Annotated in this window: 39 protein-coding genes and 2 other RNA genes (2 of these 41 running past the window's edge); 30 read left to right on the top strand and 11 right to left on the bottom strand. The window is 66.5% G+C overall.

Translation table 11 applies throughout. The annotated features are described in order from the left end of the window. The 3 genes from ACCQ01_RS00995 to ACCQ01_RS01005 form a co-directional block, all read right to left on the bottom strand. Positions 1–47, bottom strand: a non-coding RNA gene (locus ACCQ01_RS00995) — sX9 sRNA (it extends 28 nt beyond the left edge of the window). 61 nt (positions 48–108) lie between these two features. After that, positions 109–585, bottom strand: a complete 477-nt coding sequence (locus tag ACCQ01_RS01000; protein ID WP_228433201.1) for a hypothetical protein — start codon at positions 583–585, stop codon at positions 109–111. 105 nt (positions 586–690) lie between these two features. Further along, positions 691–1,053 (bottom strand): hypothetical protein, encoded by a 363-nt coding sequence (locus tag ACCQ01_RS01005; RefSeq protein ID WP_228433200.1) that lies wholly within the window; start codon positions 1,051–1,053, stop codon positions 691–693. A 291-nt stretch (positions 1,054–1,344) separates the two neighbouring features. Between ACCQ01_RS01005 and ACCQ01_RS01010 the strand changes: the two genes are divergently transcribed. Beyond that, complete coding sequence (locus tag ACCQ01_RS01010) at positions 1,345–1,494, top strand: DUF2256 domain-containing protein (RefSeq protein WP_116923068.1); 150 nt, start codon at positions 1,345–1,347, stop codon at positions 1,492–1,494. A gap of 284 nt (positions 1,495–1,778) precedes the next feature. Here the strand turns inward: ACCQ01_RS01010 and ACCQ01_RS01015 are convergent, their stop codons facing one another. Then, entirely contained in the window at positions 1,779–2,561 is a 783-nt protein-coding gene (locus ACCQ01_RS01015; protein ID WP_228433199.1) for a DNA-binding protein, read from the bottom strand. A gap of 325 nt (positions 2,562–2,886) precedes the next feature. Here ACCQ01_RS01015 and ACCQ01_RS01020 point away from each other — a divergent pair, with 325 nt between their 5' ends. Next, positions 2,887–3,945, top strand: a complete 1,059-nt coding sequence (locus ACCQ01_RS01020; protein ID WP_228433198.1) for a Kelch repeat-containing protein — start codon at positions 2,887–2,889, stop codon at positions 3,943–3,945. Positions 3,946–4,071: 126 nt separating this feature from the next. Here the strand turns inward: ACCQ01_RS01020 and ACCQ01_RS01025 are convergent, their stop codons facing one another. After that, on the bottom strand, positions 4,072–5,109 hold the full coding sequence (locus tag ACCQ01_RS01025; protein ID WP_228433197.1) for an SMP-30/gluconolactonase/LRE family protein: 1,038 nt from the start codon (positions 5,107–5,109) through the stop codon (positions 4,072–4,074). 196 nt (positions 5,110–5,305) lie between these two features. Between ACCQ01_RS01025 and ACCQ01_RS01030 the strand changes: the two genes are divergently transcribed. After that, a complete protein-coding gene (locus ACCQ01_RS01030; RefSeq protein WP_372358847.1) occupies positions 5,306–5,950 on the top strand; it encodes a hypothetical protein in 645 nt (214 codons plus the stop codon). 91 nt (positions 5,951–6,041) lie between these two features. Continuing rightward, positions 6,042–7,286 (top strand): XVIPCD domain-containing protein, encoded by a 1,245-nt coding sequence (locus ACCQ01_RS01035; RefSeq protein WP_228433195.1) that lies wholly within the window; start codon positions 6,042–6,044, stop codon positions 7,284–7,286. Between the two features lie 42 nt (positions 7,287–7,328). Here the strand turns inward: ACCQ01_RS01035 and ACCQ01_RS01040 are convergent, their stop codons facing one another. The 5 genes from ACCQ01_RS01040 to ACCQ01_RS01060 all read right to left on the bottom strand — a co-directional run bounded on the left by ACCQ01_RS01040 (position 7,329) and on the right by ACCQ01_RS01060 (position 15,585). After that, a complete protein-coding gene (locus ACCQ01_RS01040) occupies positions 7,329–8,525 on the bottom strand; it encodes an endo-1,4-beta-xylanase (protein ID WP_228433194.1) in 1,197 nt (398 codons plus the stop codon). A gap of 104 nt (positions 8,526–8,629) precedes the next feature. Further along, a complete protein-coding gene (gene galB, locus ACCQ01_RS01045; RefSeq protein ID WP_323370334.1) occupies positions 8,630–11,524 on the bottom strand; it encodes a beta-galactosidase GalB in 2,895 nt (964 codons plus the stop codon). An 86-nt stretch (positions 11,525–11,610) separates the two neighbouring features. Further along, positions 11,611–13,026 carry a glucuronate isomerase gene (gene uxaC, locus ACCQ01_RS01050; protein WP_228433192.1) on the bottom strand — a complete coding sequence of 472 codons (1,416 nt, stop codon included), beginning with the start codon at positions 13,024–13,026 and terminating at the stop codon, positions 11,611–11,613. Positions 13,027–13,077: 51 nt separating this feature from the next. Beyond that, entirely contained in the window at positions 13,078–14,070 is a 993-nt protein-coding gene (locus ACCQ01_RS01055; protein ID WP_372358848.1) for an endo-1,4-beta-xylanase, read from the bottom strand. Positions 14,071–14,079: 9 nt separating this feature from the next. Then, complete coding sequence (locus tag ACCQ01_RS01060) at positions 14,080–15,585, bottom strand: MFS transporter (RefSeq protein WP_372358849.1); 1,506 nt, start codon at positions 15,583–15,585, stop codon at positions 14,080–14,082. 283 nt (positions 15,586–15,868) lie between these two features. Here ACCQ01_RS01060 and ACCQ01_RS01065 point away from each other — a divergent pair, with 283 nt between their 5' ends. From ACCQ01_RS01065 to ACCQ01_RS01125, 13 genes are all read left to right on the top strand, one after another. After that, positions 15,869–18,811, top strand: a complete 2,943-nt coding sequence (locus tag ACCQ01_RS01065) for a TonB-dependent receptor (RefSeq protein WP_228433191.1) — start codon at positions 15,869–15,871, stop codon at positions 18,809–18,811. Between the two features lie 97 nt (positions 18,812–18,908). Beyond that, complete coding sequence (locus ACCQ01_RS01070; RefSeq protein WP_228433190.1) at positions 18,909–20,396, top strand: MFS transporter; 1,488 nt, start codon at positions 18,909–18,911, stop codon at positions 20,394–20,396. Between the two features lie 35 nt (positions 20,397–20,431). Beyond that, complete coding sequence (locus ACCQ01_RS01075; protein ID WP_228433189.1) at positions 20,432–21,466, top strand: glycoside hydrolase family 43 protein; 1,035 nt, start codon at positions 20,432–20,434, stop codon at positions 21,464–21,466. 182 nt (positions 21,467–21,648) lie between these two features. Next, positions 21,649–22,751, top strand: a protein-coding gene (locus ACCQ01_RS01080) for an IS3 family transposase (protein WP_372358850.1) whose coding sequence is annotated in 2 segments (ribosomal slippage) — positions 21,649–21,907 and positions 21,907–22,751 — 1,104 coding nt in all. Because the reading frame shifts where the segments join, the coding sequence is not laid out codon by codon here. A 37-nt stretch (positions 22,752–22,788) separates the two neighbouring features. Then, the gene (locus ACCQ01_RS01085) at positions 22,789–23,082 is read left to right on the top strand and encodes a hypothetical protein (RefSeq protein WP_372358851.1); all 294 of its coding nucleotides are present in this window, start codon (positions 22,789–22,791) and stop codon (positions 23,080–23,082) included. An 80-nt stretch (positions 23,083–23,162) separates the two neighbouring features. Beyond that, entirely contained in the window at positions 23,163–23,825 is a 663-nt protein-coding gene (locus ACCQ01_RS01090; RefSeq protein ID WP_146049894.1) for an endonuclease/exonuclease/phosphatase family protein, read from the top strand. Between the two features lie 284 nt (positions 23,826–24,109). Then, positions 24,110–24,499 carry a DUF4124 domain-containing protein gene (locus tag ACCQ01_RS01095; RefSeq protein ID WP_103702652.1) on the top strand — a complete coding sequence of 130 codons (390 nt, stop codon included), beginning with the start codon at positions 24,110–24,112 and terminating at the stop codon, positions 24,497–24,499. A 52-nt stretch (positions 24,500–24,551) separates the two neighbouring features. Then, complete coding sequence (locus ACCQ01_RS01100; protein ID WP_228433985.1) at positions 24,552–25,211, top strand: CPBP family intramembrane glutamic endopeptidase; 660 nt, start codon at positions 24,552–24,554, stop codon at positions 25,209–25,211. Between the two features lie 60 nt (positions 25,212–25,271). After that, complete coding sequence (locus ACCQ01_RS01105; protein WP_228433986.1) at positions 25,272–26,006, top strand: hypothetical protein; 735 nt, start codon at positions 25,272–25,274, stop codon at positions 26,004–26,006. A 105-nt stretch (positions 26,007–26,111) separates the two neighbouring features. After that, complete coding sequence (locus tag ACCQ01_RS01110; RefSeq protein WP_228433987.1) at positions 26,112–26,834, top strand: ThuA domain-containing protein; 723 nt, start codon at positions 26,112–26,114, stop codon at positions 26,832–26,834. Positions 26,835–27,130: 296 nt separating this feature from the next. Then, on the top strand, positions 27,131–27,670 hold the full coding sequence (gene ecfK / locus ACCQ01_RS01115) for an ECF-type sigma factor EcfK (RefSeq protein WP_228433988.1): 540 nt from the start codon (positions 27,131–27,133) through the stop codon (positions 27,668–27,670). Then, positions 27,649–30,177, top strand: a complete 2,529-nt coding sequence (locus ACCQ01_RS01120) for a serine/threonine-protein kinase (protein WP_228433989.1) — start codon at positions 27,649–27,651, stop codon at positions 30,175–30,177. The genes ecfK and ACCQ01_RS01120 overlap by 22 nt, the downstream gene beginning before the upstream one ends. Before the next feature lie 70 nt (positions 30,178–30,247). After that, positions 30,248–30,535 carry a PAAR domain-containing protein gene (locus tag ACCQ01_RS01125; RefSeq protein ID WP_228433990.1) on the top strand — a complete coding sequence of 96 codons (288 nt, stop codon included), beginning with the start codon at positions 30,248–30,250 and terminating at the stop codon, positions 30,533–30,535. Positions 30,536–30,837: 302 nt separating this feature from the next. Here ACCQ01_RS01125 and ACCQ01_RS01130 read toward each other — a convergent pair. Then, a non-coding RNA gene (locus tag ACCQ01_RS01130) (sX9 sRNA) lies at positions 30,838–30,912 on the bottom strand. Positions 30,913–31,235: 323 nt separating this feature from the next. On the opposite strand from ACCQ01_RS01130, the gene ACCQ01_RS01135 reads away from it, so the two are divergent. The 13 genes from ACCQ01_RS01135 to ACCQ01_RS01195 form a co-directional block, all read left to right on the top strand. Then, the gene (locus ACCQ01_RS01135) at positions 31,236–32,639 is read left to right on the top strand and encodes a tetratricopeptide repeat protein (protein ID WP_228433991.1); all 1,404 of its coding nucleotides are present in this window, start codon (positions 31,236–31,238) and stop codon (positions 32,637–32,639) included. 142 nt (positions 32,640–32,781) lie between these two features. Beyond that, positions 32,782–34,749 carry a type VI secretion system tip protein TssI/VgrG gene (tssI, locus tag ACCQ01_RS01140; protein ID WP_225042884.1) on the top strand — a complete coding sequence of 656 codons (1,968 nt, stop codon included), beginning with the start codon at positions 32,782–32,784 and terminating at the stop codon, positions 34,747–34,749. Next, a complete protein-coding gene (locus tag ACCQ01_RS01145) occupies positions 34,746–35,294 on the top strand; it encodes a DUF6931 family protein (RefSeq protein ID WP_228433992.1) in 549 nt (182 codons plus the stop codon). The genes tssI and ACCQ01_RS01145 overlap by 4 nt, the downstream gene beginning before the upstream one ends. Positions 35,295–35,352: 58 nt before the next feature. Next, positions 35,353–36,663, top strand: a complete 1,311-nt coding sequence (tagH, locus tag ACCQ01_RS01150; RefSeq protein ID WP_228433993.1) for a type VI secretion system-associated FHA domain protein TagH — start codon at positions 35,353–35,355, stop codon at positions 36,661–36,663. A 459-nt stretch (positions 36,664–37,122) separates the two neighbouring features. Further along, entirely contained in the window at positions 37,123–38,457 is a 1,335-nt protein-coding gene (gene tssK / locus ACCQ01_RS01155; RefSeq protein WP_228433994.1) for a type VI secretion system baseplate subunit TssK, read from the top strand. 4 nt (positions 38,458–38,461) lie between these two features. Continuing rightward, complete coding sequence (gene icmH / locus ACCQ01_RS01160; RefSeq protein WP_228433995.1) at positions 38,462–39,718, top strand: type IVB secretion system protein IcmH/DotU; 1,257 nt, start codon at positions 38,462–38,464, stop codon at positions 39,716–39,718. Beyond that, the gene (tssM, locus tag ACCQ01_RS01165) at positions 39,715–43,245 is read left to right on the top strand and encodes a type VI secretion system membrane subunit TssM (protein ID WP_228433996.1); all 3,531 of its coding nucleotides are present in this window, start codon (positions 39,715–39,717) and stop codon (positions 43,243–43,245) included. The genes icmH and tssM overlap by 4 nt, the downstream gene beginning before the upstream one ends. A gap of 1 nt (position 43,246) precedes the next feature. Beyond that, positions 43,247–43,816 (top strand): type VI secretion system-associated protein TagF, encoded by a 570-nt coding sequence (gene tagF, locus ACCQ01_RS01170; protein ID WP_228433997.1) that lies wholly within the window; start codon positions 43,247–43,249, stop codon positions 43,814–43,816. Then, positions 43,813–44,529 (top strand): PP2C family protein-serine/threonine phosphatase, encoded by a 717-nt coding sequence (locus ACCQ01_RS01175; RefSeq protein ID WP_114999489.1) that lies wholly within the window; start codon positions 43,813–43,815, stop codon positions 44,527–44,529. Before tagF ends, ACCQ01_RS01175 begins: the two co-directional genes overlap by 4 nt. A 4-nt stretch (positions 44,530–44,533) precedes the next feature. Continuing rightward, the gene (locus ACCQ01_RS01180) at positions 44,534–48,217 is read left to right on the top strand and encodes a bifunctional serine/threonine-protein kinase/formylglycine-generating enzyme family protein (protein ID WP_228433998.1); all 3,684 of its coding nucleotides are present in this window, start codon (positions 44,534–44,536) and stop codon (positions 48,215–48,217) included. After that, positions 48,214–48,651 (top strand): hypothetical protein, encoded by a 438-nt coding sequence (locus ACCQ01_RS01185; protein WP_042598655.1) that lies wholly within the window; start codon positions 48,214–48,216, stop codon positions 48,649–48,651. The genes ACCQ01_RS01180 and ACCQ01_RS01185 overlap by 4 nt, the downstream gene beginning before the upstream one ends. Continuing rightward, a complete protein-coding gene (locus tag ACCQ01_RS01190) occupies positions 48,648–50,324 on the top strand; it encodes a ShlB/FhaC/HecB family hemolysin secretion/activation protein (protein ID WP_228433999.1) in 1,677 nt (558 codons plus the stop codon). The genes ACCQ01_RS01185 and ACCQ01_RS01190 overlap by 4 nt, the downstream gene beginning before the upstream one ends. A gap of 11 nt (positions 50,325–50,335) precedes the next feature. Beyond that, on the top strand, positions 50,336–57,671 hold the 5' portion of the coding sequence (locus ACCQ01_RS01195; RefSeq protein WP_228434000.1) for a two-partner secretion domain-containing protein. It continues 1,241 nt past the right edge of the window; the window shows 7,336 of its 8,577 coding nt (coding positions 1–7,336); its start codon is at positions 50,336–50,338; its stop codon lies beyond the right edge, outside the window.

Here is a 57,671-nt window from a genome sequence, read left to right on the forward strand (position 1 = left end):
AGGTGGGTGCGGGCGGCGCGGCGGAACCGGAGTGTAAGTGGGTACATGCCGATTCCGAGCACCGGCTGCGCCCGCCTGGCGGCTGCGCAGTAGTTTTGATAGCTGCTCTCAATGCACCTGCCGATCGAAAAGATCGCCATAGGACAGCACATCGAACTGTACAGCGACGTTGGCGGGCACTGAGATCTTGACCTTCTTCAACAGCTGGGAATGGTGCATATACGTGAACTCCCTGCTTTCAAGAATCAGCCGTTTTCCTTCACGTCTACTCACAAAGTCCCAGAATTCCTTTGGCAGGGATTTCGGCTTTTCTTGAGGTCCGTGATACCCACTGCTTCCATAATTACCGGAACTCTCAATGGCGAGATCATGACGGCGCGCAGGCCGCGCGATCTCGCGGTCCGGGCAGTAACACCGCACGACAACCTCCTCCACGCCCTCCAAGGGCAACTGCTGGCGATGATGTCCACGGACCATGAAATCATCGCTGGCACACCCGGCAAGCGTCACTACCGAGAAGACAAACACGGCCCAGCACCGCAGCGTCTTAAGTTCCAGGTACTCAACTGAGCGCATGCTGCTCATGCAAACCTCCTTACACCATGAAATCATGTTGGGAACTGGCATCTTTGGTTGCGTCATGGCAAGTGCTCGGCATCCCATCAGGGCTGCTAGCCACGAAGCCAAGCGTCAGTGCGCGGCAGCCTGAAGTGGCGAGCCACAGGCTTTGCAATCGGTCCTGGCCTGGAACTGCGTTTGCGGGAAGTTATTGGCGCCGCACTTGTCGCAAAAACGTACGAAGCGAATCGTCTGCCAGGCGCCAAACACCATGATCGCGACAAGAAACGCTAGAAACATGGCGGGAGCGCCCGTGGCAAACATGAGCCCGACCAGCGCGAGATCTGTCGCCACCGTGAGGATGACCAGCACCTTGCGTTTGAGCGCCGCGTTCTTGTTGAAGTAAAAAAATGCGCTTGCTGCGGTCGCGTACGCGGCCCAAAATCCAAATACATATGGAAACAGTGCGTCTAGCTGTGCCGGGTTGATGATCATGCGGCCAACGCCAGGCATGACGTTTCGTCTACTGACTTGGTAGGCGTACTGACGCTCGCACTGCGCTCAGCTGGCCGACCCTGCACAAGAACGCGCTTAGGCAGCTGTATCACCGAACGACATTCCCTATCGCTGAACATGATCCTTCCCCTGGATGATTGCGGTGGCACGTTATCACCCGGACCCACAGCCCACAAGCCGCTCGGAGATAGCGGTGCCACGCGTGACCGGACGTGGCATTCTCGGCAGCGAACGCCTGGATGTGGTCCACCCAACTCCCGTTGGCACAGCATGCACAAAAAGCAACATCTTCCAGAAAAACCCTGCTTGCACTGCGGACGACCATTCCGTTGGCGCAAGAAGTGGGAGCGTGTCTGGGACGAGGTGAAGTACTGTTCCGATCGCTGCCGTCATGCGCGTAAGGCTCAGCCGGGCAGCTGATGTCCGTTGAGTTTGCGCGGCGCTCGCTGCAACGCGCCGCGTTGTAGCGAGCGAGGGCACCGGCTTGGCAAGCCGCGGCGGTTAGCGCGGAGCATCCGCGCTGCCTGGTGGCCTGCTGCGGTGCAGACGTGCTGGATGGATGCTGCGTATTGGCGAGTTGGAGCAGCCATCAAAACGCCGACGCAGCCGCCCGCGCCGGTGCACGGAATCCTAGGCAGCGCCGTGCACTCAAGTTCCTCCGTGTCGTCCGCACCCACTCGCTCACTACGTTGTATTGGCCGCTCCTACTCCGGGGCTTTCCTGGCTTTCGACTGCTTCGCAACCGCCATGTTGTCGACCAGGTTGGGGTACGGACGGCCTGCAGCCTTGGCGCGCGCCTTGGCTTGGGTTTTCTGCGCAGCCGACAGTGGCCTGGAGGTCTTGGCCGGGTTGGCTTTTTTCCAGGGCGCACTCTTCTTGCTGGCGGTTTTCTTGGCAGCCGTCTTGTTGCTTGTTGCCTTGTTGGCAGCCACTTTCTTGGTGGCGCTCTTCCGCACGCTGCTCTGCTGTGTCGCGCGTCTGCTAGTGGCATTCTTTGCCGTGCCCTTGCGGGGTGTCGCGCGCTTCTTCGCGGCTGTACGTGCTCCGCTGTTCGACGTGGCGGCGGTTGCACCTGTTTTCGCCGCGCTTTTTTTGGCGGACGACTTCGTGCTGGCGGCTTTCTTGGTAGCCGCTCCGGTCTGCTTGTTGTCACCCTCCTGCAGGCGGGCATGCAGTCGCTCGGCCCACCGCTGCCCGGCATCGCCGCCCCACAGCAGCCAGGCGATATAGCCGGCGGATGGCTTGGTGCGATCCGCCCATCCCTTGCCGGTCTTGTCCACGCTGTGGCGGGCGAAGTACGCGTGCATCCGCCGAATGGTCTGGGCCGAGAGCTGCTTCTGGGCGGACAGGTCCCTTGCACGTGCCACACCAATCGCCGTGCCGCCGCGCCCGTGTTGCTCACGCAACCGCAATCCGCGGGCTGCTGCGTTGGCGACGGTCTTGGGTGGCGTGGTGTTGAGGGTCTTTGTTGTCGAGGTGCGTGCCACGCGGCTCTCCTGTCAGTGCGTTGCCGTAGTGTTCGCATTGCGGGGTGCTGTTGGACGTGAAGAGCGTGCGCCTGAGAGCATCCACCGCTGCCAGTGCATTGTGGCTGTGCGATCCGCGCTCTAGCGTGCTGCGTTGGGCGCGCCGTGCAGCAGTTGATAGATGCGTCCACCGGGCTCCATCGACTTGATGCAAGCAGCGTAGCGTGACGTTGCAATAATTTTGCATGGCGTCGCTGCACCGTGCGGATCAGCCTGCTTTTGCAGGGGCACGACGTACGCGCGTGCCGATACACTGGCCAGTCACCGCGATCAGGCAGAGACGTCCATGAGCTCCTTGGCGACTTCGTTCCGCGCAGCCGTGTTCGCTGCCGGGGTCACATGTAGTCCTGCACACGTAGACGCCACACCCGATGGCAACCGCGCATCGGCTGAAGCCGCACAGGCGGTGCAGCCCGCGCAGTGGCGCACGGTCGCCACGCACAACACGCCGCACGCGCGCCATGAGAACAGCATGGTCGCGATCGATGATCGTCTGTACCTGCTGGGTGGGCGCGACGACCGGCCGCTGGAGATCTTCGATACCACCACGCAGCGGTGGTCGCAGGGCGCCACACCGCCGCTGATGGTCAATCATGCCCAGGCCGTGGTGTCGTCCGGCAAGCTCTACGTGGTGGGTGGCTTTACGGGCAACTATCCCGAAGAAGCCTCGCTCACCAACATGCTGATCTACGACCCGAAGACCGACCATTGGCAGGTCGGGCCGGAGATTCCCACGCAGCGCCGTCGCGGTGCCGCCGGCACGGTGGAGCATGCCGGTGTGTTGTATCTGGTCGGCGGCAATACGCGTGGCCACATGAGCGGCTACGTGCCCTGGCTGGATGCTTTCGACACCCGGACACAACAATGGACGCAGCTGCCCGACGCACCGCATGCGCGCGATCACTTCCATGCCGTAGTGCTCGACGGCAAGCTGTATGCCGCCGGCGGGCGTCGTTCCGCGCATGAAAGCGGCAATACCCTGGCGCAGACAATCAGTGAGGTCGATGTGTATGACATTGCACAGCGCAGCTGGACTGTTGCACCGGCCATGCTGCCGACGCCACGTGCGGGCACCGCCGCGATCGCGCGCGATGGCCGGCTGCTCGTCATGGGCGGCGAGAGCACGCGTCAAGTGAAGGCACATGAGGAGGTGGAGGCCTACGACCCGCGTACGGCGCGCTGGACGACACTGCCAACGTTGCCGCAGGGGCGCCACGGCACGCAGGCCGCCGCAGTGAAGGGCGATGTCTATCTCGCTGCAGGTAGCGCCAATCGGGGCGGTGGGCCGGAGCTGGAGGATGTGCTGGTGTTGGCGAAGGCGCAGGGGACGCAGTCACTGGACTAGCCAGTGCGCTGCGGGCGCGCCTGCATCAAGCGCCTGCGCATGCCGTGCATCGGCACTGCCCTGTCGCGGCCAAGGCCGCTCCTACGGTGGAGCGGCTATCGCGGGCCTCGGCGCATGGCGCGCTTGTCAGCGTGCAAACTCCAACCCAAGCGAGGTCACCTGCACCCGCGCCAGCAGTGCGTGCGAGGTCATGTACAGCGTGTGGCCATCATTACCGAACGCGCAGTTGGAAACGGCGGCACCGGTTTCGATGCGGCCGAGTCTGCGGCCGTCCGGATCGAACACGATGACGCCGCCGGGGCCGGTAGCGAACAGGCGGCCCTCTGCCGACACCGCCATGCCGTCCGGCAAGCCGGGCGTGTCTTTGTTGACCAGGTCGGTGGCATCGGCGAACACACGCTTGCCGGTCACCGCGCCCTGCGCATCCAGCGCATACGCCATCCAGATCGGGCGCGCCGGATCGGAGTTGGCCACGTAGAGCGTGCGCTGATCCGGTGACAGCGCGATGCCGTTGGGAAAACTCAGGCTGTCGTCGAGCAGGTGCACGCTGCCATCGGTGTCCAGGCGATACACGCCGTTGAAGCGCAGTTCCTTGACTGGCGACTCGTTCATGCCCTTCAAGCCATACGGTGGGTCGGTGAAGAACACCACGCCATCCTTGCGCCGCACCACATCGTTGGGGCTGTTGAAGCGCTTGCCATCGAAACTGGTGGCCAGCGGAGTTTTCGTGCGCGTGGCAGGGTCCAGCCGCGCCACGATGCGGGTACCGGAATCGGCCAGCAACACGGTGCCGCCCGGTTCGGCAAACAGGCCATTGGCACCGGCTTCGCGCAGCGCGGCGACATCCGTGCCGGCGTAACCGGAAGGCGACAGGAACACCGATAACCCCGCATCTTCGGACCAGCGATACAGCTTGTTTTCCGGCACATCGGTGAACAGCAGATAGCCGCCCTGCCGCACCCAGGTGGGGCCTTCGGACCAGGTGAAGCCCTCGGTGAGCTTTTCGATGCGCGCCTGCGGCGCCACCACCTCGCGAAACGCCGGATCGAACGTGGTGATGCGGCCCACGGCGGTGAAGCGCGGCGCAGGTGGCTCGCGCTTCACGCAGCACGTGAGCAAGGTGATCACCGAGACAGCCAGCAGTACGCGGGTCGGGAAGCGCATCGGCAATTCCTGTTGGAGGGCTGCGCAATGATGCCATCCGGCGCGCCAGCACGCTTCACCTCAACGCTTGCCGAGCAACGCTGCTCAGCGCGCTGCAGTCGGTTGGCCTGCGCCAAGCGCACACGACAGCTACACTACGCGCAGTGGTGATGCCGTACGCGCGTTGCGCGGTGGCGAGCCAAAGGAGAGCTGCAGCATGGACATTCATTTCGCCGACGGGATTGACCCACCAACGCTGCGCGTCACCCGCGCAGGCCGTCGCGTGCAGTGCGGCGCGCTGTTACTGGCGACCGCATTGCTGGCGGCCTGCGCGGGTACGCAACCCTCTATCCCATCGAATCCCCATACACAGGAGCGGGCCATGTCGGAGATGACGTCAGAGCAACTGGCACACGCAGTCGTACGGCTGATCCTTGCGATCGGCGGCAAACGCGATCTCACGCCCACGCAGGTTGCCGCATACACGGGCCTGCATATTGCGGCGCAAGACAACACGCAGAGTTTCGGCGCATCCGGTCAGCTGGCCGATGGCAGTAGCTATGCCTTGAGCTCAGTTGCCGATGCAGACGGCCTGCCACCCTCGCGGTTGGACATCACGTTTTCGCAGGCGCCCGGGCGCGCGGCGGCTGTGGATTGTGCACAACCCATCGGGCCTTACCGGCGGGCGCTGGTCGACGCAGGTTTCGTCGCGCAGTGGATCGCGCCGCCGCGTCTGGGCAGCCTCGGGCGTTGGCACTTTGAGCGCGGTGACATCGTCGTGTATGCCTTTGTCGGTAGGGACGCTGCGCAGGACGATGCACGGGCATGCGTGTCTACCGTGCAGATCCTGGCCACCGCATAAGGAGATGGGAATGGCAAATGACGATGACCTGAAACAGATGCTGGACACGTTCGAAGCAGCGCACGCCACAGAAGGCCGGGCGCTGCGGCAGATGCTGGACAACACGCCGGAACTCAAGGCGCAAGTACAGCAGGCAATTGATCAGAAGCAGCTGTCCGGCTTTGCGCCGTCCGAAAAGGAGGGAAACGGTTACTTCAGTCCGCGGACCGGCCAAATCGCATTGCCCATGGACGTGCTGCGCAGCGCGAGGATGGATGTGCCGCGCGATGACTCGGCCAATACCGCGCGGATGGTTCTTGGCCATGAGATCGGACATGCGATCAACCGGGCCGCCATCCAGACGTCCGACCGGACATTCGAGAACAAGATCGCCGAGGTTGCCCGATCGCCCTCGCCGCACGACTACACCGCCCTGATCAAAGCGCATGTCGCGGAAGATCGCACACGTGAAGCCAAGGACGAGATCGCCGGCATCAATACGCTGGCCGGCCACATCAAGCGCAGCACCCCCAATGCAACGCTGGGGGATCTGTATGAAGCCAGCAGGGAGATGACCAGCTACATCGACAAACAGGGCGTGGCTCCCCACGCCGTCTACACAGCCAAGGAGGGGCTGCGCTTTGGTAACGATCTGAAGATCGATCCGGCTGTGCCGAGCAATGTCGAGGCGATGGGCAAGTTGTTCTATGACGCGCGCGGCTACCCGCAACAATACGGCGCACGCGACCTGGTTGCGGCGGCCGAGGCCGAAGCAGCCGCGCAGCGGGCTGACCCCACGCGCGCGCAGCCGGACGTGCATGTGGACCTGAAAGCAATTGGCATCCTGGAAAAGGACGCAGCGGCGTCACTGTTCGGCAGCGGCTTTCGCGACACCAGCGCAACGCCGCCGGACGCCAAGCGGGCCGCCGAGCCGAGCGAGGCGAACCGTGCCTTGCACGGCAAGCTTCGTCGTGGTGTGGCCGAGGCCGAGCAGGCGCTGGGCAAGGACTGGGACGACAACAGCGAGCGCATGACCGCCAGCCTGACCTTGCTGGCCAAGCAGAATGGCTTCACTGACCGCGACCAGCTGTCGGTGGGCTTCAACCGTGCGACCGCGACGCATCAAAGTGGCGAGCTGGCGTTCGTCTACCGTGACGGCCCCACGGCGTCGCCCGATCCCCACGCCAACCGTGCGCACATGACGACGCAGGAGGCGATTGCGCGGCCGGCGCAGGACACCTACCAGCAGTTGCAGGAGCAGGCCGCGCAACACGCGCACACCCAGCGCACGGTGCAGGCGGAACAGCCGGACCACGCGCAGGCGCAGACACCATCACCGCAGGTGTTGACACGCTGAGCCACGCTGGCGCGTGCGCGCCCCCGGCAGTGGGCCGAAACGCTAGGGCTGCTGTCGCGGTGCTGGCGGCGCCGCTGCCGGCACCGCCAGCACCGCATCCAGGGCCGGCTTGGGCTGGTGGTTGCGGTCGAACAGCAACGGGTAATTGGTGCGGCCGGGCACGGGGTAGTCGTTCTTCCAGGACATGCCATCGCTGACGCCCCAGACGCTGACGCGCGCCAGCTTGTCGCGCTTGCGCCAGAACAGCGCGAACAGTTCCGCATAGCGGTCGCGTAGCTGCGTCTGCACCTGTGGTGGCAGGCCATTCGGGTACGGGTCGAGAAAGTGCTTGAATTCCGGCAACTGGAACTGCTTGTGCGCAAAGCCGGTGCCGATCACCTGGCCTTCCTTGGTGACCGGCAGCACGTCGATGTCCAGCTCGGTGATCATGACCTTGACCCCGAGCGCAGCGTAGGCGTCGATGGCGGCTTCGATGTCCTGCACGCTGGGGTAGTTCAGGCCCCAATGCCCTTGCATGCCCACGCCGTCGATGCGGATGCCGGCCTGCTGCAGCATCCTGACCATGCGCACGATGCCGTCGCGCTTGGCCGGCCGCCAGGCGTTGAAGTCGTTGTAGTAGAGCTGTGCGTCGGGCGCATAGCGCTGCGCGAAGGCGAACGCATTGCGCACCACGGTGTCGCCATCGCCGACGCGCTGCACCCAGTTGGTGGAGCGGTAGCTGCCGTCTTCGTCGATGATCTCGTTGACTACGTCCCAGGCCTGCACCTTGCCCACGTAGCGACCGGCCACGCGTGCGATGTGCGCGCGCATGCGTTCAAGTTGGGCCTGCGACGTATTCGGTTTGCCGTTTATATCGACAAAGAACCACTCCGGCGTCTGGTTGTGCCAGACCAGCGTATGGCCAACGATGAACATGCCACGCCGCTGCCCGTCGGCGACAAAGGCATCGGCCACGGTGAAATCGAACACGCCCGGCTGCGGCGCCACCACCTCGGCCTTCATCACGTTCTCGGCGGTCACCGCGTTGAAGTGGCAGCCAACCAGCGCCGCGGAGGCCGCATCCTTGCCGGACACGATGTCGGCATTGACCGCAGTGCCGATCAGAAAGCCGCGTGCATACGCGTCCTTGAGCGCCGTGGTGCCCGATGTGCAGGCCGCCGAGGCGATGGGCGAAACGGCCGTGCCGAGCACGCCCAGCAACAGCGCGCATCGAAAGAAGAGTGGGCGAAACAGGCGCATGCAGTGGTTCCTGGAAGTGATGCTGTCACAGCGGGTGCGGTTGCGCGCGCGTCGGGCGATGGACGCCTCTGTAACTGAGCGAGCGACCACGGGCAACACCCCGCTCATTCCGCCAGCACCTGCACGCTGGCGGACTGCAGCGTGTCGGATTGCACGTGCACGGTGATCGGCCCCTGGGCGCCCGGTTTGGCGCGCACGATCACCAGGCACAGACCGTTGAACGCGTTGCGCTCGGGCAGGACGAAGGCCTCCAGGTTGGTCGGGTCACCGTTGTCGGTGGCAACCAGTTCGCCCGCGCCTTCCACGCGGAATCGCAAGCGGTCGCCTGCAGTCGGTGCAGGGCGCCCGTCGGCATCGAGCAGGCGCACGGTGATGAAACTCAGGTCCTTGCCATCGCCGCGGATCCGGCTGCGGTCGGCGCTGAGCTGCATGCGCGTGGCGCGGCCGGCCGTCAGCACACGGTCGCTGGCCCACGGCCTGCCATGTTTGTAAGCCTGCACGCGCAGCTCGCCCGGTTGGTAGACCACCGCATCCCAGCGCAGCCGGTACTGCAATGGTGCCTTGCGCTTGCGGCCTTGCGAGACGCCGTTGACGAACAGCTCGGCCTCGTCGCCGGAGGTGAACACGTGCACCGGCGTCACTTGGCCCTCGCGCCCCGGCCAGCTCCAGTGCGGCAGCAGGTGCGCCATCGGCAGCTCCGGCCGCCAGCGCGCCTGATACAGCCAGTAGCGGTCCTTGGGGAAGCCAGCCAGATCCAGGATGCCGGAATAGGAACTGCGTGCGCTGTAGTACGGCGTGGGCTCGCCGAGATAGTCGAAGCCGGTCCACACAAACTCGCCGGCCACGAACGGATGCCGATCCAACGCGGCAAAGACCTTGTCGGCACTTGAGCCGAAATCCACCGCGTGTAGTTCATACGCGCTGACCTGGTGGGCCACCGAATCGCCGCCGCGGCCATCACGCACCGGCGCGCTGCTCTGCGCACTCACCGGAAACAGGTACACGCCGCGGCTGCTCAGCGCCGAGGCCGTCTCGCTGCTGAGGATGGCCTTGCGCGGGAATTTGGCATGGAAGGCCGGGTATTGCGGCGGCTTGCGGATGCGCTCGGTACCTTCGAACTCGGGCGTATCGCGGATGCCTTCGCCCTGGTAGTTGAGGCTGATCACATCCAGCGCCGCCGGCAGCGGCATCTCGGGCGAGGCGTAGTTCATTGCCGCCGTCGCCGGGCGCGTAGGGTCTTCGGCGTGCACGATGGCGTGCAGCCTGCGCGCGATCGCGGCGCCCGCTTCGCCGGTGTATTGCTCGCCCACTTCGTTGCCCACGCTCCACAAAATGATGGAGGGATGGTTGCGGTCGCGGCGCAGCATGGCGCGCAGATCCGGCTCGTGCCATTGCGGAAAGATCAGGTGGAAATCCAGCGGGGTCTTTTTCATCTCCCAGCTGTCGAACACCTCATCCACCACCAGCAGACCCATGCGGTCGGTGAGCTCCAGCAATTCCGGCGCGGGCGGGTTGTGGCTCATGCGGATGGCATTGGCGCCCATCTGTTGCAGTAACTGCAGCTGCCGCTCGGCGGCGCGCACGTTGAACGCGGCACCCAGCGCGCCCAGATCGTGATGGTTGTTGACCCCGCGGATGGGCACGTGTTCGCCGTTGATGACCAAGCCCTTGTCCGGGTCGAAGACCACGCTGCGCACCCCGAACGGCGTTTCGACACGATCGACCACGCGGCCACCCTGGCTAACCTCGGTCACCGCGACATAGCGATGCGGTTGCTGTGTCGGTGGCGGGCCCCAACGCCGTGGCGCCTCGATCTGCGTACTGCCCTGCACGCGTGCACTGCCACCCGCCGCCACCTGTACCTGCACCGCGGCGATCTGCGCCACCGCCGGGCCACGGCGCAGCCCGCTGGCGTCATCCAGCGCGTACAGCGCGGTGCTCACTTGCGCGTGCACGGGGGCGGCACCGGCATTGTCCAACTGCACCGCCAGCTGCACCTGCGCGCGCTCGGCCGACACCTGCGGCGTGCTCAGCTGCGTGCCCCACTGGGCAACGCGGAGCGGGCCGGTCTTGGTCAACCAGACATTGCGATACAGGCCACCGCCGGGATACCAACGCGCCGAATCAGGCGGGTTGTCCAGCCGGATCGCCAGCTGGTTGTGCCCGCCCGGCACCACATACGGCGTGAGATCCACGCGCCAGCTGGTGTAGCCGTACGGCCAGCCGCCCACCAGCTTGCCGTTGAGCCAGACAGTGGCGTAGGACATCGCGCCATCGAGATCGAGAAACAGCGAGCGGCCGCGGTCGCTGGCCGGAATCTGCAGCGCCTTGCGATACCAGCCAACGCCCCAGCTCGGCAATCGCCCCATGCCGCCATGCGGGCCATCGGCCAGGAACGGCCCTGCGATTGCCCAATCGTGTGGCAGGTCCACGTGCTGCCATGCGCTGTCGTCGAACGTGGGCTGCACGTAGGCCACCGCACTGCCCGGGTGCCCGGGCGGGCGCACATGCCGCTGCGTGGGGTCGGCGATCAGGTTGTTGGCAGTCGGCAGGATCCACGGTTTGAGCACGTCGCGCGCGTCGGCGTCGATGTGTTGCGCCTGCTCGGGCCGCGCATCGGCCACCTTGCCGTCTTCGCTGCGAACCACCTCCGGGCGTACGTCGTACTCCAGCCGCACGGTAGTGCCCGGTGGATCGCCGCGCTGGAAGCGCCAGTCGGCGTTGAGCGAGAGCCGTTCGCGCGGCGCGTTGGTTGGCTCCGCCGCTGTGACCACGCCTGCTGTACTGCAGAGGCAGACCAGCGCCATGCAGCCCGCGCGCAGGCTGCGCTGCAGCGGTCGCTGCGTAGGGTCTGGACGCCCATCGCGTGCACGCCTGCGGAGGCGATGCAGCACACCCCGTAGGTGATGGATGGCGCAGGTCATCGCCACGCTTACACCGCGCTCGCTCACGCGCTGTGCGGTCGTGGTTGCCTGCTGCTGCATAACAGCTGGTGTCATCCCCTCACTCCCTCACTCCCCTCAGGTGCATGCCGCCTGCAGTGCGCCAGTCCTCGCAGGGGCGCACGCAGCGCAGCTGCCCGCGCTCACAACTTATAGGCCTGCTTGGGCAGGCGGTACGCCAGATCGATCGCGACCTCCATGGCCTCGTCTTCGTCCAGCCGATGCTCGGCCACCAGCTTCGCAAGGAATGCGCTGTCCACGCGCCGCGCCACATCGTGGCGTGCGGGAATCGACAGAAATGCGCGGGTGTCGTCGTTGAAGCCCACCGTGTTGTAGAAGCCGGCACTGGCCAGCGTCTGCTCGCGGAACCGCCACATGCCTTCCGGCGCATCGTGGAACCACCACGCCGGGCCCAGCAGCAGCGCCGGGTAATGCCCGGCCAGCGGCGCCAGTTCGCGGCTGTAGCTGGTTTCGTCCAGCGTGAACACGATCAGGCGAAAGCGCGCGTCGTTGCCGAACCGGTCCAGCAGCGGCTTGAGCGCATGCACGTAGTCGGTGCGCATCGGGATGTCGGCGCCCTTGTCGCGCCCGTACCGCTCAAACAGCGCGCGGTTGTGATTGCGGAAACAACCCGGATGCAGCTGCATCACCAGGCCGTCGTCCACGCTCATCGCCGCCATCTCGGTAAGCACCTGCGCGCGAAACAACTCTGCCTGCGCCGGCGTGGCCTGACCACGCACCACCGTGTCGAACAGGCGTTGTGCCTCGGCGGGCGACAGGTCCGCGGTGGCCGCACTGGGATGGCCGTGATCGGTGGAAGTGGCGCCCGCCGCAGCGAAGAACGCGCGGCGCTGCCGATGTGCACGCAGATAGCCCGGCCACTGCAGGACATCCTCGCCGGTCAGCGCGCCGAACTGCTGCAGCGCGCTGGCGAATTGCTCATGCTCCGGGTCCACCACCGCATCCGGGCGGTAGGCGGTGAGCACGCGCCCGCTCCAACCGCTGTCGCGAATGGTGGCGTGGTGCTCCAGCGTGTCCAGCGGTGACTCGGTGGTGGCGATCACCTCGATGTTGAAGCGCTCGAACAGCGCGCGCGGCCGGAACGCCGGCGTCTGCAGCGCGGCGGTGATGTGGTCGTAGTAGTGGTCGGCGCTGCCGGCATCCAGGCGGATGCGCAGATCGAACACCTGATGGAAGACGTGGTTGAGCCACAACGCCGAGGGCGTGCCACGCAACAGCGCGAACTGGCTGGCGAACACGCGCCAGGCCTCACGCGGGTCCACCGGCGCACGTGATCCATCGGCATGCGGAATGCCGAGTTGATCCAGGTCGATGCCCTGGCTGTACAGCATGCGGAACACGTAGTGATCGGGCACCAGCAGCAGCTCGGTCGCGTTGGCGAACGGGGCATCTGTGGCAAACCAGGCCGGGTCGGTATGGCCGTGCGGGCTGATGATCGGCAACGCCGCGGTCTGCGCATACAGGCGGCGCGCGATGGCACGCGTGGCGGGGTCTGCCGGCAGCAGGCGGTCGTCGTGCAGGATCAAGGGTGTGGGCATGGACTCAGGTCACCAGACAACAGGGGAGAACGGTACAGCCACGGCAGCGCATCACGGTGCGCGCACGCCAGGATGCTGGGCCACGTAGTCGCGCAACCAGGCCAGCGCCGGCCGCTCGCTGCCATCGGCGCGGATGAGATAAGCCGCTTCCTTGTCGCGCCACAAGCCGGGGCGATAGCCCCACAGCGTGATGCCGGCCACCGCCGGGTGCTCCCAGAACACCGGAAACACACGCTGGTAGCTGGCCAGCTGCTGCGCATCGCTTGGGCCATCCAGATCGAATTCGGTGATGTAGATCGGCAGGCCGGTGCTGGCCAGCGTGTCGAGATTGGCACGGTGCACCGACATCGCCACGTTCGGTGTGGTTTCGAACGCGTGCTCCTGCACGCCGATCGCATCCACCAGCTGCTCGCGCTGCAACAGCTGCACGATCTGCAGATAACGCTGCGTGGCCTGCGGGCTATTGGTGATGCTGTAGTCGTTGATCATCAACCGTGCACGCGGAAACTGCTGGCGCGCCAGCCGGAACGATTGCAGCACCCACTCCCAGCCGCTGGCACCGTTGCCGCCAAGCGCCTGCAGATAATTGCCGCCGCCGTTATCGTCCTTGCTGGGCGGGTCGTTCAGCGGCTCGTTGACCACTTCCAGCAGGTCGATATCCGGGTAGCGCTGCGCCACCGCGGCAAACCATTGCTCGATCTCGCGGCGCTGCTCGGCAGGCGGCAGGTGCTTGATCCATTCCGGCTGCTGGTTGCCCCACACCAGCACATGCATCTGGAACGGCATGCCGTTGGCCTTGGCGAAGTTGTAGGCGGTATCCAGGCCGCTCCAGTCCATCTGGTCGCGCACCGCCTCCACACTGCCCCACTTGCCAGCATTTTCCGGCGTGAGCTTGTTCCAGTATTGGGGAAACCCCGGCGCCTGTTGCGGGCCGTAGGCACTGCCCAGGAACTTGGACGCACTCGCCGCCAGCGGCGCGGCCTGCGCGGCTGGCGCCAGGCCAGCGGTGAGCATCAACAACAGTGCGCATGCATGCGTGGACATGGTGGGCCCTCAGGGGTGCGTGGCGGGAGGTGCGGGTGCATCGGCGGGCAGCTGCGCCGGCTCCAGCCGCGGCACCAGATGGTGCACGATGGCCAGCGCCAGCAGGTAGGCCGAGCCCGCCATCAGGAACACCGGCACGTAACTGCCGGTGGCTTGCAGCAAGAACCCGATGAAGGTGGCGATCAACATGCCGCCCACCGCGCCGGCAAAGCCGCCGATGCCCACCACGGTGGCCACCGCATGGCGCGGAAACATGTCCGAGGGCAGCGTGAACAGGTTCGCCGACCAACCCTGATGCGCGGCCGTCGCCAGCCCGATCAAACCGACTGCCACCCAGAGATTGTCGGCACGCGCGGCAAACACGATGGGCACCACCGACAACGCGCAGATCAACATCGCGGTCTTGCGTGCGCGGTTGACGCTCCAGCCCCGCGCAATGAAGCGCCCGGCCACCCAGCCGCCGGCGATGCTGCCGATATCGGCCAGCACGAAGATCACGATCAACGGCGCGCCCAGTTGCAGCAGGCTCAGGCCGTATTCGGCGTGCAGGAATTTGGGCAGCCAGAACAAAAAGAACCACCAGATCGGGTCGGTGATGAACTTGCCCAGCACAAATGCCCAGGCCTGCCGGTGCCGCATCACCTGCAACCACGACAACCGGCGCTGCACCGGCTCGTGCGCATCGCTGCGGATATGCGCAAGCTCGGCCGCCGTCAGCCCCGGCTGCTGCTCGGGTGGGTGGTAGCTGCACCACCACACCACCAGCCAGGTGGCACTGAGCACACCGGTGAACAAGAACGCGGCCTGCCAGCCCCAGGCGGTGGCGATCACCGGCACCAGCAAGGGCGCGACAATGGCGCCGATGTTGGAGCCGGAATTGAAGATGCCGGTGGCCAGCGCACGCTCGCGGCGCGGGAACCATTCGGCCACGGTCTTGATCGCCGCCGGGAAATTGCCCGATTCGCCCAGCCCCAGGAAAAACCGCGCAATCGCAAAGCCCACTACGGTGGTGGCCAGCGCATGCCCCATCGCGGCCAGGCTCCAGATGCCGATGGCCAAGGCATAGCCTGCGCGCGTGCCGAAGCGGTCGATCACCGCGCCGCTGCATAGCAAGCCGAGGGCATACGCGGCCTGAAAGGCGGTGACGATATAGCCGTACTGGATTTCGTTCCAGCCGATCTGCGTCTGCAGGAACGGCGCCAGCACGCCCAGCACCTGGCGGTCGACATAATTGATGGTGGTGGCCGCCAGCAACAGCGCACACACACGCCAGCGCATCCGGTCCAGCCGCGCCAGCGGCCCGGTCGCTGCGGCGTTCACCGGCAACTCGCTCACAACGTGCACCGCGGCGGCAGCGCGCAACGGCAATCTGCCAATGCCCTGTGCGCGTTGCCCCTGTGCGCAAGGCGGCAACGCGGTGAACGTGGCGCGGTGGCCGTGTGTTCTTCGGTTCGATTCATCGACCACTGCACCTGCACGAGGGTGGCATTGCGCCACGGGTGATAGCGCTACCATTACCACGCGCATCGGCAGAATCCATTACGCAGTGCAGCACGCCAATGCGCACTGCATTGATGCAACACCTCGTACCTGCCTGTCACACAGCCGCCTCCGCTATGCCTGCCAATCTATGCTGCCCTGCAGCGTGATGTCTGCGATTTGGTAGCGCTAACATCCGGCGCCACCAGTCGCCTGTTGCTCCGCCGCTTCATCGCCGCCCCGCATCCGCCGGTGCCGGCACTCCCTGCGCAGGGGCGATGCGTGGGACATCTGCTCACCTGATAGGGAAGGGATTACGGTGAAGAACAGTTATGCACGTACCACGTTGTCCTGCGCATTGAGTACCGCCTTGCTGGGCATGGCCAGCACCTGCGCCTTTGCGCAATCCACCGATGCAGGCGCTGCGGCCACGGCCGCACAGACGCCGCCCACTACCGCCGGTAGCGGCGATGCCGTCACCCAGCTCGATACCGTCACCGTCTCCGGTTACCGGCGCAGCATCCAGTTTTCCACCGATGCCAAGCGCGATTCGGTCGGCTTTGCCGACACCGTGTTTGCCGAAGACATCGGCAAGTTCCCGGACATGAATATCGCCGAGTCGCTCAACCGCATCCCCGGCGTGCAGCTCTCGCGCGACGTCAATGGGGAAGGCCTCAACATCGCCATCCGCGGCCTGGGCACCAGCTTCACCAAGACCACGCTCAACGGCGCCAGCATCGCCACTGCCTCGATCGGCCTGAACGCGCAGAACCAGAACCGCGAGGTCGACCTCAACCTGTTCCCCACCGAGTTCTTCACCCAGCTCACCGTGAGCAAGACGCCCACCGCCAGCATGCTCGAGGGCGGCGTCTCCGGCGTGGTGGACATGCGCAGCGCGCGCCCATTCGATCGCCCCGGCGTGCACTTCACCTACCAGGCGCAGGCAGACTGGAACAGCACCAGCGAAAAGACCACCCCGCGCGGCGCGGTGATGGGCAGCTGGACCAACGAGCAAGGCACCTTCGGCGCGCTGTTCGGCGTGGCCTCGGTGCGCAGCAAACTGGGCGTGGAAGGCTTTGAGAGCGTGGGCTGGACCAATCCCGGCCTCACCTACACCCAGTGCGGGCTCACCCCGCCCGCCGGCACGCCGGCCACCAACCAACCCACCGCCTGCAACGTCAATGGCGGTGGCAACTGGCGCATTCCCGACCGCGTGCCGGCCACCGCCGGCAGCGGCCTCACCACGGGCGAAACCATCGACGCGGCATGGCTGCTGGCGCGCAACCCGGGCCTGAGCATCGACCAGATCAGCGATGCATTGATTCCGCGCCTGGGCCGCAGCGTGTACATGACGGGCGATCGCGACCGCGATGCCTCGGTGATGTCGCTGGAATGGCGGCCGTCGGACAGCATGCATTTCTACCTGGACACGCTGTATTCGGAAGCCAAGCGCACCACCGAGCGGATCAGCATGAATTTGATCGGCCGCAACGGCAACATGATTCCGCTCGGCATGCAGCTGGATCAGAACAACGTGGTCACCAGCGCCACCTTCGCCAACGCGCAGTACTTCCTGGAAGCGCGCCCGTACCGCGAAGAGGTCAAATTCTGGAGCGTCAATCCCGGCGCCGAGTTGCTGTTCGGCGAGAACCAGGACATCAAGCTCAACGTGCAGGCCAACGCCACCCGCAGCTGGCTGGCGCGCGAGTCGCCCAGCATCCTGGTCACCTCGCCGTTCACCACCGTGGACTACCGCAACGAGGGCGGCGACCGCCCGTCGATCAGCAGCCCGCTGGACCTCAACGACCCCAACTTGGGTTGGGGTTGGGCCGGTGGCCGCGTCAACATCCAGAACGAAAAGCGCGTCACCCAGACACGCGGCGCACGTGCCGACCTGCAGTTCGGCGAGGACAAGCGCAACATCAAGATCGGCACCTCCTACGACCAGGCCGAGCGCACCATCCGCGGCTTCGACAACAGCACCGCGTGGGAACAGGTGATCTGCCGTGGCGGCGGCGGCAACGTGTGCAATGGCGGGCCGGGTTCGGCGATCCCCAACGCGGCCCTGTCCAGCTATTTGCGGCCCGGCCCGGGCGGGTTCATCACCGCCGACTTTAATCGCTTCCTGGGCGATACCAACTACTACGCGTTGCGCGATTCCGCACCGGAAACCAACTCCGCCAACACCGGCGCCTCGGCCGGCGGCATCCGCGAAAAGAACCTGGGTTTCTACATCGAAACCAACGCCGAAACCGAAGTGTGGAACCGCACGCTGCGCCTGAATGCCGGCGTGCGCTACGTGACCACCGACCAGACCATCACCGGCCCGGTCACCATCAACGGCATCCGCCAGGTGCAGGTGCTGGATTCGGACTACAAGGAAACCCTGCCCTCGTTCAACGTGGCCTGGGATGTGGCCGACAACGTGGTCATGCGCCTGTCCAGCTCGCGCACGCTCACCCGCCCCGACCCCAGCGCGATGCTGCCCAACACCAACTTCAGCGACCCCTCCGCGCAGACCGCAACCCAAGGCAATCCGAACCTGGCGCCGTACCTGTCCACCAACGTGGACTTCGGTGGCGAGTGGTACACCGGCGGCGAAGGCTATGTGGGCCTGACGCTGTTCAACAAACGCATCAGCGGCTTCACCGTCAACGGCGTGCGGCGCATCCCGTTCAACGATCTGGGCGTGCCGTACGAGAGCCTGCTGCCGATCCAGCAAGCCGGCCTGGACCAGCGCGGCGGCCCGAATGCGGCCACCGTGGACGTGCAGACCCAGGTCAACGCCGATGGCGTGCTGAACATCCGCGGCACCGAAGCGATCTGGGTGCAGCCGCTGGACAAGCTGGTCGACGGCCTGGGCTTCAGCGTGAACTACACCCACGTCACCCAGTCCTCCGAAGGCGAAGGCGTGCCGGCGGTGGCCGTGGGCGTGGCACCCAACCTGTGGAACGGCACCGTGTACTGGGAAAAGAACGCCGCCTCGGTGCGCCTGTCCTACACCTGGAACGACGACATGGTGATCTCCGGCGCCAACCAGAACGGCATCCCGTATGCACGCCTCAACGCCGACGCACGCGGCCAGCTGGATCTGTCGGCGAGCTACGCGCTGGATTGGCTGCCATCCAAGCCGCAGATCACGCTCAACGTGACCAACCTCACCGACGAACCGCTGCGCACCACCTACGCCTGGCCCAACGCCACCTATGACCTGTACCAGCCGGGGCGCACGGTGATGCTCGGCATCCGCGGTACCTTCTGAGTGTTGCCGTCACCGGTCGCGGGTCCTCCCAACCGCGACCGGTGGCGCACTGCGCGCCGCGGCGTTTCCGCAGCACTCCTCGAGCCTGCCCCACCTCATGAACGATCGGTCACAGCAGCTGTCCTTGCGCGAAAAGATCGGCTACAGCCTCGGCGACCTGGCGGCCAATCTGATCTTCCAGACCCTGGTCACCTTCCTCGCGTTTTTCTACACCGATGTCTTCCGTATCCCGGCAAGCGCGGCCGCCACGCTGATCTTCGTGGTCGGCCTGCTGGGCGCATTTGTGTTCACGCCCATCATCGGCATCCTGGCCGATCGCACGCGCACCCGCTGGGGCAAGTTCCGCCCGTGGATCCTGTGGACGGCGCTGCCGTTCGGCGCGCTCTCGTTGGCCGCGTTCAACACCCCCGCACTGGGCGAGCACGGCAAGCTCATCTACGCCTTCGCCACCTACACGCTGTTGATGCTGGTGTACGTGGCCAACAACCTGCCGTATTCGGCCTTGAGTGGCGTGCTCACCGGCAGCATGGAGCAACGCAATAGTTTGTCGGCGTATCGCTTTCTGGCAGTGACCTTCGCGCAGTTCATCATCCAGGTGCTGTTGCTGCCGCTGGTGCTGATCCTGGGCAATGGCGACAAGGCGCAGGGCTTTCGCAACACCATGGCGTTGTTCGCCGCGATCGGTACGCTGTGCTTTTTGATCACCTTTTTCAGTACGCGCGAGCGCGTGCTGCCGATCACCGAACAGCGCACCAGCGTGCGCCAGGATCTCACCGATCTGGTACGCAACAAGCCGTGGCTGGTGATGCTGGCGCTGACCATCCTGGTGTTCATCAATCTCGCCATGAAAGGCGGGATGTACATCTACTATTTCAAGTACTACCTGGACGCCGGCGCCTTGGCGCAGTTCCTGGACAACGGCGGCTTCAACCGCTTCATCGGCGCCATCAACAGCGTGCTCACCGGTGCCGGCATGAGCGCGCTGCAGTGGCCGCAGGATCCGCCCACCTCGGCCTTCAGCGTGTTCAGTGCCGGCGGCATCCTGGCGATGATCGTGGGAATTGGTTTTTCCAAGCGCCTGGCGGACCGCTACGGCAAGCGCAATGTGTTCGGTGGCGCGCTGCTGATGTCCACCCTGTTCCTGATGGCGTTCTACGTTTACTCGCCCACGGCGATCGGCTGGGTGTTCGCCTCCTACGTGCTGCACGGCTTTTTCTACGGCATCACCATACCGTTGCTGTGGGCCATGATCGCCGACGTGGCCGACTACTCGGAATGGAAGAACCACCGGCGTGCCACCGCCATCATCTTCTCGGCCATGTTGTGCGGCCTGAAGATCGGGCTGAGCGTGGGCGGCGCCCTGGTCGCCGGCATCCTGGCGTTCTACGGCTATGACGCGGCAATCCCGCAACAGAGCGCCGCGGTCACCGGCGGCATTCGCCTGGCCATTAGCGTGTATGCGTCCATTCCGTTCCTGCTCGGCACCGCACTGCTGGCGCTGTACGAGATCGACAAGGCGCTGGAAACCCGCATCGAACACGAGCTGGGCACGCGCCGCCAGGCCGCGCCGCTGGCCGCCGGCTGACACCCCTCCCCTCCCTCTCATGCACAGGTACGCGCATGTCCAATGAACTGGAAGCCGCCGCACTGCAGGCCCTGGCGCGCACCGCCATTTCCGCACCGCTGGTCAGCCACGTCTACACCGCCGACCCGTCCGCGCACGTGTTCGACGGCGCGCTGTACATCTATCCCTCGCACGATATCGATGCCGGTGTCGCCTTCAGCGACGATGGCTCGCATTTCGACATGGCCGACTACCACGTGTTCCGCATGGCCCATCCTGATGCGGCGGTGGAAGACCTTGGCCAGGTGCTGCACGTGCGCGATGTGCCGTGGGCACAGCGCCAGATGTGGGCGCCGGATGCCGCGCAACGCGATGGCAGGACCTACCTGTACTTCCCGGCAAAACGGGCCGACGGCATCTTCCAGATTGGCGTGGCGGTCGGCGATGGACCACAAGGCCCGTTCGTCGCCGAACCCGAGCCCATCGCCGGCACCTACTCGATCGACCCGGCCATCTTCGCCAACGACGACGGCGCGCATTACCTGTACTTCGGCGGCATCTGGGGCGGCCAGCTGCAGCACTACCGCGACAATGTCTACGCGCAGACCCATCAGGAACCGGCCGACGATGCGCCCGCACTCGGCCCGCGCGTCGCACGCCTGCGCGAGGACATGACGCAACTGGCAGAACCCACCCGCGAGATCGTCATCCTCGACGAACACGGCGCCCCGCTGCGCGCCGGCGACCACGCCCGCCGCTTCTTCGAAGGCCCCTGGGTCCACCACCACGCCGGCCGCTATTACCTGTCGTATTCCACTGGCGACACCCATCTGATCTGCTATGCCACCAGCGACTCACCCTACGGCCCGTTCGTCTACCAGGGCGTGCTGCTCGACCCGGTGGTCGGCTGGACCACGCACCACTCCATCTGCGCCTTCGAAGGCCAGTGGTATCTGTTCTATCACGACGCTGTGTTGTCGGGCGGCCAGACCCATCTACGCAGCATCAAGATGGCGCCGCTCGAGCACACTGCAGATGGGAAGATCGCGCACATTTATCCGTATGGAGAAACGGCCGTGTCGCCTTGGTGACATGCTGGGGTGTTGCTTGGAGGGTGTTCAGGACCCCATCGTGCACGATTACCGAGGCACACAAACGCACGCGCGTTCGCGCATGTAAGCACTGCGAAAACACCTTGGCGCTGGCGACGTCCCCCCAATTTTGAGTAGTGCCTCAGTTTGGAGTCCAATTCCCTACCCCGAGGAGATTGGACGTGAAGAAGCGTTTTTCCGAAGAACAGATCATCGGCTTCCTGCGCGAAGCCGAAAGCGGCGTCGCCATCAAGGACCTGTGCCGGCGGCATGGCTTCAGCGAGGCCTCGTACTACCTGTGGCGCAGCAAGTTCGGTGGGATGAGCGTGCCCGATGCCAAGCGGCTCAAGGACCTCGAGTCCGAGAACGCGCGGCTGAAGAAGTTGCTGGCCGAGCAGCTGTTCGAGAACGACCTGATCAAGGATGCGCTGCGAAAAAAGTGGTGAGCGCACCGGCGCGTCGGACGCTGGTGCGCGAGTGGATCGGGCGTGGTGCCAGCGAGCGTTGTGCGTTGGCAGTGATCGGTATGAGCGCCAGTGCACTGCGCTATTGCCCGCGCGAAGATCGCAATGGCGAGCTGCGCGAACGCATCTGTGCGTTGGCACATCGCCATCGCCGCTATGGCGTGGGGATGATCTATCTCAAATTGCGGCAAGAAGGACGCATCGTGAACTACAAGCGTGTGGAACGGTTGTACCGCGAGCAGCAGCTGCAAGTGCGCCGCCGCAAGCGCAAGAAGGTCCCAATAGGCGAGCGTCAACCGCTGCTGCGGCCAGCGCAGGCCAACCAGGTGTGGTCGATGGACTTCGTGTTCGACCGCACCGCCGAAGGGCGGGTGATCAAGTGTCTGGTGATCGTGGACGATGCAACCCACGAAGCGGTCGCCATCGAGGTGGAGCGCGCGATCTCGGGCCACGGCGTTGCGCGCGTGCTGGACCGACTGGCGCACAGTCGCGGTTTGCCGAAGGTGATCCGCACTGACAATGGCAAGGAGTTTTGCGGTAAGGCGATGGTCGCCTGGGCGCATGCCCGTGATGTGCAACTACGGCTCATCCAGCCAGGCAAACCGAACCAGAACGCCTATGTCGAATCCTTCAACGGCCGACTGCGCGACGAATGCCTCAACGAGCACTGGTTCCCGACGTTACTGCACGCGCGCACCGAAATCGAACGCTGGCGACGCGAATACAACGAGGACCGACCCAAGAAAGCAATCGGCGGCATGACGCCGGCTGCTTATGCTCAACATCTGGCAAACACCGATATCATCAACCCCGGACTCTAAACCAGGCCGCTACTCAGGGCGGGGGGACGTCGGTGGCATGCGTATCGTTTTCGATTCGGAAACTCGTGCGATGTTCCTAAGCGCTCACTACTCCAGTCCAGCCCTTATTACTGATTCGAGCGCCGACGAGTGCATAGTGGCCGATATAGCCTGCACGCTAGCGGTCACTCAGCAAAACCTCAGGCGCCATTCCGATGGCACATTTTTTGGCCTCGAAGACCAGTCTGATTTATGGATTTACCCGAAGCGCGATCCCGTCTTCAAGGCTTGGCTTGAGAATAAAGGCAGCTGTCAGGCTCAATCGACGCTTAAAGCCTATAACTTGCTTTGACACCTCGGGTCAAGGGGTGAAGTAATAGATCTGACCCGATTTTATGAGTGGGAGCATTTAATACATACAGGGCCATATAAATGAAGATAGGATTCTGGAACATGTATCGGTTTGGCGCTAACGGCGGAAAGAGAGATGAAGCGGTCAATACGCTTCTGAAAACTTATTCACCAGATTATCTTTTTTTGTGTGAGCTGACTGCAACCCACCCGCATGGACAATCAGATACGACCAATCCATATACGCTGCGTTACATGTGTGTCAACTCGGCCGGTCATCCATTACCAATAACTTTTGTCCAGCCTGAAGCAACCGATGCGTGGAAAAAGGCCCAGTTCAAAGGAGGCTCAAACTTTAACGCCCATGCCCCTAGAGGCTTGGGTTGTATGGATGTTATTGATCCTGATACAAATCAAAGAATATTCTTGTACATGATTCATGGGCCAGCAAGCAATAACGCAGTTAAGGTCGCTACTTTTATTGCTTGTTATTTGAATGATTTTCATGGTAATTCGCCATGGATTGTTGTTGGTGATTTTAATGTCGTTCCGGATAAGCTCGCCAAAGCGCCGGTTGGAATAGATATGGAGGATCTGATAGTGGCCTCTGATCAGCCTACTCATAAGAACGGAAATACACTCGATTATGCAATGACAAACCTCGAAGACGTTGAATCGTTTGTACTTCGGCGATCACAGCGGATTTCTGGAACAGATCATAGTCCTGTGATGTTTGAATTTTAATTTACTTGCGCGTCGGCGGTAACTGCAGTTCTTTGCGCTTCCATCGCCGGCTTGGGTCGTCTCGGGCGCACCAAAGGGTACATGCGACATTGGTGAGCGAGCATTGTGGGTCTGCTGGGCGCTGCTATCGGCAATATGCCGGTTTTGTTGCGGTCCAGGCTGATCGGTAACAAGACGCCGGGCGCGCCTTACCCATCTTCGCCACCGAAGAACAGAACGCGTGCTCCAAGAGACAACGCCTCGCTCCCTGCTATCGGTAAGCTAGGCCGTTTAGAGGGGGAATAATGAAAAGAAGTCTTGCGATAGTGATGTACGTGCTGGCCTTGCCGGCAGCGGCGCAGTCGGCCTACAAGTGCAGCGATGCAAAGCTGGGGACCGTTTACCAGTCCACGCCGTGCGCCGACGGCGCCGAGCAGAAGCGTTGGACTAACCAGGCTGCGACGGCTCCGACGGCAACTGCAACACCTGCGCAGGCGGGTCCGCAAGCGGCGTCCGGCAATAACCAGGAATCAAACCTGGGCTTACGCCTGATCAGTTACGAGCGCCAGCCGAGCCCGGAGGCCTGTACGCGCGCTACCCACGTGCGCGACAGCGCCCGCGCCGATACTACGATGCGTCGCGATCCGGATTTCATGCAGGCTGTCGAGCGAGCGGTCGTGCAGGCTTGCCGCTAGACAGGGCGTTTCAAGTTGAGTATCTGCAATCAAGGCATGCCAAGGAAGATCGATGCAGGAGCGTGAAGCAGCGTCTGCTGGATGGGGCGAGTTGTTGATAGTGGTGACGATCGCGTTCGGGCTGTCGATCTGGTCCAGCGTTTCGGCAGTCGCGCGCGATGCCGTCGAGCCGGTCTTCTCCGACGCGAGCCTGTGGGGCATGGTGTTCTACGAACTGCTCGTTCTGGCGATCTTGTTGCCAGTGCTGTGGTTCCGCGGATGGAGACCGCAGTGGCTGGGGCTGCAGTGGCAGCTGCGCGACCTGGCGGCGGGGCTCGGCCTGCTGGCGGTGTGTCTGTTGGTCACCTATCCACTGACGCTGTTGAACTGGAGTTTGGGGAGCAACACGCATCCATTCGATGCGATGGTCGCCGGGCAGTTGTCGATCACGGCTGTGCTGGCGATCTCGCTGATCAATCCGATCTTCGAGGAGGTATTCGTATGCGGTTACGTGATCCGCGCCCTGGAGCCGCGCCATGGCCGGGCGTTCGCGGTGAATGTGAGCGTGGCGCTCCGCACGTCGTATCACCTCTACCAGGGCCCGATCGGCGCCATCAGCATCCTTGCGATCGGGCTGATCCTGGGGTGGTGGGTGGCCCGACGCGGGCGACTGTGGCCGGCGATCCTGGCCCATGGCGCGCTCGATCTACTGGGATTGATGGTCTACACCTGACTGGCCTGGCGTCGCCGTCATGCCGCACACTTGCCGCTTGGTCGAACACAGGACGCGGCGATGGCACGGCGATATGGATGGAGCGGGATACTGGTGTGGCTTGCGGCGTTCGGCGCGGTGGCGGCCAGTCCGACGCCCGGCGAATACAGCACCAAGCAAGGCTGGGGCAGCCTGCAGGTCAGCGACAAGGGCGGGGTGCGCCAGTTCGAGATTCTCAGCATGGGCGCCAACGGCCACAGTTGTTCGCTATCGGGCACGCTGCAGGGCGACAAGGCGGAGGTGAGCGATGCTGTCGGCGCGCCCTGCAAGCTGTCGTTCAAGCCGGTGGCGGGCGGCTTCACCATCGCCGCGCTGACCCAGGACAGCTGCCGCGATTACTGCGGCATGCGTGCCAGCTTCGAAGGCGACTATCTGCAGTTGCCGGCCGGCTGCACGTCCGCTGCCAGCAGCCGACGACGCGAGGCGTACCTGCGCGACTATCGCGGCAAGCGCTATGCCGAAGCACTTGCAGGCATGCAGGCATTCGCGGGCGAATGCGGCGAGTTTCTCACCTGGCTTGATCGCGACCGTTTCGCCAACGACCGCGCCCTCACACTGCTGCGCTTGAACCGCCCGCAAGAGTGCCTGGCGGCGTTGGACGAGACCATGGCAGGTCGCAGCCGCGACGAGGAGTCATTCCAGGCAGAGCTGGACAAGAACAGCACGATGCTTCCGCCGAGCGACTGGGACGCCTACCTGCCCATCGCCAAGTCCACCTGGTTCAATCGCAAGCTCTGCGAGGCGGCCAAGCGCTAAGCATGGGTCGCCTGCGTTGTTGCTTGCAGGCAAGCGCCAGCATACGGCGTCGGGCCGGAAGTGCTGATCGATTGAATCAGAAGCTGATTGCGCAACAATGCATACATGCACAAACCTCTGCTCGCCCTGATCTGTCTGCTCGCCTCCGTCACCGCCACTGCCGGGTCCGCTCCAGAGCGGATGCTGATCTTCAGCAAAACCGCAGGGTTCCTCCACGCGTCGATTCCAACGGCGGTGGCAACGCTGCGGCAGCTTGCGCAAGAACAAGGCATGGCAGCCGACCATAGCGAGGATGCCGACGCCTTCACTGCCGACAACCTGGCGCGTTACCGCGTGGTGGCGTTCGCCAACACGACAGGCGAGATTCTAGCGCCGGCGCAACAGCAGGCTTTCGAGGGCTTCATTCGGCAGGGCGGTGGATTCCTGGGTGTCCATTCGGCCGCCGATACCGGCTACCAGTGGCCTTGGTATGGGCGATTGGTCGGGGCATGGTTCAAGAAACATCCGCCGGGGCTGCAGTCCACCCGCGTGCAGCGCGAGCGCGATGGGCAGTCGGTGGGCGATGCCTGGCCGATCACCGATGAAATCTACAACTACCGCCACAATCCACGCGGGCAGGTGCAGGTGGTCGCCACGGTGGACGAGCGGCTGTATGCCGGTGGCACGATGGGCGCAGATCATCCCATTGCGTGGTGCCACGTATTCGACGGCGGCCGGGCCTGGTACACCGGGCTGGGCCACGACGCGGCCGTTTATGCCAATACCGATTTCCTGGCCCAGTTGCGCCAGGGGCTGCGCTATGCGGCCGGGTACGCGCCCGGCTGCTGAGTGCGTTACTGGCTTGTTCGCTTGCGCCAAAGGCATGGCGCGCGGGCTCGTAGAGTTGTGACAGAAATCAGGCCTATTGCGCGGCTGTGCTCGCGACGGCGCCGTGGCGCCACTGTTTCGGCACCTGTGACGATGGCGGCCCACCCGGCGCGCCAACGGCAGCCGGCAGCTTACCCATCCGGCGTAGGCGGCCCCTCGACACCACCGGTGTCAGCGAGCTAAACCGTTACGTATTGAACAGTCCACCTCGCTCCCAATGCGGGATACTGCGCGTCCACGCAGGCGAGATGGACCGGATGTCCGAGCTCCCGATCACCGAGTTGTTGCAGGCCTGGCAGCGCGATGAACCCGGCGCGGGCGATGCATTGGCGCGGCAGGTCTATGACGTGTTGCGCGAGACGGCGTTGCGGGTGTTGCGGCGCGATGCGCGGGTGGGGCTGCAGGCGACCGAGCTGGTACACGAGGCCTGGATGCGGTTGGAGCAGGGCCAGCAGGGCTTCCGTTCTCGTTCGCATTTCTATGCGGTGGCGGCGCTGCAGATGCGCCACCTGCTGGTGGACCTGGCGCGGCAACAGGCCAGCGCCAAGCGGCTGGGCCAGGCGGTGACGCTGACGATCAGTCTGTCCGATGGCGCGGCGCGGCCGGAAGCCTTGTTGATGGTGGCCGATGCCTTCGACAAATTGGCACAGCTGGATGAGCGCAAGGCCAAGGCATTCGCGTTGACCGAACTGGTGGGTTTCAGCGTGGCTGAGGCGGCCGAGCAACTTGAGGTGTCGGTGCCAACGCTGGAACGCGACCTGCGCTTTGCGCGGGTGTGGTTGGCCGCGCAGCTATGAGCCTGGCGGCCACCACCTGGCAGCGATTGGAGGCTTTGTTTCATCAGGCCTGCGCGCTGCCTGTGGAGGCACGTGAGGCATTTGCGCGTGCGCAGGCCGGCGATGAGGTGGTGCTGCGCGACGAGTTGCTGGCGATGCTGGCGGTGGAGGCGCAGGCCACCATGCGTGTGCGTGCACCGCTCAAGCACGCCGCCGCCGCGTTGCATGCGCCATTGCCGGAACTGCCGGCCGGCACGCGCTTTGGTGCGTGGGCGATCGACCGGTTGATCGGTGCCGGCGGGATGGGGCAGGTGTATCTCGGCCACCGCGCCGACGGCACGTACGAGCGCGAGGTGGCGATCAAGCTGGTGGCCGCCGATGCGCTGGACGTGCAGGGCAGAGCGTTGTTCGAGTTCGAATGCCGGCTGCTGGCACAGATGGTGCACCCGGCGATTGCACAGATTCACGACGTGGGCACCGACGCGCACGGCCAGCCGTATCTGGTGATGGAGTACCTGCGCGGCGAGCCGATCACCTGGTGGTGCGACGAACACCGGTTGTCGCTACATGCGCGGGTGCTGCTGATGCTGCGGGTGAGCGAGGCGGTGCAGCACGCGCACCAGAAGGGCGTGATCCACCGCGACCTCAAGCCGAGCAATGTGCTGGTGAGCGAGGTGGATGGCCGGCCGATGCCCGGGGTGATCGACTTCGGCATCGCCATCGATGCGGCCAACCCGGGCCTGACCTCCGCGCATGGGCGTGGCACGCCGGGCTACATGAGCCCGGAGCAGGCGCGCGGCGCGCTGGATGTGGATGCGCGCAGCGATATCTATGCGCTGGGCGCCATGTTCTACGAACTCAGTTGCGGGTTGGCGCCGGTGGCCGGGCGCGATGGCCTGCCGCAACCTCCGTCGCAACGTGTGGCCGCCGTGCCAGCCGAGGCGCGCGCGCGCATCTGTGCGGCGCGCAGCACCGCGCACGCACAGCTGCAGCAGCAGCTGCGCGACGGGCTGGATGCGGTCGTGCTGCGCGCGCTCGCGCCCGAACGTGGCGCGCGCTATGCGTCGGTGTCGGCCTTGCTGGACGATTTGCACCGCTGGCTGGACGGCTACCCGCCGCGTGCGCTGCAGGCCGGACGCTTGCTGCGCCTGCGCAAGTTCACCCAGCGCCATCGCAGCGGCGTGCTGGCCGGCGGCCTGACAGTGATCGCGGTAGTGGCCGGGCTGGGCGCCACGGTCTGGTCGCTGCAGCAGGCTGCGCGTGATGCGCAGCTGGCGCGGGTGACCGGCGATTTCATGAGTTCGGTGTTGTCCAGCGTGGACCCGGCGGTGGCGCAGGATCTGGACAAGACCTTGATGTTGCGCGTGTTGCAGCAAGCCTCGCAACGCGCCGCGCGCGAGCTGGCGGAGCAACCCGACGCCCGCACCGAGGTGGAACTGACACTGGGCCGCACCTTGATTGCGCTAGCCGATTACCCGCAGGCGGTGGCGCACCTGCGTACCGCGCACGCGCTGGCGCGGCAGCAGGGCGGGGAGGGCAGCATGCGTGCACTCACAGCGGCCTCGATGCTGGGGCAGGCGTTGATTGGCGGCGGCCACGCTGCCGAGGCCGAGCGCGTGCTGCGTGCGGCAATCGCACAGGCCGCGCGCGGTGATGCCAGGCAGCAGAGCGTGGGCAATGCGATGCGTGCGCGGTTGGCGTGGACCCTGCGCGATCAGGGGCGCATGAGCGAGGCACTGGAGCAAAGCCGGCATGCTTATCTTGCCGCGCTGGCGAATGCAGCCACCACCACCGACCAGCGTATCGACGCGGGCAACTTCTACGCCAGCATGCTGGCCGAAACCGGCCAGCTGACAGAAGCCATTGCCTTGCAGCGCAGCTTGTTGCGCGAACGCATCGCGATGCGCGGGCCTGAGCATCCGTACGTGGTGTCGATGCGCAACAGCCTGGCGGTGTCGCTGCTGATGCAGCGCGACTTTGCCGCGGCCGAAGCGGAGTTGGCGCCACTGCTGCGCACCACCCGTAAGTTGTACGGCGCGCGCGCCAGCGACACCTTGATGGTGGAAGGCAACCTGGCCGGCGCGTTGCGCCAGCAGGGCAAGGTGGCCGAAGCGGGCCCGCATTACCGCGCTGCCCTGGAGGGCGCACGTGCGGTGTTCGGCGAGGCCGCGCCGAACACCATCAGCTACCGCAGCAACCATGCGTTCTGGCTGCTGGACGCCGGGCAGCCGGCAGCGTCGTTATCCGAGCAGCAGGCCGCGTTGGCCACAGCGCTGCGCGTGCTGGGGCGCGCACATCCGCAGACGGCGGAGATCCTGCGTGGCATGGCCGAGGCCGAGCGCGTGCTGGGCCGCCCTGTGGCCGCACGTGAGCACGCGCAGCAATCGCTGCAGATCCTCACCGGCATCTATGGCGACGCCGAAGCGCCGTTGCAGGCAGTACGCCAGACACTCGCGGCGCTGGACGCACCGGCGCTGCCAGCCGAGGTCGCCGGCGTCGATGCGGCGCCGCGCGTGGCCGAACGCTGAGACGAATTGTCGGGTCGCCGGCACGCCGCTGCCCGATCCTGCAGTTCTTGGGAGTGCGCTGGAGCATGTCATGCAGCCTGCTGCGCGGATCACCGATCTGCACGTCTGCCCGATGGTGACCGGCATCGTGCCGCATGCGGGCGGGCCGATCGCCGGCCCGTGTGCGCCCACGGTGTTGATCGGCGGCCTGCCCGCGGCACGCATCGGTGATAGCTGCGTGTGCGTGGGGCCGCCGGACAGCATCGTGGTCGGTGCGCCCACGGTGTTGATCGCCGGCCAGCCGGCAGCACGCCTGGGCGATAGCACTGCGCATGGCGGGGTCATCATGCTGGGTTGTTTTACGGTGTTGATTGGATAGGGAGAAGCTTGTACTGGAGTCGTGCAAGTTGGGCATGGGGTCGCGCGCAATATTTGCAGGGATGCGCGATTGCTTCTGTGCGATGTGCGAGCGGTTGAACTGGCGTTGATGTTGTCGTGCGAAGGTGACTGCGTCCCGAGCCACCTGGGTCTCTGCACATGACACATGTCGCGAGCCTCGCTGAAGTTTCCGCCACAGCAGTTGGCACGTTTTTTAACCGGTATTGCTGCGCTCAGCGTTTGAGGCGCGCAACAGATGCAAGATCAAATGTCGGTTGTCTGCGGCACTTACGCACTTAGAGAGGCTAACAAAACGTAGCGAGCAGCCGTCAGGTGGGTACGGACGGCGCGGAGGAACCGGAGTGTACGTGGGTATATGCCGATTCCGAGCACCGGCAGCGCCCGCTTGGCGGCTGCGCAGTTGATAGCTGCTCTTAGTTGCATGCATGCGCTTGTGCTGCATCGTGCCCGGACGAGTGATCTCGCAATGCTGCTGGCCTCATGTAGCTGCACTTCATCGGGAAGGCCGCATCGCGCCCAAGGGCGCTCCTACCTGGTTTTGCTTGGTTTGCGACGGTGACGTGGTTATAGCCAGCGGTGCAGGAGAGTGCGCCATCCGCACCCAGTGATTTCATTCCGCCGTCTCCAGCACTGGCACCAGTGTCTGCAGCTCCTCCCGCTTTCCCGATCCGGAGATCCCAATGAGCACCGCCATCGCGCAGCCCGACCTGAGCCCATCGACCGCAGCGACCGCACCGCTGTCGCAACCGACCGCAGCGCCGGCAACGCCTCCGCAGCCGGCCACGTTGCAAGGCGCCATCACCGCACACCGTAGCGGCCGCCTGGAGCAGGCCGCGCGCCTGTATGCGCAGTTGCTGGAGATGCAACCCAGCCATGCCGATGCATTGCATTACCAGGGCGTGCTGCAGCATCAACGCGGCGATAGCGACGCGGCTGTCGCTTCGATCACGCAGGCACTGTTGCTGGCGCCTGCGCAACCCGATGCCTGCAACAACCTGGGCAACGTGCACCGCGAATGCGGACGCCTGGCCGAGGCCGAACAGAGCTATCGCCGTGCGCTGGCCCTGGCGCCAGCGCATGCGGATGCCTTGTCCAACCTGGCCGCGGTCCTGGAAGCGCAGCGCCGTGTCGAAGAAGCCTTCGTCACCTATGCCGCGCTATTGCACACCTATCCCGAGTCTGCCCATGGCCACTATCTGCTCGGGCTGTTCCTGCGCAACAACGCGCAGGAAGCCGAGCATCTGCAACAGTCCGTGGAGTGCCTGCGTCAGGCCTGCACGCTGGCGCCGGAGCACCTGCTCGCACGTGAGGCGCTGGGTACCGGCCTGTATCTGCTGGGCGAACATCAACAGGCGCAAGCGGTGTACCGCGAGTGGTTGCTGCGCGACCCGGGCAATGCGGTGGCCACGCATATGCTGGCCGCCTGCGGTGGCACCGCTGCGCCGCCACGCGCCGGCGATGTCTATGTTCGCGAGCTGTTTGACGGCTTTGCCGACAGCTTCGACGAGCAGTTGCTGCACAACCTGGACTACCGCGCGCCGCAACTATTGGCCGACGCGTTGACTGCCTGCCTACCGGTGCCCGATGGCCGCTTCGCGGTGCTGGATGCCGGCTGCGGCACCGGCCTGTGCGCGCCGTTGTTGCGTGCGCATGCGTGTGAACTGGTGGGTGTGGATTTGTCGCCGGGCATGATCGCCAAGGCACGCCTACGTGGCGGCTACGATGCACTCGAGGTGGCCGAACTCACTGCCTATCTGCAAACACAGCCAGCACGCTGGGACGTCATCGCCTCGGCCGATACGCTGGTGTACTTCGGCGCACTGCAGGGCGTGCTGGCGGCGGCCGCCAGCGCGCTGACGCCCGGGGGTGTGCTGGGCTTCACCGTAGAAGCATTGGAGGCCAGCGAAGACGATGTAACCCTGGATGCCAGCGGCCGCTATCGGCACAGCCATGCACACATCGTTGCAGCGTTGCAGCACGCGCAATTACAGACAGTGGCCATTGCCGCGCAGGTCTTGCGTAGCGAGCGCGGCCAGCCCGTACATGGCTGGGTGGTGACCGCGCGCGCGCCTGGCAACGCGTGAGACGAATTGTCGGCTTTCGCAGGCATACGCGTGTGAGCATGCGTTGCCGACGCTGAAAGATGCCGCAGCGTGCGCGTGACTCCGCGCTCGGCTGCGTCGGTCGACGCGCACCGCGTTGCCCTCACCCTCTGTGGATGCTTCGATGCCACGCACCATCACGCTGCACACCGACCTTGGCGAGCGCTTGCTGCTGCACCGCATGCAGGCCAGCGAAGCGTTGGGGCAGCTGTTCGATTACCGCATCGAGGCGCTGTGCAGCGATGCACGCCCGGACCTGCGTGCCTTGCTCGGCACGCCCGCGGCGGTGGAGCTGTCCGATGACGGCAACGTGCAGCGCTGGTATCACGGCATGGTGGCCAGCTGTGCGCAAAGTGGCTACACGGTGATCGACGGGCTCAGCTATGCGGCACTGGAACTGCAGTTGGTGCCCAAGCCCTGGCTGCTCACCCAGCGCCGCGACTGCCGTATCTACCAGGACATGAGCGTGCCGGACATCATCACCAGCGTGCTGGGCGATATCGGCTACGGCGATGTGCAGCGGCGGCTGAGCACGCCGTATCCGGCGCGTACCTACTGTGTGCAATACCGCGAGGACGACTTCAGCTTCATCAGCCGCCTGATGGAGCAGGAGGGCATCTATTACTACTTCACCCATGGCCGCACCGCGCACACGTTGGTGCTGGCCGATGCATTGGGCGCGCACGCCACCGTGCCGCCGGTGGCGAGCCTGCCGTATGTGCCGCCGGAACTGCAGAACCGCCGGTTGCAGCAGGCGGTGGTGAGCCAGTGGCGCAGTGCGCGCGCACTGCATACCACCGAGCACCAGCTCACCGATTACGACCCGCAGCTGCCGCGCGCCTCGCTGGCGGCCCAGGACCAGGCCGCCGGTACCGACCTGCATCCGGTGGATGCGCTGGTGGCGTTCGACTTCCCCGGCGCGCATCCGGTGCAGGGTGTCGGTGAGCGCTATGCCCAGGTGCGCCGCGAGGCGCACAACGTGCAGCGCGGCTGCCACGATGCGCAGACCAATGCCTGCGAATTGCCGGTGGGCGCGCTGTTCTCGCTGCGCGGCTTTCCCAACGAAGCCTACAACCAGGAATACCTGGTGGTGTCTGCCGAGACCAGCCTGGTGGCGCCGGAACATGCCGGCGACACGCCGCCGTTTTCCAGCCGCCTGCGCGTGATCGACAGCCGCCTGCCGTTCCGCAGCCTGCAACGCACGCCACGGCCGAGCATCGCCGGCCTGCAGACCGGTGTGGTCACTGGCGACACTGTCGAAGACATCGCGGTGGACGCGTACGGCCGCGTGCAGGTGACCTTTCATTGGTCCACCTCCGCACGCACGCACGGTGGGCCGTCGTGCTGGGTGCGGGTGGCCTCGATGTGGGCGGGCAAGGGCTGGGGCGCGATGAGCCTGCCGCGCGTGGGGCAGGAAGTGGTGGTGAGTTTTCTCGATGGCGACCCGGACCGCCCGCTGATCGTGGGCAGCGTCTACAACGCCGACCATGCACTGCCGTTTTCGCTGCCCGACAACAAGACCCAGAGCGGGATTCGTAGCCGCACCTTGCTGGGCGGCGCAGCGGATTTCAACGAACTGCGCTTCGACGACAAGGCCGGTGCCGAAGAGATCTACCAGCGTGCCCAGCGCGATCTGCGCGAAGAGATACAGCACGACCACACCGCCACCGTCGAGAACGACCAGGTGGTGACGGTCAAGCACGACCGGCGAGCGCGCATCGACAACAACGACAGCGTGGATGTCGGCAAGAAGCTGCTGCTGCAGGCCGGCGAAGAGATCGAGCTGGTCACGGGAAGCGCGCGCCTGCTGATGAAACAGAACGGCGACATTGTGCTGAGCGGCGTCAACATCCTCATCGACGCCACCGCCGAAGCCAAGACCACCGCGGCCACCATCAAGCAGGTGGCCAGCGCGCAATTGCAGGCCACCTCGCCGGCCACCGAGGTGGTGGGCGATGGCACGTTGAAGCTGTCGTCCGGCGGCATGCTCACTGCCGAGGCCGGTGCTTCGGCCACGCTGAAAGGCCCGCTGGTCAACATCAAGGCCGATGCCCTGGTGCAGGTCAGCGGCGGCCTGATCATGATCGGATGAGTACCCCCATGCCCTCGCTCGCGCAGGCCTGCGCACAGATGCAGCTGTCGCAGACGGCCTGCGCGCATCTGCGCACCCCGCTGGCGCCGCAGGCGGCGGTGAGTGCGCTGCTGGCGCACGGCCATGGCGACGATGCAATCAAGTTGCTGGCGCGGCTGTTGCCCAAGCGCTATGCGGTGGCCTGGGCGTGCCAGTGCGCGCGCACCGAAGCGCTGGATGACGAAGACCGTGCCGGCGCGGCGCTGGCGGAGAAATGGGTGCGCGAGCCGAGCGAGGCGCATCGCTGTGCGGCACAGGCGTTTGCGCATGCTGGCGGTTATGTCTCGCTGGGCGCATGGCTGGCCGCCGCGGTGGCGTGGTCTGGCGGTAGCCTGGCACCCCCGCAGCAAACCACCGCGGTGCCACCAGCCGAACATCTCACCGCACGCGCGGTGGCCGCGGCCATCACCTTGCTGGCCGCGCGCGAACCGGCCGCCATGCAGGCGCGCCGGGAGAGCTACGCGGCGCATGCGCTGCAGTTGCTGGCCGGCGCAGCGGCGTCATGAGCGTGCGTTGCTGCGGTAGCGCGCGTGTTGCCGATTCTTGTCTGGAGGAGGGTGTGTCGTGTCCAGTGTGCAGTTGATCCTCACCGTCAGCGGCGCGCAGGCCGCGCAATTCGGCGCGCAGGCGCAGAAGCGCTTTGCCGGCAGCGGTGGCAGCATTGGCCGCTCCGACGAGAGCGATTGGGTGCTGGCTGCGCCCGGCATCTCGCGCACCCACGCGGTGGTGCGTTTTCTCAACGGCATGTATTTCATCGAAGACCGCAGTACCAATGGCATCTCGCTCAATGGCACGCCATTGACGCGCGCAGAGCCGGCCGCGCTGGGTGATGGTGATTGCCTGCAACTGGACAGCTTCGAGATCCAGGTGCAGTTGCAGAGTGTCAGCCCTGTGGGTGCGGTGGCAGTGACGCCCGCGTTCGATCCCTTGTTGGATGCGATGGACGACCGCACCCAGATGGCACCGCCGCCCAGGCCGCTACAGGCTGCCGTGCCCAGTGCTGCATTTGATCTGCTGGATTTCGGCGCACCACCGGTCGGGCGCGCGCCGGTGGATGACGCGTTGGGCGATTTGCTATTGGATGCCACACCCCGGGAACTGGACCCACTGCGTTTGCTGGATCCGCTGCCGGTCGCGCCGGTCAGCCCCGCGCCGAGCACGTGGAATCACAGCAACGCCAACCAGGACCATTTCCGCCCGCCAAGCACTGGCGCAGCGCGTGCCACCTTGCCGGAAAACTGGGACATGACGTTGGGCGACTTCGCACCGGCAGCGGCAGTGGCGGCGCCGATGCCTGCGAGCCCTGGCGTGGTCAACGCACTGCCCAGCGCGACGCCAGCAATAGCGGGCCTGCCGCCGGAGCTGGACCGCATCTTCGCCATCGTGGTCGACGGCGTGATGGACGTGCTGCGTGCACGCGCCGAGATCAAGAACACGTTTCGTTTGCCGGTCACCGTGATCCAGCGCTCGGAGAACAACCCGCTCAAATTTGCGGCCACCGCCGAGGATGCGCTGCAGAAATTATTGGCACCGCCGAGCGCCTCCTTCCTGTCCGGCGTGCCCGCCTTCGAAGACGCCTTCGATGACATCCGCTGCCACCAGATGGCGATGCTGGCTGGCATGCGTGCGGCCTTCGACGCCATGCTCTTTCATTTCAGCCCGGACCGGCTGGAGCAGGAAGCCGACACGGGCGGCAAGCGATTGAGCTTCGGCGGCAAGGGCCGTTACTGGGAGCGTTATCGCGATCATTTCGAGCAACTGCGCGGCGACCCGGATGATTGCTTCCGACGCTTGTTTGGTGACGAATTTGCGCGCGCGTACGAGGCGCAGCTGGCGCGCCTGAAGTCGGCGCGGCGGCAGCCAACAGCACGCTAAGCGCGGCGCGATCTGGGAAGCGTAGGAGCGCGCTTGCGCGCGATGAAGCGTTCCCGGTAAAGCCTCATCGCGCGCAAGCGCGCTCCTACGACAGCCGGGCCGATTGTTCTTCTTAGGAGCGTGGTGTCCCCTAGCTGCGCACCCCAACAGGCCATGGACCAGCTCTGGTAGGAGCGCGCTCGCGCGCGATGAAGCGTCACCGTGGCACCTGCCCGCACGAAGCGCACGCCTGCAAAACGCACGAAGAAACAGCGCCATCCAGCCCGCAACACACCCCAACAATTCCCAATACCCCACTGAGACGTTTTGACGGGTGAGCGCCGCGGGCGCGCCGCAGAATCACGTCATCGACACGGTCCAGCGGACGTGTCCGTGCGGCGCAGGGGCGCCGACAGCACAGCATCGCGACGGCGCGCCATGGCCTGCAGCGGCGACCGGCTTCTTCAGAGCGAGTGGATCATGCAGAACAACAAGGTCGTCTGGAGCGAAGGGCTGTTTCTGCGCCCGCAGCATCTGCAGCAACAGGAGCGGTACCTGGAACGCTATGTCGATCTGCGTGCCGCGCGTCTGCGCCCGCATGCCTGGGGCGTGAGCGAGCTGGAATGGGAAACCGATCTGCTCGCGGTCGGCAAGCTGGGCCTGCGCCGTGCGCGCGGCGTGTTTGCCGATGGCACGCCGTTCGCGATGCCCGGCGATGATCCGCTGCCGGTGGCGCTGGACGTGGACCCGAATTGCCGTGACCAGATCGTGTATCTCACGGTGCCGTTGCGCGTGCCGGCGCAGCCGGAACTGGGGCGGCCGGAGTCGCCGGCCGATCAGTTGTTCCGCTACCGCGTGCGCGAGACCGAAACCGGCGATGCATCGGGCAGCACCAGCGAAGCGGTGCTGATGGAAGTCGGTGGCCTGAGCACGCGGCTGCTGCCGCAATCGCAACCATTGGAAGGATTGGACCGCATCGCGGTGGCGCGCATCATCGAATCACGCGCAGACCGCCAGGTGGTGCTGGACCCGCACTTCATTCCCAGCGCGATGGTGTGCCAGGCCTCCTCACGGCTGACCACCTTCCTCACCGAACTGCTCGGCCTGCTGCATCAGCGCGGCGAAGCCTTGGCCTCGCGGGTGACCTTGACCGACCGTGGTGGCGCGGCCGATATCGCCGATTTCCTGCTGCTGCAGCTGGTCAATCGCTGGCAGCCGCAGATGGCGCATTGGGCGAGCGCACCACTGGCGCATCCGGAAGACCTGTTCCGTGCGCTGGTTGCGCTGGCCGGTGAGCTCAGCACGTTCACCGCACCCGGCAAGCGGCCGCCGGCGTGGCCGGCGTATCGGCACGAGGCGCAGCAGGAGAGTTTTGAGCCGGTGATCGCCGCGCTGCGCAGCAGCTTGAGCGCAGTGTTCGAACAGACCGCCACGCCATTGCCGGTGCAGGCACGCAAGTTCGGTGTGTGGGTGGCGATGGTGCCCGACCCCGGCCTGCTGGACAGCGCAGCGTTCGTGCTCGCAGCCAAGGCCGACATGCCGGCCGAAGAGCTGCGCCGTCAGCTGCCTGCGCACGCCAAGATCGGCCCGGTGGAACAGATTCGCGACCTGGTGAATCTGCAATTGCCAGGCATCGTGGCCACGCCGATGCCGGTGGCGCCGCGGCAGATTCCGTATCACGCCGGCTACCTGTATTTCGAGTTCGACAAGAGCGCGCCGCTGTGGCGCAACTTGAAGACCTCCGGCGGGATCGCCTTCCATTTCGGCAGCGAATTTGCCGGGCTGGACCTGCAATTGTGGGCCATCCGGAGTTGAGCGCATGAGCCGTCCCGTTGCCGATTTCGACCCCGCCTACGTGGCCTCGCCCACACCGCCTGCAGACAGCGGCGTGGGCGAAGACACCGACATCAGTGAGCTGCTTGGGCGCAGCGTCAACCCGCTGGTGCAGGCCGCCACCCCCCTGTTGTTGCTGGCCGTGCAATTGCGCCACAGCGCGCAGCTGCCGGATGTGGCCCGCCTGCGCGAGCAGGTGATGGCGCAGGTGCGGCGCTTCGAACAACGCGCACGCGACGGCGGTGCGCCGGTGGAAGCGGTGACCGCGGCACGCTACGTGCTGTGCACCCTGCTCGACGAGGCGGTGCTCAACGCGCCGTGGGGCGAGCGCAGCGGTTGGTCGCAGAAAACCTTGCTGGTGGTGTTCCACAGCGAATCGTATGGCGGCGCCAAGTTCTTCCAGATTCTGGAGCGCTTGTGTGCGGATGTGGCGCGGCATCTGGACCTGATCGAACTGATGTACCTGTGCCTGGCGTTGGGGTTCGTGGGCCGGTATCAGATCGAAGCCGGCGGGCTGGCGCGCATCGGCGAGATCCAGGACGACCTGTACCGCCGCATCCGTGCCGAGCGCGGCGCCGCACCGGACATGCTGGCGCCGCATTGGCGCGGCGTGGAAGACCGCCGCCGGCTTGGCCGGTATCTGCCGGTGTGGGCGGCCGCGCTGCTGGGGCTGAGCGTGCTGGTGGTGGCGTTCGTGTGGTGTCAGGCGCGCTTGAACAGCCTGTCGGCACCGATCAGTGCGCAAGCCGCGCAATGGGGCCTGGCCCGTGCCACCCCGCCAGATGCCGCGCCGGTCGCGCCGCCGCGCCTGCGCCTGAAGCAATTGCTGGCCGTGCCCGAGCGGGCAGGGCTGCTGCGTGTAGAGGAACAGGCCGATGGCCAGGCCCGCGTGCAGCTGAGCAGCAACGCGATGTTTGCCTCCGGTGGCGTGGAGGTGGAGCCCACGCAGCGCGGTGTGATCGAACAGGTTGCCGCGGCGATCGATCAATTGCCCGGGCGGGTGATCGTGGTGGGCCACACCGACGACGTGCCGGTGCGCTCGTTGCGCTTTCAGGACAACTTCGCGTTGTCCGGCGCGCGCGCGCAGGCGGTGGCGCAGTTGCTGCAGACACATCTGGCCGTGCCTGGCCGGGTGGAATTCATTGGCGCCGGTGATTCGCAGCCGCTGGCGCAGCCGCCGCAGTTGCCGGCCAACCGCGCGCGCAATCGCCGCGTGGAGATCCTGTTCCAGCCTGGGGAATGACGATGAAGACGCTGCTGTCCAAACTGGGCGCGGGGCTGGTGGTGAGCGTGTTGGCGCTGGCGTTGCTGTCGCTGCTGGTGTGGGTGGGCGGGCCGTATCTGGCGGTGGCGGGCTGGAGCCCGCTGACTGGCGTGGCGGCGCGGTTGCTGGCGATCGTACTGCTGATTGCAGTGTGGGTGGGTGTGGTGCAACTGCGCCGCTGGCGTGGGCAGCGCCGCGCCGCCCAGTTGTCCAGCGCATTGGCCGGGCCCGGCCGCGACGACGACCGCGAATTGCGCAGCGGGCAGGAGCGTCTGCAGTTGCAGGCGCGCTTCCAGCAGGCCATCCAGTTGCTGCGCAAGCGTCGCGGCGGCGCCGATCTGTACAGCTTGCCGTGGTATGCGCTGATTGGCCCGCCGGGCTCGGGCAAGAGCACCTTGCTGCAGCATTCCGGGCTGCAGTTTCCGCTGGCCGCGCGCATGGGCGAGCAGGCACTGCGCGGCGTGGGCGGCACCCGCGATTGCGAGTGGTGGTTCACCGATGAAGCGGTGTTCCTGGACACCGCCGGGCGCTACACCACGCAGGATTCCGACCAGGCGGTGGACGCCGGCGCCTGGCGCGACTTCCTGCGCCTGCTGCGCCGCCATCGCCCGCGGCGCCCGCTCAACGGCGTGCTGGTGACGATGAGCATGTCCGACCTGCTGCTGCTCGACGATGCCGAGCGCGACACTCACATGCAGGCTATCCGCCGCCGTCTGGACGAACTGGCCGAACAGCTGCAGGCCAGCGTGCCGGTGTATCTGATCTTCACCAAGTGCGACCTGATCGGCGGCTTCGGCGAATTCTTCGATGACCTCAGCCCGGCGCAGCGCAGCCAGGTGTGGGGCGTGTCGTTCCCGCTGGCGCAAACGCTGGATGGCCGCGCGGCACGGCGCTTCGCCGAGGAATTCAACGTGCTGCAGCAGCACCTGAGCGCGCGCCTGTTCGACCGCCTGAACCTGGAACGCGACCGGCTGCGGCGGGCGGCGATCCTGTCGTTTCCGCAGCAGGTGGCGGCACTGGGCGAGCGCGCGCGGCAGTTTGTCGAAGGCACCTTCGCCGGCAATGCGTATGGACCGGCGCCGTTATTGCGCGGCGTGTATCTCACCTCGGGCACGCAGGAGGGCACACCGATCGATCGCATGATGGGCGCGGTGGCGCGCACGTTCGGTATCGAGGATGCGCGCGTGCATGCCCCCGGTGCGCAACGGCGCACGTTCTTTGTCGAACGCTTGCTGCGCGAGGTAGTGCTGCGCGAATCCGGCCTGGCCAATACGCCGCCGGCGCAGCAGCGGCGCATGGCCTGGCTGCAGGCTGCGGCCTACGCGGGCGTGGGGGTGCTCACCGCCGCGTTGCTGGCCGGGCTGGGCGCCAGCTACCTGGGCAACCGCGCCTATCTGGCGCAGGTGCGCAGCGCATTGGACGCACGCCCGGCCGTGGCCGACCCCAATACGGCCAGCAGCATGCCGGACTACGTGGCGCGCACGCTGCAGCAGGCCGATGCCACCCGTGCGGTGGTGCAGGTGGCACGTCAATACGATGCCGGCGCGCCGTGGTCGATGCGGCTGGGGTTGTTCCAGGGCCGCGTGCTCGGCGAGCACCTGCAGGCCGGGTATCTGCGCCAGCTCAATGCCACCTTGCTGCCGGCGTTGGCGGTGCGCTTCCGCACCGGCCTGGCCGACAACGCACAGGCCCCGCAGGCGCTGTACTACACCCTCAAGGGCTATCTGATGCTTGGCCAGCCGGAGCATCTGGATCCAGCCCAGCTCAGCGCGCTGGCCGCGATCGAGGCGCGTGCGTTGTTCCCGCGTGCACAGCCGCTGCAGGCTGCGTTCAACGCGCATCTGCAGGCGTTGCTGGACAGCCCCGGGCGTGTGCGTGCGTTGTCGCTGGATGGCGAGCGCATTGCGCAGGCACGGGCCAGCCTGCGCGCGGCCGATCTGGCCACGCTGATCTACGGCAACCTGCTGCTGACCCCGCCGGCAGGTGCGCCGTTGCGGTTGGACAAGGCGCTGGGCCTGCTCGCCGACACCTTCGTGCGGCGCAGTGGGACCGCGTTGTCCGCGCCGGTGCCGGCGCTGTACACCCAGCCGGTGTTCGCCGCCCTGCAGCGCGACGGCATTGGCCAGGCGGTGGAACGCTTCGGGCAGGACGATTGGGTGTTCGGCGGCGCACCGCTGGATGCGCTGGCCAAGGCCGGCCTGGCGCGCGAGGTCGGGCAACGCTACGAGGCCGATTACATCCGCCATTGGGACGCGCTGCTGGCCGATCTGCAACTGCGCCCGGCCGCCGATCTGGCCGCCGCCAGCGCCACCGCGGCAAAGCTCGCCGGCCCCAGTTCGCCGTTGCGGCTGTTGCTGGGCGTGGTGGGTGAGCACACCCAGGCGATGGACCGCGCGCCGCCGGCCGATGCCGCGCAGCGGGCCTTGGCGGCAGCAGAAAAAAAGGCCGGCGCCACCGCGCGTGCGGCCGCGGCCAAGCTGCCCGGCGGCGCGGCGATGAGCGCGGCGCTGGCCCGCAGCGCCGATCCCGCCGCAGCGGATGCACCGCCGCCCGGCACCGCCATCGCCGAGCACTTCGCCGCGCTCAATGCGCTGGCTGCCGGTGCACCGGGCAGCACGCCGCTGGACCAACTGCTCGGCGTGCTCGATCAACTCGGCAAGCAGCTGCTGGTGGTCTCGCAAGGCGGCGGCGATGCCGCGGCCGCCAGTGCGCAACTGGCGCTTGCCCGGCAACAGGTGGCGCAATTGCCGCCGCCGGTGACGCAGTGGTTGCAGAGCCTGGCCGGCAGTAGCGCCGCGTTGATGACGCAGGGCGCGCGCGCCGCGCTGGATGCGCAGGTGCGGCAATCGGTGGGCGAGGTGTGCAGCGATTTCGTGCGCGGGCGTTACCCGTTCGACCCGGCGGCGCAGGTGGAAATCCCGCTGCAGAATTTTGGCGAATTGTTCGGCACCGGTGGGCGCCTGGACGCGCTGTACACCGGCACCGTGCAGCCGCTGCTGGACACCCAGGCCGCGCAATGGCGCTGGAAGGAAGGCCCCGATGCGGTGGTCGGCGCGCCCGGGCTGCCGGCGCAGCTGCAGCTGGCGCAGCGCATCCGGCAAAAGTATTTCCGTGACGGGCCAACCCCGCAGGTGGGCTTCACCGTGTTGGCGCCCACGCTGGGCGAGGGCGTCACCCGGCTCACCCTGGACATCGAAGGCCAGCGCTACGACTACCAGGCCGGCGCGGCGCAAAGCATGCCGATGATCTGGCCCGGCCCGGTGCCCGGGCATGTTTCCATTGCCGCCTTCGGTGCCGACGGCGTGGCACTGGGCACGCTCGATTACCAGGGCGAATGGGCGTTGTTCCGCGCCTTGCAGGCCGGGCATCTGGAAAACCCCTCGGATTTGCGCTTTGTCGCCAGCTTCGCGCTGGGCGGCCACGACGTGCAGGTGCCGCTGCGCGCGGGCAACCTGCGCCACCCGTTTCTGGACAGCGACGTCCAGCGCTTTGCGTGTGGTGGCTGAGATGACCACCACCGCACCGGCCGGGTTCCACGGCAAGCTGCCCGGCGTGGGCGATTTCGTGCAGCGCCGCCTGCCAGCCAGCTTCGTGCTGCCGTGGGACGCGCACTTTGCCGCCTGCCTGGACGCCGTGCGCCAGCAGCTGGGCGAACGCTGGCCCGCCGCCTACCGCAGCAGCGCCGTGCGTGCGTTCGCGCTGGGGCCGGGCGTGTGCGGCAACGCGGCCTGGGCCGGGGTGATCGGCCCGGGCGAAGACCGCGTGGGGCGCTGCTTCCCGCTCACCCTGGCCGCGCCGCTCGGCGACGGCCAGCTGCCGGCCAATGCCTGGTTCGCCGCCTTGGCCGGTTGCCTGGGGCGCGCGCTGCGGGCGCGGGCCGATGCGGTGGCGCTGGATACCGCGCTGCTGGCCCTGCCAGTGGCCGGCCACGCGGCCGCCACGCCCGCACCGCCGGCAGGCCAGTCGCTGTGGTGGCCGCTGGGCGGTAGCGCCACGCCGCTGCCCGGTCTACCGGACGCCGACTGCTACCTGGCCTGGTTGCTGGCCGATCAGGACATCACCGAGGTGACCCGATGAGCGCGCCCTACCAATCGGCCGGGCATACCGAAACCGGCAAGGTGCGCCGCCTCAACGAAGACGCGCTGCTGGTGCGCGAAGACGCCGGGTTGTGGGTGGTGGCCGACGGCCTGGGCGGGCACAGTGCCGGCGACTACGCCAGCCAGTTGTTGGTGGAGCGGCTGGGCGCGCTGGAGCGCCCGGCCGACCTGTGCGATTTCCTCGACGCCATCGACGACACCCTGGCGCAGATCAACCACGATCTGCTGCAGGTCGCGCGCATCCGCCGCGTGGACATGATCGCCACCACCGTGGTGGTGCTGGTGCACGACCCGGATTTCATGCTGTGCGGCTGGGTCGGCGACAGCCGCATCTACGCCCAGCACGGCGGCGCGCTGCGCCAGCTCACCCGCGACCACGTGCACGGCGTGCGCGACGACATCACCCAGTTCGGCGGCGGCCAGGCCAGTGCCGTCGCCGCCGGCGCGCTCACCCGCGCAGTGGGCGCGCAGGAACCGTTGTTCGTCGATTGGGTGCTGACCCCGAGCCTGCCGGGCACGCAGTTCCTGCTGTGCAGCGACGGCATCAACAAGGAAATCCCCGACCCGGAGCTAGATGCCGAATGCCATCGCTTCGGGGAGCCACGCGCGCTGCTGGCGCGCCTGTTCGATCTGGCGATGGGGAGGGCGGCGCGCGACAACGTCACCGCCGTCGTCGTCCGCCTGCAGGAGTGACCGCATGCATGAAGACACCGCCACCGTGACCGAACTCGTCACCGCCATGCGCAGCGGCGCACTCGACCTGCCCGCCGTGCTGGCCGCACTCGGCAAGCGCCAGGCCCTGCCCGAGGCCGAATACCGCGCCGGGGTGGAAACGCTGTGGAGCCTGCAGCGCGAACACCTGCTCGACACCACCACCGTCACCACCCTGGTCAGCCGCCTGGAAGCCCTGCGCGATGCCGCACCGGCACCGGCACCGGCAGCGATCGCCACAACGCCGCCCACCGCAGCCCCCACACCCGCAGACGACGACGCCACCGTGGTGATGCCGCTGCGCGCCGCGCCGCGGGTGCAGGACGACGACATCACCCGCGTGCAGCCGGCACTGCCGCTGCCGAATGAGGTGCCCAGCCTCACCAGCCTGGGCATCGGCACCCAGACCGGCGTGGGCACGCAGACCGGCACCGGCACCGCCGGCACGGCCAGCCTGTCCAGCTGGCGCGCATTGGCCGATGCCGCCGGTGGCGAGCACGCCGGCGTCGGCAGCCTGCTCAAGGGGCGCTTTTTGCTGGAACGCGAACTCGGCCGCGGCGGCATGGGCGTGGTGTATCTGGCCCGCGACGAACGCAAGGTGGAAGCACGCGACCGCGATCCCTGGCTGGCAGTGAAAGTGCTCAGCGACGAATTCCGCCGCCATCCCGATGCCTTGGTCGCCTTGCAGCGCGAAGCGCGGCGCTCGCAGAAACTGGCGCACGACCACATCGTGCGCGTGTACGACTTCGACAAGGACCGCACGCTGGTCTTCATGACCATGGAGTACATCGACGGCTGCGATCTGAAAACCCTGATCCGCGAGCAGGCCTTCAACGGCATGCCGCTGAAACAGGCCTGGCCCTTGATCGACGGCATGGGCCGCGCCTTGATCCGCGCGCACGCCGCCGGCGTGGTGCATTCGGATTTCAAGCCCGGCAACGTCATGGTCACCCGCGAGGGCGTGGCCAAGGTGTTCGACTTCGGCATCGCGCGCGCCGGCAAGCACGCCGCCGATGTCGCCGGCGAACAGACCGTGTTCGACGCCGCCACGCTGGGCGCGCTCACGCCGGCCTATGCCAGCCTTGAAATGATCCGTGGGCAAGACCCCACCCCGGCCGACGATCTGTATGCGCTGGGTTGCGTGTGTTTCGAACTGCTCACCGGCAAGCACCCGTTCGACAAGCTCAGTGCCGAAGTGGCCCTGCGCGAGGGCCGCCGCCCGCCGCCGGTGCCCGGCCTGACCCGCCGCCAGTACGCCACCTTGTGCGCGGCAGTGGCCTTCCCCGCAGCACAGCGTCTCAAGCGTGTGGACCAGTTGCTCGATGGCCTGCGCCAGGTGCCGCTGCGCGAACGCGCGCTGCCGGTGCTGGGCTATGGCGCCACCGCGTTGGTGCTGCTGGGCCTGGGCGGGTGGGGGGCGTCGCGCTATCTGCATCAGCGCCAGTTGGACGAGGTGATTGCGCGCTTCGGTGCGCAGGATCCGCAGCGCTATCGCAACGAAACCGAGGCCATGCAGGCGCTGTCCAGCCTCAGTGCCGACGACCGCCGCCGCGTGCTGATGGACCGCAGCGATCTGATCGAGGATTTCCTGCTGCGCCGCCTGGATGCGCTGTGGAATCCGGCCAACGGCCACGACGATTATCGCGGCGCGCTGCAGGTGTTTGCGCTGCGCGACCGGCTGCGCCTGTATTCGCCAGCGCTGGATGCGCGCCGCCAGACCATGGAGCGCGAAAAGAACGAACGCCTCAACGCGCTCGACACCACGCTCAACCGTCAGCTCGACGCCGGGTTGCTGTTCCGCAGCCAGGCCGACAATGCATTAGCCACGCTGGACCAGGTGCGCCGCATCGACCCCGGCAGCAGCCTGCTGCGGCATTCCACGCTGGAAGTGCGCCTGGATGCGGCCATCGCACAGGCCGTGGCCGCCGGCCGGCTGGCCACTGCGCGCACCGAGCTGGAACAGGCGCGCGCGGTGTTTCCCGAATCGTTGCGGCTGCAGCTGCGAAGCGCCGAGGTGGACGTGGCCGAGCAGCAGGCCAAGCGCACCGCGGTGGCCGCATTGCCGCGCGATGCGGCTGCTGCCCGCCAGGCGCTGGCTGCTGATCTTGCGCAGCCTGCCGTTGACCCCGCCTGGCGCGCACGCGTGGACGCAGCGTTGCGTGCCTTGCCCACCGCCGAGCGCAGCACCCAGGGCACGGCCGTGGCCGCGGCCATCGCCGGTGTCGTCGCGCCACAGAACGACCCGGCGCAACTGCCCGGCGCGCAGGCGCTGGTGGATTTCGGCCTGGGCCTGCAACCGCAGTCGGCCGAGTTGCTTGCCCAGCGCGCGCGCCTGCAGACGCTGCGCCAGCAGATGGACCAGGCACTGGCCCGCGAAAGCGCCGAGGCCGATGTGGCCGGCAGCATCGAGTCGCTGCGCCGCGCCGCGGCCGCCAACGATCTGGGCAAGACCGGCGACGCGCTGGCACGCATCCGCACGCTGCAACCTGAGCATCCGTTGCTGCGCAGCGAAGGCCCGCAACTGCTGTCGCAGGTGTACCGCACCACCGCCGCCGACGCCTTCGCGCAGGGCCGCTATGCACAGGCGGCCGAACTGCTGGCCCAGGGCGTGCAGACGCTTGGCCAGCGCGCGGAACTGCGCAGCGCGCAGGCGCGTTATGCGGTGGTCGCCGCGGTGATGCGCGCCGGCACCGTGCCGGCCGCCGAGCGCCAGCCACTGGGCCAGCGCCTGCAGGCCCTGTACCGCACCGACGCCACCGCAATGACCCAACTGGAAGCCCAGCTCAAGGCCGCCGGCCAACTGCCCGAAGGCACGCTCGCAGCCCGGCTGCAGCGTGCGCCGGCCGGCGATGCGCCGGCGTCGGACAGCGTGGCACCCAGCGCCGCTGCCGACACCCCGGCCGCGGGCGCCAAGCCCGCACGCGGCAAGGCCACCACCGGCAAGCCCGGCGCAGCCAGCACAGCGCCGGCGCGCCCGGCGGCGCCACTGCCCACCAGCGTGGACGATGAGGCCGGCCTGCCGCCGGTCCCCACCGGCCCGGACCCGTGCGGCGCCACCGGGCTGGCGGGGCGGGGCGCGGCCTGTTTCGACACCCTGGGCGACACCCGCGGCCCGATGCTGGTGGTGATCCCCGGCCTGCCCGGCGGCACCCCATACGCGCTGTCGCGCGGGGAAGTGGCGGTGGCCGACTTCAATCTGTTCTGCCAGGCCACCGGCCGCTGCACCGCACAGGCGGCCGCCACGCCCGAGCTGGCGCGTGCACCGGTACGCAACATCAGCCTGACCCAGGCGCGCGCCTACCTGCGCTGGCTTACCATCGGCAGCGGCGGCTGGCGTTACCGCCTGCCCAGCGACGCCGAGTGGCTGCACGCCGCGCAGGCCGCAGCCAACTGGCGGCAGGCCGAAGACAGCAACTGCGTGCCACCCACCGCCACCGCCGGCGACGGCCCGCGCGCGCCGGTGTCGGCCCGCGGGCGCGAACCCAACCCCTGGGGCCTGATCAATCTCACCGGCAACGTCTGGGAATGGGTCAGTTCCGGCGGCGGCGTGCAGGCGCGCGGCGGCAGCTTCGCCAGTTACTGGTCGGACTGCACCGTGCAGGCCAGCCGCGCCGACAATGGCTCCGCGCAACCGGACGTGGGCTTGCGCGTATTGCGGGAGCTGCCATGAGCACCGCCCCGCACCCGGCCAACGCGCAGTTGCAGGCGCTGGCGCAGGCGCATCAGCACGGCCAGCTGGACCGCGCGCAGTACCGCGCCCGGCGCCGCAGCGTGCTGGACGCCGCCCGCCAGGCCCAGGGCGTGACCCTGCGCAACGCCCTGCCCACTGCCGCCGGAGGCCAGTCGAGCCTGCCAGAGGAGCGGGCCCGGCAGCGCAAATGGGGTCGCCGGCTGATCGCAATCTTCGTAAGTGTGATTTTCATCACGCTAATATTGCTAATATTCCGTAAATGTACGTCGGGGTTCGATCCGCGTTCAGCAAGTGATGCGGTCAGCTGTGCCAATTGCCGCGTCACCGCCCCTGTGCGGACGACCAGCGCCACCGGGCACGTCGGCCTCGCTCCACAACGGATTGTCTTAGGGGAAATGGACGAATGCGTATGACGTGTCTGGCCGCGGCGGTGTCCGCGTGCCTCGTGCTGGCCGTGCCTGCCTGGGCGCAGACGGCAACCGATGCCACGGTGGCGGCGCGCGCTGCGGCGCTGCCGGCGGTGAAGGATCGGAGCGACAGCACCCTCACCCTGCCGGTCCGTGGCTTTCGCGTGCAGGGCGTGGGCACCTATCCCGATGCCGGCATCGACCCCGCGCGCGTGCAGGCCGTGGCCGACGCCGCCTTCGCCGAACTTGCGCAGGGCCAGCCGGTGGTGGCGCTGCGCTTCGATCAGCTGCAGGCGGTGGCCGACACCATCACCCGCACCTATCGCACTGCCGGCTTCATCGTCAGCACCGCCTACCTGCCGGCGCAGACGCCCGGGCCGGAGCAACTCGTCGAGATCCGCATGCTCGAAGGCCGTATCGGCCAGGTCAGCGTGCAGGGCGCCGCGCGCTACCGCGGCACCGCGCTGGCCGCGCCGCTGCGGCAGTTGCAGGGCCGCCCGCTGCGCAAGCAGGACGTGGACACCGCGCTGCTGTATGCGCGCGATCTGCCCGGGGTTTCAGTGTCCTCGGTGTTGCAGCCGGGCCAGAACGCCGGCGAAACCGACGTAGTGCTGGTCGCCAGCGAAGCCGCGCGGCCGTATGTCATCAGCCTGGGCGGCAACAACTACGGCACCGAACTAACCGGGCGCTATCGCGCACAAGCCGGCATCACCTGGAACAGCCCGTTCGGCGTGGGCGATGTGTTCGCCGCCAACTACGCCTATTCGCTGTCGCCACGGCAGAGCCAGATCGGCGCGCTGTCCTATGCCTTGCCGGTGTCGCAGGTTTCGGGCCTGAGCGCGGTGGTCGGCGCCAGCCGCAGCGAACTGGAAGTGCGCAACGGCGTGTTCGCACTGCTCGGCCTCAGGGGTCCGACGTCGGTGGTCTACGCGGGCGCAGACTGGAAATTCGTCAACCGCGAATTGCTGCAGGTGCAGGGCTCGGCGCGCTATCTGCAGGAGCAATCGCGGCTGGAGGCGTTGGGCATGCAGTTGTCCGACCAGAGATTCGATGTGGTGGAGCTGGGTGCCTCGGTGCGCCGCACCGATCTGCGTTGGCGCGGCGTGGACTTGTTGCAGGTCAGCGCACGCCAATCGGTGCGTGATCGCTCGGCGGCGCTGGATCAGGTCAGCCCTGGCCGCGACAGCTATTTCACCGTGGCGCGGCTGGCGTACACGCGCCTGCAATACCTCACCCGCACCCAGCGCCTGTATTTCAAGTTCAACGGCCAATACAGCAACGACACGCTGACCCCGATGGAGCAGTTCGCCGTCGGTGGCCCCGACAGCGTGCGTGCCTATCCGGTGTCCGATGCATTGGGCGATCGCGGGTATTACACCGCGCTGGAATACCACGTCGATGCGCCCGGATTTGCCGATGCCGCCTCGCCGTTCAATGGCCGCCCCTGGCGCGAACTGCTGGAATTCGATGTGTTCGCCGATCACGCCCGCGTGTTTGCGTCCAACGGCAGGAGCGCCCCGGTCAGCTTCGATGCGGCCGGCCTCGGCGCCACCTTCCGACTGCCGCAGTTTGCCAATTTCGAATGGCGCATCAGCGCTGCCTTGCCGACCGGAAGCCACCTGGCCTCCGATGGTCGCGACGATGTCCGTTACTACACGCGGTTCGGCTTCACTTTCTGAGGGTTTTGCGCATGCACGCCACCAACCACGCTTCGCATTGCCCGCGCACTCCGCGTGCCCTCCCGCTGCGGCATTGCCCGCTGGCACTCGCGCTGGCCGCCTGCCTGACCGCCGGCGTGCCGACTGCGGTGATGGCGCAGGTCAGCGCCACGCAACTGCCCACCGGCGGCAGCATCGTCGGCGGCACCGGCAGCATCAATGCGGCCAGCGGGGGCAGCCAGTCCATCACCCAGACCTCCAACCGCATGGCGCTGACCTGGTCCGCATTCGACATCGGCTCATCGGCTACGGTGACCTTCAACCAGCCGTCCAGCAACGCGGCGGTGCTCAACCTGATCCAGGGCGGCAATCCCACGCAGATCTTCGGCAATCTCAACGCCAACGGTCAGGTGTTTTTGATCAACACCAACGGCATGATCTTCGGCAGTACCGCGCAGATCAATGTCGGCGGTCTGGTGGCCAGCACCCTGGGCACCACCGCTTCCAGCTTCATGACCGGCAACGATGTGCTCGATGCCGGCGGCAATACGGTCGCGCTGATGTCCAACAGCGGCACCATCAACGCCGCCGCCGGGGCGGTCGACCTGATCGGCGGCAAGGTGGTCAACCACGGCACCATCACCGCCAGCGCGGGCAACATCAATTTGGTCGGCGCCGACAAGGTCACCCTCACCTTCGAAAGCGGTGGCTTTGGCGTCGTTGTGGACAAAGCCCTGCCGCTGCAGCTGGACAGCGTGGCAGTAGAAAACACTGGCACCCTCAGCGCGCCCGGCGGCACCATCACGCTGCAGGCGCGCGCGGCACAAGGCCTGTTCGACCAGCTGATCAACAACAGCGGCATCATCCGCGCGGCGGCGATTTCCGGCGTCGACGGCAGCGTCTCGCTGATCGCCAACGGCGGCGGAAACGTCGGCATCGCCGGCAGCGGCAGCATCGACGTGGGCAACGGCGCGATCAGCATCAGCACCGACCGCAGCGTGCAGCAGAGCGGCGTCTACACTGCGGGCGCCCTGGGCGGCAGCATCGGCGGCAGCGCGAGTTTCAGCGGCAGCAACCGCATCGCCACACTCGGCATGCTGGACGTGGGTGGCACCCTGAGCTTGACCAATGCCAACGGCCTGACCCAGACCGCCGCGCTGGCCGTCGGCGGAGATAGCACTTTTTCCCTGGCCAGCAATGCGCTGACGCTGAACAACGCGGCCAATACATTCGGCGGGACCTTCAGCGCCACCGGCGGCAATGTCGCAGTCAACGCCGCGGGTGCCTTGACGATCGGCAGCCTGAGCCAGTCCAGCAACAGTGCGCTGTCCTTGAACGCCGGCGGCCGGCTGACGTTGCCGACCAGCGCCATCAACACCGGCAGCGCCGACCTTGGCTTGCGTAGCGGAGACAGTTTGAGTACCGCTGCGGCGCTGTCCGGCAGCAACGTCAGCCTGACCGGCACCAACGGCATTTCTCTGGCCCACGCCGTCACCGCGACCGGCACGCTGGCCTTGACCAGCAGCACGGGTGCGATCGACCAAACCGCCGGCGCGCTCACGGTGACCGGCACCAGCACGATCGACGCAGGTGCCGGTGCCATCAACCTCGCCGGCGCCAACAATGATTTTGGTCAGGCCATCAGCCTGACCGGCGCGGGCGTGCGCGTGGTCGATCGCACGACCTTGCAGGTTGCGTCGTTGACCTCGGCCGGCAATACCGGCATCGATCTGCAGGCTGGTGGCAGCCTGATCCTGCCTGTGCAGTCGTTCGACACCGGCAGCGCCGATCTGAATCTGGTGTCCGGCGGCGGCACGTTGAGTACACGCGCAGAGCTACGCGGACGGAATGTCAGCCTGAGCGGGCGCGATGGCATCACGCTCAACCACGACATCACCAGCACCGGGACGCTGCTGCTGAGCAGTAGCGCCGGCAACATCAACCAGACCGGCGGCTTATTGGACAGTGGCGGCACCGCCACGGCCATGGCCGGCGGCACGCTTAACCTCGGGCGCGCCGGCAACGAATTCCGCGACAGCGTCAGCTTGAGCGGAACCGGTATCACCGTGGTCGATCAAACCGATCTGGTGGTGTCCTCGCTGACCAGTGGTGCGAACGGCGCCGTTTCGCTCACCGCCGGCAATGCATTGACCCTGCCCACGCAGGCGATCAACACCGGCAGCGCCGATCTCACGCTACGGGCCAACGGCGGCGTGCTGACCAGCAATGGCGCACTCACCGGCAACAACGTGCTGCTCTCCGGGCGCGACGGCATCAGCCTGGGCGGCAACCTCACCAGTGCCGGCACGCTGGAACTGTCCAGCAGCAGTGGCGCGATCGTCCAGGATGCGGGCGCCATCGATGCCACCGGTGCGGCCACCGTCGATGCCGCTAGCGGCATTGCCTTGAACGCAGCCGGCAACGATTTCCGCAGCACGCTCAGCCTCAGTGGAAACGGCATCAGCGTCGTCGATCAAAACGATCTCACCGTCTCGGCGCTCAGCAGCGGCAGCAATGCGGCAGTCTCACTCACCGCCGGTGGCGCATTGGTGGTGCCTGCACAAGCCTTCAACACCGGCAGCGCAGATCTGACCCTGATCGCCAACGGCGGGACGCTGAGCACGGCCGGCACGCTCAGCGGCCGCAACATCACGTTGCGGGGACGTGACGGCCTCACCCTGGCGCATGACGTCACCACCAGCGGCACCTTGCAGCTGGGCAGCGACGTGGCCATTGCCCAGACCGCCGGCACGCTGGATGTCACCGGCGCAGCGCTGGCCAATGCTGGTGGTGGCACGCTCAGTTTGAGCAGTGCCAACAACGACTTCCGCAGCGGCATCAGCCTCACTGGCACCGGCATCACCGTGGTCGACCAAAACGACCTCGTGGTCACCGCACTGAACAGCGGCAGCAATGGCGCCGTCTCGCTCACCGCCGGTGGCGCACTGACGCTACCGGCGCAGGTCATCGACACCGGCAGCGCCGACCTCACCCTGCGTGCCAACGGCGGTGCACTTACCACCGGCGCGCTGGCCGGCCGCAATCTCACACTGACCGGGCGCGATGGCGTGACCTTCGCGCAGGACGTGACCAGCACCGGCACGCTGGCGGTGACGACCACCAATGCCGCCATCCTCCAGAACGGCGGCGTATTCGATATCGGCGGCACGGCCACGCTCAACGCCGGCACCGGCGCGATCGCACTGGGCTCGGCTGGCAACGACTTCCGCAGCGGCATCAACCTCACCGGCACCGGCATCACCGTGGTCGACCAAAACGCTCTCACCGTCTCGGCGCTCAGCAGCGGCAGCAATGCCGCGATCTCGCTGACCGCCGGTGGCGCATTGACGCTGCCCGCACAAGCCTTCAACACCGGCAGCGCAGATCTGACCCTGATCGCCAACGGCGGTGCGCTGAGCACGGCGGGCACGCTCAGCGGTCGCAACATCACGTTGCGCGGACGTGACGGCCTCACCCTGGCGCATGACGTCACCACCAGCGGCACCTTGCAGCTGGGCAGCGACGTGGCCATCGCCCAGACCGCCGGCACGCTGGATGTCACCGGCGCCGCGCTGGCCAATGCTGGTGGCGGCACGCTCAGTTTGAGCAGTGCCAACAACGACTTCCGCAGCGGCATCAGCCTCACTGGCACCGGCATCACCTTGGTCGACCGCAATGATCTGACCGTGTCGGCATTGAACAGCGGCAGCAATGGCGCCGTCTCGCTTACCGCCGGCGGCGCACTAACGCTGGCCGCGCAGGTCATCGACACCGGCAGCGCCGACCTCACCCTGCGGGCCAACGGCGGTGCACTCACCACCGGCGCGCTGGCCGGCCGCAATCTCACGCTGACCGGCCGCGATGGCGTGACCTTCGCGCAGGACGTGACCAGCACCGGCACGCTGGCGGTGACGACCACCAACGCAGTCATCCTCCAGAACGGCGGCGTATTCGATATCGGCGGTGCGGCCACGCTCAACGCAGGCACCGGCGCGATCACGCTGGACTCGGCCGGCAACGACTTCCGCAGCGGCATCAACCTCACCGGCACCGGCATCGCCATCACCGACCGCAGCGACCTGGTGGTGTCCTCACTCAGCAGCGGCAGCAATGCTGCGATCTCGCTGACCGCCGGTGGCGCACTGGTGCTGCCGACGCAGGCACTGGAGACCGGCAGTGCCGATCTCACCCTCATCGCCAACGGCGGCGCCCTGGCCACCGGCGGTGACCTGAGCGGTGCCAACGTCCGCCTGACCGCGCGCGATGGCCTGGTGCTTGGGCACGCTGTGCGCAGCACCGGCACGCTCAGCATGCAGACCACCAACGCCAACATCACCCAGAGCGCTGGCGCAATCACTGCAGCAGGCAACACAACGATCAATGCAGGCAGTGGTGCTGTCAGCCTGACCAGCGCGAGCAACGACTTTGTCGGCCCGCTCAACCTGAGCGGCGCTGCCACGCAGGTCCGCGACAGCAACACCCTCACCCTGGGCACGCTCTCCACCGATGCGCTCGCCGCCACCAGCGCGGGCGCCTTGAACCTGGGCAGTGGCAGCGTGCGCGGTGCACTCACCGCGACCAGCGGCAACGCGGCGATCACCCAGGGCGGGGCGTTGTCGGTCGGTGGTGCAGCCACGTTGAATGCCGGCAGCGGCGACATCGTGCTGACCAATAGCAATAACGATTTTGTCGAGGCGCTTTCGGTGATAGGCAACAACGTCGACATCGTCGATCGCAACGCATTGGCCTTCGGGACTGTGGCAGCCGATTCGTTGACCACCTTCGCTGGCGCTGCACTGGATCTCGGCGCCGGCAGCATTGCCAACTCCCTGAGTGCGATCACCAACAATGGCCCCATCACTCAGAACGGTGCGCTCAGCGTCGGCGGCATCGTCGCATTGAATGCGGGTACCGGCGGGATCACCTTGGGCAGTGCTGGCAACGTCTTCCAGGGTGCACTCAGCCTGAGCGGTGGCGCGACCCGGATCAGCAATGACACAGCCCTGACCTTTGGTACGCTGTCCGTTGATGCGCTCACCGCCACCAGCACTGGCGCCTTGAACCTGGGCCTCGGCAGCGTGCGCGGTGCACTCACCGCTAGCAGCGGCAACGCGGCGATCACCCAGAGCGGCGCGCTGTCGGTGGGTGGTCCTTCTAGCTTGAACGCCGGCACTGCCATTATTGATCTGCGCGATAGCGGCAACGATTTCGGTGGTGCCGTCACGCTGACCGGTGGCGATGTCCGCCTTCAGGATCGCAACGCGCTCGCCCTGGGCCTGCTGTCCACCGGCAACCTGACCGCGGCCAGCGTCGGCGCCTTGAATCTGGGCAGCGGCACGGTGGCGGGGACGTTGCAGGCGACCAGCACCAACGGCGAAATCAGTCAGAGCGGCGCGCTGAACGTGGCTGGCGCCAGCACGCTCGACGCCGGTACCGGCAGCATCACGCTCAGCGATACAAATAATGCCTTGCAAGGTCCGGTCGACCTTCGCGGTGGCGCCACGCAACTGCGCAATAACACTGCGCTCACGCTGGGCACCATCGATACCGGGGCGTTGGAGCTGCGTAGCAATGGTGCGTTGAACCTCGGCAGCGGACGTGCCGCCAGCCTGATCGCCAGCAGCAATGGCGACGCAATCAGCCAGAGCGGCGCACTGGCCATCGCTGGCGACAGCAGCTTCGATGCGGGTGCCAACACGATCCGCTTGACTAACGCCGGCAACGACTTCGCCGGCGCGGTATCGCTGAGCGGCGGCGCCACCGAGGTGGTCGATGCCTCTGCATTGCGCATGGGCACGCTCAATACTGGCGCGTTGACGCTTGCCAGTGGCGGCGCACTGACCTTGGGAACGGGAACCGTCAACGGCGCACTGGTGGCCAACGCCAATGGTGCGGTCGACCAGAACGGCGCACTCACGGTTGCCGGCACCAGCGGCCTCGAGGCGGGCACTAGCGCAATCGCCTTGATCGATGCCGGCAACGACTTCGGTGGCGCGGTGTCGCTGAGCGGTGGCGATACCCAGATCGTCGACCGCACGGCATTGACATTGGGCACGCTGCGGACCGGTGCCTTGCGCGCAACCAGCACGGGGGACTTGAACCTGGGCAGTGGCACGATCGACGGTGCCTTGACTGCGCAAAGCAACGGCGGTGCGCTGACACAGACCGACGCCTTGTCCGTTGCAGGCACCGCCACCCTCGATGCAAGCAGTGGCAACATCGCACTGAATAACAGTGCCAACAGGTTTGCAGGCGCAGTGAACCTCAATGGTGCCGACGTGCAGATCGCCGGCAATACCCTCACCCTGGGCACGCTCTCCACCGATGCGCTCGCCGCCACCAGCGCGGGCGCCTTGAACCTGGGCAGCGGCAGCGTGCGCGGTGCACTCACCGCGACCAGCGGCAATGCGGCAATCATCCAGGGCGGTGCGTTGTCGGTGGTTGGTGCTGCCACGTTGACTGCAGGCAGCGGGGACATCGTGCTGACTGACGCCAACAACGATTTCGGCGGCACGGTCGGACTGAGTGGCCATGCCATCGCGTTGCAGGATCGCAACGATCTGAGCATCGCTGCGCTGCAGAGTGGTGCCAACGCCGCGGTGTCGCTGGTTGCCGGCGGCGGCTTGAACCTGCCTGTCAGCCAGATCGACACCGGCACCGCCGCGCTGACACTGGCGGCCAACGGCGGGGTGCTGGCCGCAGCAGGTCCGTTGCGTGGTGGCGCGGTGCAATTGACCGGTGCCAACGGCATTGCGCTGAGCAACACGCTGACCGCCGGCACGCTGACCTTGACCAGCACCAATGCGGCGATCACCCAGTCCGGTGGTGCAGTGCAGGTGGCGGGCAACGCGGCGGTCGATGCCGGCAGCGGCGCGATAACGCTGGATGCCGCAGGCAATGATTTCCAGGGCGTGCTCGCGCTGCGCGGTGGCGGCACCACCGTGCGCGACAGCAATGCCCTGAGCCTGGGGACGCTGGACACCGGCAGCTTGCAGGTCACCAGCACCGGTGCGATGAACCTGGGCGTTGGCCTGATCAACGGCGATCTGGTCGCCAACACCAATGGCGGTGTGGTCACCCAGAGTGGTGCGCTCACCATCACCGGCAGCACCCGCATCAACAGCAGCGGCGCGGGCATCACCCTGGACAATGCCGGCAACGACTTCCAGTCTGCAGTGTCGCTCTCCGGTGGCGACAGCCGCTTGCGCGACCGCAACGCGCTGGCCTTGGGAACGCTGGACGTCGGCGCGCTGGATGTCGCCAGCACGGGTGGCCTGGACCTGGGGCAGGGCCGCATTGGCGGCACGCTGATTGCGCGCACGCAGGGCGGCAGCAACGCGGCCGGCACTGGATTTGTGGCAGCGGCGG

It is taken from the genome of Xanthomonas sp. NCPPB 4037, from assembly GCF_041475695.2.
Taxonomy (GTDB): Bacteria; Pseudomonadota; Gammaproteobacteria; order Xanthomonadales; family Xanthomonadaceae; genus Xanthomonas; species Xanthomonas campestris.

Coding starts and splice junctions, on each gene's coding strand:
- ACCQ01_RS01010 (WP_116923068.1), top strand. CDS start 1,345: ATGCACAAAAAGCAACATCTTCCAGAAAAACCCTGCTTGCACTGCGGA.
- ACCQ01_RS01040 (WP_228433194.1), bottom strand. CDS start 8,525: ATGCGCCTGTTTCGCCCACTCTTCTTTCGATGCGCGCTGTTGCTGGGC.
- ACCQ01_RS01125 (WP_228433990.1), top strand. CDS start 30,248: ATGCAGCCTGCTGCGCGGATCACCGATCTGCACGTCTGCCCGATGGTG.
- ACCQ01_RS01020 (WP_228433198.1), top strand. CDS start 2,887: ATGAGCTCCTTGGCGACTTCGTTCCGCGCAGCCGTGTTCGCTGCCGGG.
- tssI (WP_225042884.1), top strand. CDS start 32,782: ATGCCACGCACCATCACGCTGCACACCGACCTTGGCGAGCGCTTGCTG.
- ACCQ01_RS01085 (WP_372358851.1), top strand. CDS start 22,789: ATGCGTATCGTTTTCGATTCGGAAACTCGTGCGATGTTCCTAAGCGCT.
- ACCQ01_RS01135 (WP_228433991.1), top strand. CDS start 31,236: ATGAGCACCGCCATCGCGCAGCCCGACCTGAGCCCATCGACCGCAGCG.
- ACCQ01_RS01070 (WP_228433190.1), top strand. CDS start 18,909: ATGAACGATCGGTCACAGCAGCTGTCCTTGCGCGAAAAGATCGGCTAC.
- ACCQ01_RS01075 (WP_228433189.1), top strand. CDS start 20,432: ATGTCCAATGAACTGGAAGCCGCCGCACTGCAGGCCCTGGCGCGCACC.
- ACCQ01_RS01055 (WP_372358848.1), bottom strand. CDS start 14,070: ATGTCCACGCATGCATGCGCACTGTTGTTGATGCTCACCGCTGGCCTG.
- ACCQ01_RS01060 (WP_372358849.1), bottom strand. CDS start 15,585: ATGGTAGCGCTATCACCCGTGGCGCAATGCCACCCTCGTGCAGGTGCA.
- icmH (WP_228433995.1), top strand. CDS start 38,462: ATGAGCCGTCCCGTTGCCGATTTCGACCCCGCCTACGTGGCCTCGCCC.
- tagF (WP_228433997.1), top strand. CDS start 43,247: ATGACCACCACCGCACCGGCCGGGTTCCACGGCAAGCTGCCCGGCGTG.
- ACCQ01_RS01035 (WP_228433195.1), top strand. CDS start 6,042: ATGCTGGACAACACGCCGGAACTCAAGGCGCAAGTACAGCAGGCAATT.
- ACCQ01_RS01095 (WP_103702652.1), top strand. CDS start 24,110: ATGAAAAGAAGTCTTGCGATAGTGATGTACGTGCTGGCCTTGCCGGCA.
- ACCQ01_RS01030 (WP_372358847.1), top strand. CDS start 5,306: ATGGACATTCATTTCGCCGACGGGATTGACCCACCAACGCTGCGCGTC.
- tssM (WP_228433996.1), top strand. CDS start 39,715: ATGACGATGAAGACGCTGCTGTCCAAACTGGGCGCGGGGCTGGTGGTG.
- ACCQ01_RS01180 (WP_228433998.1), top strand. CDS start 44,534: ATGCATGAAGACACCGCCACCGTGACCGAACTCGTCACCGCCATGCGC.
- ACCQ01_RS01000 (WP_228433201.1), bottom strand. CDS start 585: ATGAGCAGCATGCGCTCAGTTGAGTACCTGGAACTTAAGACGCTGCGG.
- ecfK (WP_228433988.1), top strand. CDS start 27,131: ATGTCCGAGCTCCCGATCACCGAGTTGTTGCAGGCCTGGCAGCGCGAT.
- ACCQ01_RS01190 (WP_228433999.1), top strand. CDS start 48,648: ATGACGTGTCTGGCCGCGGCGGTGTCCGCGTGCCTCGTGCTGGCCGTG.
- ACCQ01_RS01025 (WP_228433197.1), bottom strand. CDS start 5,109: ATGCGCTTCCCGACCCGCGTACTGCTGGCTGTCTCGGTGATCACCTTG.
- uxaC (WP_228433192.1), bottom strand. CDS start 13,026: ATGCCCACACCCTTGATCCTGCACGACGACCGCCTGCTGCCGGCAGAC.
- ACCQ01_RS01145 (WP_228433992.1), top strand. CDS start 34,746: ATGAGTACCCCCATGCCCTCGCTCGCGCAGGCCTGCGCACAGATGCAG.
- galB (WP_323370334.1), bottom strand. CDS start 11,524: ATGACACCAGCTGTTATGCAGCAGCAGGCAACCACGACCGCACAGCGC.
- ACCQ01_RS01090 (WP_146049894.1), top strand. CDS start 23,163: ATGAAGATAGGATTCTGGAACATGTATCGGTTTGGCGCTAACGGCGGA.
- ACCQ01_RS01105 (WP_228433986.1), top strand. CDS start 25,272: ATGGCACGGCGATATGGATGGAGCGGGATACTGGTGTGGCTTGCGGCG.
- ACCQ01_RS01005 (WP_228433200.1), bottom strand. CDS start 1,053: ATGATCATCAACCCGGCACAGCTAGACGCACTGTTTCCATATGTATTT.
- ACCQ01_RS01175 (WP_114999489.1), top strand. CDS start 43,813: ATGAGCGCGCCCTACCAATCGGCCGGGCATACCGAAACCGGCAAGGTG.
- ACCQ01_RS01100 (WP_228433985.1), top strand. CDS start 24,552: ATGCAGGAGCGTGAAGCAGCGTCTGCTGGATGGGGCGAGTTGTTGATA.
- ACCQ01_RS01185 (WP_042598655.1), top strand. CDS start 48,214: ATGAGCACCGCCCCGCACCCGGCCAACGCGCAGTTGCAGGCGCTGGCG.
- ACCQ01_RS01110 (WP_228433987.1), top strand. CDS start 26,112: ATGCACAAACCTCTGCTCGCCCTGATCTGTCTGCTCGCCTCCGTCACC.
- tssK (WP_228433994.1), top strand. CDS start 37,123: ATGCAGAACAACAAGGTCGTCTGGAGCGAAGGGCTGTTTCTGCGCCCG.